This is a genomic window from Winogradskyella arenosi, assembly GCF_003337305.1.
Lineage (GTDB): Bacteria > Bacteroidota > Bacteroidia > Flavobacteriales > Flavobacteriaceae > Winogradskyella > Winogradskyella arenosi.
Genome location: NZ_QPJO01000002.1, coordinates 346,030 through 403,700, shown reverse-complemented (window position 1 = coordinate 403,700; position 57,671 = coordinate 346,030). Strand labels below are relative to the sequence as shown.

General features: G+C 35.0%; 58 protein-coding genes and 1 tRNA gene (2 of these 59 only partly in view). 30 read left to right on the top strand and 29 right to left on the bottom strand.

Annotation, left to right across the window (positions count from 1 at the left end):
• On the bottom strand, positions 1–1,416 hold the 5' portion of the coding sequence (locus DFQ08_RS06495) for a tetratricopeptide repeat-containing hybrid sensor histidine kinase/response regulator (protein WP_114309003.1). The gene continues 795 nt to the left of window position 1, outside the view; only the first 1,416 of its 2,211 coding nucleotides appear in the window; its start codon is at positions 1,414–1,416; the stop codon falls past the left edge of the window.
• Between the two features lie 376 nt (positions 1,417–1,792).
• Between DFQ08_RS06495 and DFQ08_RS06490 the strand changes: the two genes are divergently transcribed.
• Positions 1,793–2,626, top strand: a complete 834-nt coding sequence (locus DFQ08_RS06490) for a GIN domain-containing protein (protein ID WP_114309002.1) — start codon at positions 1,793–1,795, stop codon at positions 2,624–2,626.
• A gap of 9 nt (positions 2,627–2,635) precedes the next feature.
• On the opposite strand, the gene DFQ08_RS06485 is transcribed toward DFQ08_RS06490, so the two are convergent.
• The 4 genes from DFQ08_RS06485 to trxB form a co-directional block, all read right to left on the bottom strand.
• Positions 2,636–3,232 carry a YceI family protein gene (locus DFQ08_RS06485; protein WP_114309001.1) on the bottom strand — a complete coding sequence of 199 codons (597 nt, stop codon included), beginning with the start codon at positions 3,230–3,232 and terminating at the stop codon, positions 2,636–2,638.
• A gap of 64 nt (positions 3,233–3,296) precedes the next feature.
• Positions 3,297–4,577 carry a hypothetical protein gene (locus tag DFQ08_RS06480; RefSeq protein WP_114309000.1) on the bottom strand — a complete coding sequence of 427 codons (1,281 nt, stop codon included), beginning with the start codon at positions 4,575–4,577 and terminating at the stop codon, positions 3,297–3,299.
• Between the two features lie 39 nt (positions 4,578–4,616).
• Positions 4,617–5,207 carry a YceI family protein gene (locus DFQ08_RS06475; protein WP_114308999.1) on the bottom strand — a complete coding sequence of 197 codons (591 nt, stop codon included), beginning with the start codon at positions 5,205–5,207 and terminating at the stop codon, positions 4,617–4,619.
• A 171-nt stretch (positions 5,208–5,378) separates the two neighbouring features.
• Positions 5,379–6,362 (bottom strand): thioredoxin-disulfide reductase, encoded by a 984-nt coding sequence (trxB, locus tag DFQ08_RS06470; protein ID WP_114308998.1) that lies wholly within the window; start codon positions 6,360–6,362, stop codon positions 5,379–5,381.
• A gap of 214 nt (positions 6,363–6,576) precedes the next feature.
• Between trxB and DFQ08_RS06465 the strand changes: the two genes are divergently transcribed.
• Complete coding sequence (locus DFQ08_RS06465) at positions 6,577–7,056, top strand: hypothetical protein (protein WP_114308997.1); 480 nt, start codon at positions 6,577–6,579, stop codon at positions 7,054–7,056.
• 85 nt (positions 7,057–7,141) lie between these two features.
• Here the strand turns inward: DFQ08_RS06465 and DFQ08_RS06460 are convergent, their stop codons facing one another.
• The 8 genes from DFQ08_RS06460 to DFQ08_RS06425 all read right to left on the bottom strand — a co-directional run bounded on the left by DFQ08_RS06460 (position 7,142) and on the right by DFQ08_RS06425 (position 13,704).
• The gene (locus DFQ08_RS06460) at positions 7,142–7,747 is read right to left on the bottom strand and encodes a hypothetical protein (protein ID WP_114308996.1); all 606 of its coding nucleotides are present in this window, start codon (positions 7,745–7,747) and stop codon (positions 7,142–7,144) included.
• A 58-nt stretch (positions 7,748–7,805) separates the two neighbouring features.
• Positions 7,806–8,228, bottom strand: coding sequence for a hypothetical protein (locus DFQ08_RS06455; protein WP_114308995.1), 423 nt, complete (start codon positions 8,226–8,228; stop codon positions 7,806–7,808).
• A 171-nt stretch (positions 8,229–8,399) separates the two neighbouring features.
• The gene (locus tag DFQ08_RS06450) at positions 8,400–9,047 is read right to left on the bottom strand and encodes a response regulator (RefSeq protein WP_114308994.1); all 648 of its coding nucleotides are present in this window, start codon (positions 9,045–9,047) and stop codon (positions 8,400–8,402) included.
• A gap of 3 nt (positions 9,048–9,050) precedes the next feature.
• Positions 9,051–10,946, bottom strand: coding sequence for a sensor histidine kinase (locus DFQ08_RS06445; RefSeq protein WP_114308993.1), 1,896 nt, complete (start codon positions 10,944–10,946; stop codon positions 9,051–9,053).
• A gap of 192 nt (positions 10,947–11,138) precedes the next feature.
• Positions 11,139–11,300 (bottom strand): DUF1328 family protein, encoded by a 162-nt coding sequence (locus DFQ08_RS06440; protein WP_114308992.1) that lies wholly within the window; start codon positions 11,298–11,300, stop codon positions 11,139–11,141.
• Between the two features lie 195 nt (positions 11,301–11,495).
• On the bottom strand, positions 11,496–12,203 hold the full coding sequence (locus DFQ08_RS06435; RefSeq protein ID WP_114308991.1) for an SOS response-associated peptidase family protein: 708 nt from the start codon (positions 12,201–12,203) through the stop codon (positions 11,496–11,498).
• Positions 12,204–12,437: 234 nt separating this feature from the next.
• The gene (locus tag DFQ08_RS06430) at positions 12,438–12,887 is read right to left on the bottom strand and encodes a ferritin-like domain-containing protein (protein WP_114308990.1); all 450 of its coding nucleotides are present in this window, start codon (positions 12,885–12,887) and stop codon (positions 12,438–12,440) included.
• Positions 12,888–13,269: 382 nt separating this feature from the next.
• On the bottom strand, positions 13,270–13,704 hold the full coding sequence (locus DFQ08_RS06425) for a hemerythrin domain-containing protein (RefSeq protein ID WP_114309686.1): 435 nt from the start codon (positions 13,702–13,704) through the stop codon (positions 13,270–13,272).
• A 411-nt stretch (positions 13,705–14,115) separates the two neighbouring features.
• Here DFQ08_RS06425 and DFQ08_RS06420 point away from each other — a divergent pair, with 411 nt between their 5' ends.
• A complete protein-coding gene (locus DFQ08_RS06420; protein ID WP_114308989.1) occupies positions 14,116–15,144 on the top strand; it encodes a helix-turn-helix domain-containing protein in 1,029 nt (342 codons plus the stop codon).
• A 5-nt stretch (positions 15,145–15,149) separates the two neighbouring features.
• On the opposite strand, the gene DFQ08_RS06415 is transcribed toward DFQ08_RS06420, so the two are convergent.
• From DFQ08_RS06415 to DFQ08_RS06405, 3 genes are read right to left on the bottom strand one after another with little or no spacing between them, the layout of a single operon-like run.
• Complete coding sequence (locus tag DFQ08_RS06415; RefSeq protein ID WP_114308988.1) at positions 15,150–15,353, bottom strand: DUF6327 family protein; 204 nt, start codon at positions 15,351–15,353, stop codon at positions 15,150–15,152.
• A gap of 31 nt (positions 15,354–15,384) precedes the next feature.
• Complete coding sequence (locus tag DFQ08_RS06410) at positions 15,385–15,732, bottom strand: hypothetical protein (RefSeq protein WP_114308987.1); 348 nt, start codon at positions 15,730–15,732, stop codon at positions 15,385–15,387.
• Positions 15,733–15,735: 3 nt separating this feature from the next.
• On the bottom strand, positions 15,736–16,068 hold the full coding sequence (locus tag DFQ08_RS06405; protein WP_114308986.1) for a YtxH domain-containing protein: 333 nt from the start codon (positions 16,066–16,068) through the stop codon (positions 15,736–15,738).
• A 203-nt stretch (positions 16,069–16,271) separates the two neighbouring features.
• On the opposite strand from DFQ08_RS06405, the gene DFQ08_RS06400 reads away from it, so the two are divergent.
• Together DFQ08_RS06400 and DFQ08_RS16130 are read left to right on the top strand one after the other, a co-directional pair.
• Complete coding sequence (locus DFQ08_RS06400) at positions 16,272–17,636, top strand: NAD-dependent succinate-semialdehyde dehydrogenase (RefSeq protein ID WP_114308985.1); 1,365 nt, start codon at positions 16,272–16,274, stop codon at positions 17,634–17,636.
• A gap of 13 nt (positions 17,637–17,649) precedes the next feature.
• Positions 17,650–17,802 carry a hypothetical protein gene (locus DFQ08_RS16130; RefSeq protein ID WP_181858370.1) on the top strand — a complete coding sequence of 51 codons (153 nt, stop codon included), beginning with the start codon at positions 17,650–17,652 and terminating at the stop codon, positions 17,800–17,802.
• 20 nt (positions 17,803–17,822) lie between these two features.
• On the opposite strand, the gene DFQ08_RS06395 is transcribed toward DFQ08_RS16130, so the two are convergent.
• Positions 17,823–18,797, bottom strand: a complete 975-nt coding sequence (locus DFQ08_RS06395) for a bile acid:sodium symporter family protein (RefSeq protein WP_114308984.1) — start codon at positions 18,795–18,797, stop codon at positions 17,823–17,825.
• Between the two features lie 158 nt (positions 18,798–18,955).
• On the opposite strand from DFQ08_RS06395, the gene DFQ08_RS06390 reads away from it, so the two are divergent.
• The 6 genes from DFQ08_RS06390 (at position 18,956) to DFQ08_RS06365 (ending at position 24,940) form a co-directional block, all read left to right on the top strand.
• Positions 18,956–19,321, top strand: a complete 366-nt coding sequence (locus DFQ08_RS06390; protein ID WP_147269450.1) for a hypothetical protein — start codon at positions 18,956–18,958, stop codon at positions 19,319–19,321.
• Between the two features lie 306 nt (positions 19,322–19,627).
• Positions 19,628–20,551, top strand: coding sequence for a hypothetical protein (locus tag DFQ08_RS06385; RefSeq protein ID WP_114308982.1), 924 nt, complete (start codon positions 19,628–19,630; stop codon positions 20,549–20,551).
• Complete coding sequence (locus DFQ08_RS06380; RefSeq protein WP_114308981.1) at positions 20,551–22,542, top strand: TonB-dependent receptor plug domain-containing protein; 1,992 nt, start codon at positions 20,551–20,553, stop codon at positions 22,540–22,542. The genes DFQ08_RS06385 and DFQ08_RS06380 overlap by 1 nt, the downstream gene beginning before the upstream one ends.
• 4 nt (positions 22,543–22,546) lie before the next feature.
• Positions 22,547–22,909 carry a hypothetical protein gene (locus DFQ08_RS06375; protein ID WP_114308980.1) on the top strand — a complete coding sequence of 121 codons (363 nt, stop codon included), beginning with the start codon at positions 22,547–22,549 and terminating at the stop codon, positions 22,907–22,909.
• 67 nt (positions 22,910–22,976) lie between these two features.
• Positions 22,977–23,846: an MbnP family protein gene (locus DFQ08_RS06370; RefSeq protein ID WP_114308979.1), complete on the top strand. Its 870-nt coding sequence runs from the start codon at positions 22,977–22,979 to the stop codon at positions 23,844–23,846.
• Between the two features lie 65 nt (positions 23,847–23,911).
• Entirely contained in the window at positions 23,912–24,940 is a 1,029-nt protein-coding gene (locus DFQ08_RS06365; RefSeq protein ID WP_114308978.1) for a cytochrome-c peroxidase, read from the top strand.
• 68 nt (positions 24,941–25,008) lie between these two features.
• On the opposite strand, the gene DFQ08_RS06360 is transcribed toward DFQ08_RS06365, so the two are convergent.
• The 7 genes from DFQ08_RS06360 to DFQ08_RS06325 form a co-directional block, all read right to left on the bottom strand.
• Positions 25,009–25,983, bottom strand: a complete 975-nt coding sequence (locus DFQ08_RS06360; protein ID WP_114308977.1) for a bile acid:sodium symporter family protein — start codon at positions 25,981–25,983, stop codon at positions 25,009–25,011.
• Positions 25,967–29,071 carry an efflux RND transporter permease subunit gene (locus tag DFQ08_RS06355; RefSeq protein WP_114308976.1) on the bottom strand — a complete coding sequence of 1,035 codons (3,105 nt, stop codon included), beginning with the start codon at positions 29,069–29,071 and terminating at the stop codon, positions 25,967–25,969. The genes DFQ08_RS06360 and DFQ08_RS06355 overlap by 17 nt, the downstream gene beginning before the upstream one ends.
• 5 nt (positions 29,072–29,076) lie before the next feature.
• Positions 29,077–30,183 carry an efflux RND transporter periplasmic adaptor subunit gene (locus DFQ08_RS06350; protein ID WP_114308975.1) on the bottom strand — a complete coding sequence of 369 codons (1,107 nt, stop codon included), beginning with the start codon at positions 30,181–30,183 and terminating at the stop codon, positions 29,077–29,079.
• 17 nt (positions 30,184–30,200) lie between these two features.
• Positions 30,201–31,517, bottom strand: coding sequence for a TolC family protein (locus tag DFQ08_RS06345; protein WP_114308974.1), 1,317 nt, complete (start codon positions 31,515–31,517; stop codon positions 30,201–30,203).
• 71 nt (positions 31,518–31,588) lie between these two features.
• Positions 31,589–32,959, bottom strand: coding sequence for a sensor histidine kinase (locus DFQ08_RS06340; protein ID WP_114308973.1), 1,371 nt, complete (start codon positions 32,957–32,959; stop codon positions 31,589–31,591).
• An 11-nt stretch (positions 32,960–32,970) separates the two neighbouring features.
• On the bottom strand, positions 32,971–33,657 hold the full coding sequence (locus DFQ08_RS06335; protein ID WP_114308972.1) for a response regulator transcription factor: 687 nt from the start codon (positions 33,655–33,657) through the stop codon (positions 32,971–32,973).
• 397 nt (positions 33,658–34,054) lie between these two features.
• A complete protein-coding gene (locus DFQ08_RS06325; RefSeq protein ID WP_317048379.1) occupies positions 34,055–34,432 on the bottom strand; it encodes a Fur family transcriptional regulator in 378 nt (125 codons plus the stop codon).
• 119 nt (positions 34,433–34,551) lie between these two features.
• Here DFQ08_RS06325 and DFQ08_RS06320 point away from each other — a divergent pair, with 119 nt between their 5' ends.
• The 5 genes from DFQ08_RS06320 (at position 34,552) to DFQ08_RS06300 (ending at position 39,218) form a co-directional block, all read left to right on the top strand.
• On the top strand, positions 34,552–34,941 hold the full coding sequence (locus DFQ08_RS06320) for a MerC domain-containing protein (RefSeq protein WP_114308970.1): 390 nt from the start codon (positions 34,552–34,554) through the stop codon (positions 34,939–34,941).
• 51 nt (positions 34,942–34,992) lie between these two features.
• Positions 34,993–35,286 (top strand): hypothetical protein, encoded by a 294-nt coding sequence (locus tag DFQ08_RS06315; protein ID WP_147269449.1) that lies wholly within the window; start codon positions 34,993–34,995, stop codon positions 35,284–35,286.
• Between the two features lie 227 nt (positions 35,287–35,513).
• Complete coding sequence (locus tag DFQ08_RS06310; protein WP_245935390.1) at positions 35,514–37,835, top strand: TonB-dependent receptor; 2,322 nt, start codon at positions 35,514–35,516, stop codon at positions 37,833–37,835.
• A gap of 61 nt (positions 37,836–37,896) precedes the next feature.
• On the top strand, positions 37,897–38,679 hold the full coding sequence (locus DFQ08_RS06305; protein WP_114308967.1) for a DUF4625 domain-containing protein: 783 nt from the start codon (positions 37,897–37,899) through the stop codon (positions 38,677–38,679).
• A 56-nt stretch (positions 38,680–38,735) separates the two neighbouring features.
• A complete protein-coding gene (locus DFQ08_RS06300) occupies positions 38,736–39,218 on the top strand; it encodes a DUF4625 domain-containing protein (RefSeq protein WP_114308966.1) in 483 nt (160 codons plus the stop codon).
• Between the two features lie 233 nt (positions 39,219–39,451).
• On the opposite strand, the gene DFQ08_RS06295 is transcribed toward DFQ08_RS06300, so the two are convergent.
• A tRNA-Pro gene (locus tag DFQ08_RS06295) sits at positions 39,452–39,526 on the bottom strand.
• A 104-nt stretch (positions 39,527–39,630) separates the two neighbouring features.
• Here DFQ08_RS06295 and DFQ08_RS06290 point away from each other — a divergent pair.
• The 14 genes from DFQ08_RS06290 to DFQ08_RS06225 all read left to right on the top strand — a co-directional run bounded on the left by DFQ08_RS06290 (position 39,631) and on the right by DFQ08_RS06225 (position 54,704).
• Positions 39,631–40,731: a PQQ-dependent sugar dehydrogenase gene (locus DFQ08_RS06290; RefSeq protein ID WP_114308965.1), complete on the top strand. Its 1,101-nt coding sequence runs from the start codon at positions 39,631–39,633 to the stop codon at positions 40,729–40,731.
• Entirely contained in the window at positions 40,728–41,171 is a 444-nt protein-coding gene (locus DFQ08_RS06285) for a c-type cytochrome (protein ID WP_114308964.1), read from the top strand. Before DFQ08_RS06290 ends, DFQ08_RS06285 begins: the two co-directional genes overlap by 4 nt.
• 55 nt (positions 41,172–41,226) lie before the next feature.
• The gene (udk, locus tag DFQ08_RS06280) at positions 41,227–41,832 is read left to right on the top strand and encodes a uridine kinase (RefSeq protein ID WP_114308963.1); all 606 of its coding nucleotides are present in this window, start codon (positions 41,227–41,229) and stop codon (positions 41,830–41,832) included.
• The gene (locus DFQ08_RS06275) at positions 41,832–42,158 is read left to right on the top strand and encodes an FtsB family cell division protein (RefSeq protein WP_114308962.1); all 327 of its coding nucleotides are present in this window, start codon (positions 41,832–41,834) and stop codon (positions 42,156–42,158) included. The genes udk and DFQ08_RS06275 overlap by 1 nt, the downstream gene beginning before the upstream one ends.
• Positions 42,151–43,515 carry a methylmalonyl-CoA mutase subunit beta gene (locus DFQ08_RS06270; RefSeq protein ID WP_114308961.1) on the top strand — a complete coding sequence of 455 codons (1,365 nt, stop codon included), beginning with the start codon at positions 42,151–42,153 and terminating at the stop codon, positions 43,513–43,515. Before DFQ08_RS06275 ends, DFQ08_RS06270 begins: the two co-directional genes overlap by 8 nt.
• 54 nt (positions 43,516–43,569) lie before the next feature.
• Positions 43,570–45,693 (top strand): methylmalonyl-CoA mutase, encoded by a 2,124-nt coding sequence (gene scpA / locus DFQ08_RS06265; RefSeq protein WP_114308960.1) that lies wholly within the window; start codon positions 43,570–43,572, stop codon positions 45,691–45,693.
• A 317-nt stretch (positions 45,694–46,010) separates the two neighbouring features.
• On the top strand, positions 46,011–48,854 hold the full coding sequence (locus DFQ08_RS06260; RefSeq protein ID WP_114308959.1) for a M16 family metallopeptidase: 2,844 nt from the start codon (positions 46,011–46,013) through the stop codon (positions 48,852–48,854).
• Between the two features lie 231 nt (positions 48,855–49,085).
• Positions 49,086–49,853, top strand: a complete 768-nt coding sequence (locus tag DFQ08_RS06255; protein ID WP_114308958.1) for a ParA family protein — start codon at positions 49,086–49,088, stop codon at positions 49,851–49,853.
• Positions 49,854–49,856: 3 nt separating this feature from the next.
• Positions 49,857–50,759 (top strand): ParB/RepB/Spo0J family partition protein, encoded by a 903-nt coding sequence (locus DFQ08_RS06250; RefSeq protein WP_114308957.1) that lies wholly within the window; start codon positions 49,857–49,859, stop codon positions 50,757–50,759.
• The gene (locus DFQ08_RS06245) at positions 50,749–51,336 is read left to right on the top strand and encodes a DUF5683 domain-containing protein (protein ID WP_114308956.1); all 588 of its coding nucleotides are present in this window, start codon (positions 50,749–50,751) and stop codon (positions 51,334–51,336) included. Before DFQ08_RS06250 ends, DFQ08_RS06245 begins: the two co-directional genes overlap by 11 nt.
• 1 nt (position 51,337) lies before the next feature.
• On the top strand, positions 51,338–52,039 hold the full coding sequence (gene dapB, locus DFQ08_RS06240; protein WP_114308955.1) for a 4-hydroxy-tetrahydrodipicolinate reductase: 702 nt from the start codon (positions 51,338–51,340) through the stop codon (positions 52,037–52,039).
• 112 nt (positions 52,040–52,151) lie between these two features.
• Positions 52,152–53,759 carry a signal peptidase I gene (lepB, locus tag DFQ08_RS06235; protein ID WP_114308954.1) on the top strand — a complete coding sequence of 536 codons (1,608 nt, stop codon included), beginning with the start codon at positions 52,152–52,154 and terminating at the stop codon, positions 53,757–53,759.
• Positions 53,760–53,762: 3 nt separating this feature from the next.
• Positions 53,763–54,383: a WbqC family protein gene (locus DFQ08_RS06230; protein ID WP_181858369.1), complete on the top strand. Its 621-nt coding sequence runs from the start codon at positions 53,763–53,765 to the stop codon at positions 54,381–54,383.
• A 6-nt stretch (positions 54,384–54,389) separates the two neighbouring features.
• The gene (locus DFQ08_RS06225; RefSeq protein ID WP_114308952.1) at positions 54,390–54,704 is read left to right on the top strand and encodes a DUF6122 family protein; all 315 of its coding nucleotides are present in this window, start codon (positions 54,390–54,392) and stop codon (positions 54,702–54,704) included.
• Here the strand turns inward: DFQ08_RS06225 and DFQ08_RS06220 are convergent.
• The 4 genes in view from DFQ08_RS06220 to mutL are tightly spaced (at most 5 nt apart) and all read right to left on the bottom strand, a layout consistent with a single transcriptional unit that may run on beyond the window.
• Positions 54,690–55,712 carry an endonuclease/exonuclease/phosphatase family protein gene (locus DFQ08_RS06220; protein WP_114308951.1) on the bottom strand — a complete coding sequence of 341 codons (1,023 nt, stop codon included), beginning with the start codon at positions 55,710–55,712 and terminating at the stop codon, positions 54,690–54,692. The genes DFQ08_RS06225 and DFQ08_RS06220 overlap by 15 nt on opposite strands.
• A 5-nt stretch (positions 55,713–55,717) precedes the next feature.
• Entirely contained in the window at positions 55,718–56,590 is an 873-nt protein-coding gene (locus tag DFQ08_RS06215) for a rhomboid family intramembrane serine protease (protein WP_114308950.1), read from the bottom strand.
• Between the two features lie 2 nt (positions 56,591–56,592).
• Positions 56,593–57,345 carry a rhomboid family intramembrane serine protease gene (locus DFQ08_RS06210; protein WP_114308949.1) on the bottom strand — a complete coding sequence of 251 codons (753 nt, stop codon included), beginning with the start codon at positions 57,343–57,345 and terminating at the stop codon, positions 56,593–56,595.
• 3 nt (positions 57,346–57,348) lie between these two features.
• On the bottom strand, positions 57,349–57,671 hold the 3' portion of the coding sequence (gene mutL / locus DFQ08_RS06205; protein WP_114308948.1) for a DNA mismatch repair endonuclease MutL. It continues 1,567 nt past the right edge of the window; only the last 323 of its 1,890 coding nucleotides appear in the window; its start codon lies off the right edge, out of view; it ends in the stop codon at positions 57,349–57,351.

Here is a 57,671-nt window from a genome sequence, read left to right as displayed (position 1 = left end):
AATACCACTTTCTAGCACCAAATCTAAATCTTTGAGCTTAGCGTTGTTATTATGTAGTGCAATAATATTAGAACATAAAGTCTTCAAATTTACGTTTTGGACTTCTAAAACCGACTTATTAGAATCTAGTTTGGTAAAATCTAAGGTGTCATTTACGGTATTAATTAAATTTCTAGAGGCAAACTGAAGACTCTTAAACAATTCTTTATCGGCGTTAACAATATTGTCCTTTAAAATTGAAATTATGGTAGTAATGGCATTTAACGGGGTTCTAATTTCGTGACTCATAATAGAAAGAAACTCTTGCCTTAATCTTACAGCTTCTTTTTCTTCCTTATTAATGATATCTAAGGCTTTTTGTTTTTCCTTATGAATACGGGCCTCATTTTCTAGCTTATTCATCTGGTTAATCAGATCATAATGTTCAATAACTTTTACGGTCTGTGTTTGGGTTATACGCTCCTTTTCATAGACATATAGTTCTAAATATTTTAGAGCATCATGGTGATTGCGGTGGGCTTTATAGATATTAGAGAGTAACTGATACCCTTTAATTTTAACCATCGTAGAGTTAATACTTTCCGCAATTTCTATACTCGCCTTTAAAACGTATTCTGCTTTTTCAAAATCCTGTAAACAATTATACATTTTACCTAGTTTAGATAAACACATGGCCGAACCAAACTGTTCATTAACTTCCATATGGATATCTAAAGCATCAAAAAAGTCTTGCTTGGCTTCTCTATAAGCTTCCGTTTTTAAATGGATTTTACCACGCCCATAGATGGCAAAACCTAAACCACGATAATCCTTACTTTCCTTTTTTAAGGCAATGGAACGCTCAATTTTTTCTTTGGCTAATTTTATTTTATTCTTCTTTAAATAAAGCCCTGAAAGGTTATTAAGAATATTAGATTCTAATTTTTTATCGCCTAGTTTTATAGCGGTTTCTATAGCATTGGTATAAATTTTATGCGCATTGTCATTATCGCCAATGTATTCGTATATAGTACCAACAGCCTTTTCCGTTTTACAAATTCCTGGCCAATGTTCTTCTTTTTTATAAATTTTAAGAGCTTCTAATAACTGTACTAATCCACTATAAAAATCATTGGTCTTATAAAATACACTCCCCAGATTGTAGCGCGCATTGGCAATCCCTAATTCATAATTAAGATCTTTATAAATTTGAAGGGCTTTTTTAGATAGCGCATTAGACTTTTCAAATTCTGCAATAATCATATAGAACAAGCCCAATTGCGTTAAGCATTCCCCTATTAACTGATCGTCGTTTTTAGTTTCACTTAATTGAAGCGCTTTTTGAGTTAAAGTAATACTCTTAGAGACATCTTTAATTCGCGTTTCGTAAGCCTTTTCTAAAATTTGACTAATATTCTCAGTGTGGTTTGAAGTCATTTCTAAGCTACATTTCTTTTTTTAAATTATCACCATTAGCACAATAAACGGATTCTTCTTAATTACATTATTTTAATCGGCTTAAGCTTCCTTGCCTAAAGGGTAGCCCTTCACCGCTAAAATCTTTGAACAATTTACTATTTTTTATGACAACCAAAGTGTTAAACTTATGAAACTCTATGAGATACTTATAATTTTCATTCTTTATTAAGTTTGGGATGATTTTTGTATATTCTAGTTTAATCTCTGATATTAGACCAGAATTAAATAGAAATCACTATTATTGACCATCGGAACGTTATAAGCATGTCAAAACTGAAAATAAGTGACGTTACTATGGCGCTTTGTGTCTTATAAAGGACAGTAAAACAAGACTATGAAAAACGTATTACACTTTCTGTTTTTAATGGTTGTAGCAACAACCGTAACAGCGCAATCGGACGATAAAATTAAAGGCGACCGAAACGTTACCTTAAAGCAAACCTACGTGGATAACTTCCACTCTATTATTGTAAACGGTGACTTTTCAATTGAAGTAGTTTATAATAGTAAACCTTCAGTAAACATTGAGGCTGATGATAACTTACACGAAGTTATAGATTTTAACGTTGTAGATGGTGTGCTTCAATTTACAGAAACGAAGCGCATTACTTCAAAGAAGAAATTAAACATTACCGTAAACTACGGCGATGGCTTAAAAACGATTGAAACTAAAGGAAATGGCGAAATTAGATCCTTAACGTCTATGGAATTGGGAGACGTAATCTTAATTACAGCAGACAACTCTAGAGCCTATTTAAATATTAATGCGAAAAATTTTACCTACCAGAGTTCAGGAAAATCTAAAACAAGATTAAACCTTACCGCCACTACCACTAAAATAGAATTAACGGACAACAGTAAACTCGATGCTTTAGTGAATAGCAAAGTGGCTGATTTTGATTTGTATTTAAGAGCAGATGCGGTTATTGAAGGCGCTGCCAACAGTTCTGTAATCCGTATGGATACGTCTACCAATTTTAACGGTTCTAAATTTGATGTCAACACGTCTGAAGTCACCTTAGAAGATAGTAGCGACTTAACCATTTCTGTATTAGACAACATTACTATTGCAGCCTCTGGAAATAGTGAAGTTTACCTATTTGGAACGGCGGCAATTGCCATTACAAAGTTTGAAGATACCGCTAAACTTCAGAAAAAAAAGCGCTAAAATCTATAATTAGGATTCTAACATTTTAAGCGAAAATTGAATTTCAATTTGAGGAGACACTTTAACCATCCCCAACATTTTTGTAGGCGCTTCTAAGTTAAAATCATTAATGTTTAAAGGAAGCACTCCGTTAACATGTAAGTCTTGATCTTGAGCTAAATTAATAGGTGTTTTGTATTGTCTGGTGACATTACTTATCGTAATTTCAATGGTAGCCGTCAGGGTTTGACTTTGAGACTCTAGGTTAGAAATCTCTTTTAATTTTAAGGTAATTTTTGGGTGTTCTGCGGTGTTCAATAACTTATTAAAGTCTTTGTTTATGGCTTTCCCCCCACAATTGAACTCCACATTAGGAAGCACTAATTTTGTGTCTTCAAATTTAATTTTATTGTCGAGCGTTCTGTAATTAATTTTTATTACTTCTGAAATTGACGACATATCAAACTGACACTCAAAAGAGCTCACATTGGTTTTACCTTTAATTCTCAGAAAACTTTCAGAAGATAAAACAACTACTGATTCCTTAGTTTCATTGTTATTATAGTTATAATCTAGAAACTGAGGTCCTGAGCATACTAAAATGAAAAATAAAATGATCCGAATCATAGTTTAAAAATAAAAAATAAGGCCTCTATTTCAAAAAATAAAGGCCTTTAAATTAACTAACTCCCTAGAAACTAATCACAGCCTCAAGCATAACTCCATCAAATTGACCATCTTCAAGAATATCTCCTGCTGCAAAATCATTATATTGTTGGTTAACATATTCTGCTTTCATAAGTACGTTTTTAGTCATAAACCAACCTGCACCTAATTGAAATCTGTTAATGCTAACATCATCTCCACTTGCTAACTCTGAATTTACCATATTGTAACGTGTCCCTACAAATACTTTTTCTTGAGGTCCAAATCTGTAAATTACTTCACCTGCATATTGCTCTGTATTTCTTCTTTCAGTTTCTGTTGCAAGACGTCTTCCAGATGTTAATTCAACAGTACCAAAGAATTCTAAGCCACCATATTTTACAAAAGGGTTAATCATTACCGCTGTAATTTGGTTTCCGTAAGACGGATCAAAACGTCCCGCTCTAAAGTTATCACTTGTTGCTGATGCATCTTGCATTACACTGTAGTATCTCGCCCCTGCTCTATCTGCAGAATATAAATATACATTTTGTGCATACCCTGTATTATATAAAGATCCTGTTAATCTAAACCTTAAGTCTTCAGAAATTTGTTTGTCGTAACCTACTTTCGCTAATAAGGCAGCACCTCCACTAGTTCCGTTAGATTCTTCTACACTTTGATTTAATTTTCCGTTAGTAAAGCCTAACATTCCGAAGAATCCGTTACCAGTGTTATAGTACACCTCAGCACCCACTTCTGTAGTAAATGAATCCATGATTAAGTTACCGATAAATGGATTATAGATCGCTTGTGCGTTGTCACTTCTTCTAAAGTGCGCATCACCATAGTTATTTTCCATATGACCAATTTTAATGGTTACCTTTTTCATAAGATCTTCCATAAAACCTTTAGAAATGAAGTCTAATTTATCAACTTGAAAATAACCTCCTTTTACGTATGGTTCATGGTGGTGTCTAGAAGATAAATAGGTTCTTAAGTGCATGTTTACACCATCAAAAAGTGCAACATCTAAATCTAAGTTCGCTGTAGCTAAGTTAAAGTTACTTCCTATTTCTTGTAAGGCAACAGCTCCTGAATTTTCATTGTTTAGCGCTTGATATTGAAGTGCAAAAGACCCTCCAATTCTTACGTGTAAATTGTCAAAAGTGGTTAAAGTATCTTTTTGAGGTTCAAAAACATTGATACCACGTTGGTCGGGTTGCCTGTAGTTATCTAAATCTCTAGGATTAGTCGTTTGTGCTCCTATTGTAGATGCCATCATTATTGCAATGGCAAGCGTTGCTAGTTTGAATACTGATTTCATAATTAATTGTTTTTAAGTTATCGTTGTTTGAATTGATTTTTATTGTTTGTTGAATGTCGATTTAAAGGCGATGGTAATCTCATCTCCCGTTTTTATGGTTCCTAATAAGGCTTTAGGAGGATCGATACCGAAATCGGTCATTTTAAAAGTTTTCTTTCCTTCTAAGATCACATTTGAACCTTGAAGATTTGCCGTCATATCTACACTTATTGTTTTGGTCACCCCTGCAATGGTCATTTTTCCTGAAACACTAACCTTATAAGACGTTGCTGATACTGTTTTGATTTCTTTAACCGAAACCAAATTGAAAAGCATGGTTTTGTGATCATCCGTTTTTAAAGCTTTATAAGTGTTTTTATCCATGGCAGACTTCCCACTTTTTAAACTTTCTGCAACAACAGATAAGTTAAGTGTACTTATATTAAAAGCATCACCTTCAGCTAAAACAAGCTTCCCAGATTGGTCTTCAGTTTCTAAAGTCCAATCGTGTAAAGACGAGGTGCCTTGCACTTCTAAAGTAGAGCTACTATTATTTAAAATATAATTTTGAGAGGTTGCAACCTGAACAGAAAACAGACTGCTTACAGATACGAGTAGAATTAAAATTCTTGACTTCATTACATTATTCATAGTTATTTGTTTTTGTGTTGCTGCAAAGATTCAGAATTTAGTAAACTTAAATTATGACAAAAATCATGTCTGAAAATTCCACAAAACATTAACAAAATCCCTAAGAATTTGGCAATAAAAAAGCCGAAGTGATTAACTTCGGCTATTATTTATTTAAAGGATTTGGACCTTTTAGTTATAACTGGAGGTTGCGACTTCAAAGTCGGCATCTTTAGCTGCTAAATAACGTTCCGCATCTAAGGCGGCCATACAACCTGTTCCTGCAGCGGTTATAGCTTGTCTATATACATGGTCTGCAGCATCACCACTAACAAATACCCCTTCAACATTAGTTTTACTTGTACCTGGTACAGCATTAACAATATATCCCGTTTCGTCTAAATCTAAAAAGTCTTTAAAGATATCAGTATTCGGTTTGTGACCAATAGCTACAAAAAAGCCTGTCGCTTCAATATCATGCTTTTCATTAGTCTTATTATTAAAGACTCTTACTCCGGTAACGACTTGTCCATCTCCAAGAACCTCTTCCGTTTCCGTGTTAAATAAGACCTCAATATTTTCGGTATTCATAACACGTTTCGCCATAATTTTAGACGCTCTAAATTCATCACGTCTAACAAGCATGGTTACTTTTTTACAAAGTTTAGAGAGGTAATGTGCTTCCTCACAAGCAGAATCTCCTGCGCCTACGATAACCACCTCTTGGTTTCTGTAGAAAAATCCATCACACACGGCACAAGCAGAAACACCGCCTCCTAGTTTTAAGTATTTTTGTTCTGAAGGTAAGTTTAAATATTTTGCAGACGCTCCTGTTGAAATAATAATGGTATCAGCATGAATTTCTTTTTCGCCATTAATCCAAGCTTTATGGATCTCACCAGAGAAATCGACTTTAGAAACCCAACCATGTCTTACATCAGTACCAAAACGTTCGGCTTGTTTTTGTAATTGCATCATCATTTCAGGTCCAGTAATACCTTCTGGATATCCCGGAAAATTCTCAACATCATTAGTCGTGGTTAATTGCCCACCTGGTTGCTCTCCTTGATATAAAACAGGAGCCATATTGGCCCTAGATGCATAAACTGCAGCAGTATATCCTGCAGGTCCTGAACCTATAATTAAACATTTTACTCTTTCTATTGTATCTGACATATCTTGTAGTTTTAAAATTTTAAAGGGCTCTCAGAACATCTTATAATTACAAAAGACGAAATAAAAGCTCACAAAACAAAAGTAGTTTTTTTGATTAAATCCTTACACATAAGTTATTAACAGTACTTATAGTGGTATAAATATATTAAATACCCCCTATTTGTGCGTTTAATTTTGTAATTTATAGGGGTCTAATAGCAAAAACCTAGAAATTATGAGATATCTTATTTTAACTTTTAGTCTTGTTTTTGTGTTTATATCTTCTTGCAAAGATAAAACAGAATCACCTACAGCAATGATGGACACCGAAACGGTTGTGAAACCGAAGCCTTTAAAACTTAATGGTACTTGGGAATTAGTTGGATTTTACAACTACAAAGACAATAGGGTTGTCGATTCCTTTAAAACCAATTCAGAATCGCGACAATTAAAAATGTACACCGATACCAAGGTTATGTGGTGTAAGTATAAACCTGCAGATTCTTCAGAATGGTTTGGTTATGGCACTTACAAATATGAAGATAATATGCTTACGGAAGTCTTAGATTTTGGATCTGAAGTGATGGATGAAGTGATTGCTGAAAGAAAACAATTTGAATTTGAAATAAAAACAGGTCCTGACCAGTTTCAGCAAATTGAATTAGACGAAGACGGCAACCGCATCTATTCTGAAAACTACCAACGGGTAGAATAAGCACTGCTAAAATTAAACATAAAAAAGCCTGCGAATTACTTTACAATAGGTGTTCCGCAGACTTTAAAGCTGGTGTTTGCACTTTTCATTTTAGGGTATAGCTCACCGTCACTCTAATGTAATCTAAATCTGAAGATGGAGACATCCAATAAGTACTACGATCGTAATTAGTAACTACAGTATGAATATCCTTAATTTTCACATCCATAGTGCTCGCTAAAAGATCCGCATTCTTCCTAGCATCTTCTAAAGCAAGAGTCATTAAGTGTTCTAATTGTGCCTCAGAAATTTCAGATTTAACCTGAACATAAGAAGGTAAGACTTGAATCATCCTTACACCGGTTACTTTTAAAATTTCAGCTTCATCTTTAGTTTCAAACCTAAGGACAACACCCTCTTTTCTATAACCTGTAGCCGCGTAAGCCAACGGATCTTCTACAAATTTAGAGGTATCAATTCCTAAATCTGTAAGGGTTTCATAATACTTGGTTTTTAATTCGGCTAAGGTATTATAAGGGCCTTCTCCGTAATAATTATTGTCCATTGTTAAGGTTACATCGGTCTTATAAGTCAATGTGGGCGATTTACTTTCTGCAATACCATTAACGCTAATTAATCGTTGATGAGGCACCTGTTGTGCAAGGACTACTGCTGAAAAACTTAATAAGAATGCTAAAGCTAATTGTTTCATAATATGTTATTTTTTTGTTTAAATCTGAAGGTTTTATATGAGGTAATTTATGTTGGTACTAAATGGAAAATAATAAGGACGCTACAATCATCCAACTTCCCACAAGCAGTCCAAAAATTCCGAATTGCCCTAATATTGGTGCTAATTTTCCTCTTACGGCTACGGCTTTTTGTTGGGCTGCAGCATTATTACTGAGAATAAGTTTATTAATCATACTAAATCCGAGCATAAACCCGAGTGTGGCTTCTACGACACTTCCTGCTAATAAGGTAACCCACCAAATTGGTGCTCTAGATAACCATCCGATATTAAGTAATGTGGAAATAACTCCCCAAATTCCTACAATAAAAAACACAAGACCAATCCAGGCTTGATAAGGCGCCACTTTGTCTAAAAGCTCTTGCGCATTAGGTTTTTTGGATAAAATAAGAGAAGGCACCGCGATGATGCTTAAAAAGATTAAAGTAATTCCGTAAATCATGCGTTCTATGTTTTGGTTATTGTTCTGATGCAAAGGTCACCAAATCAATAGCGCTACAATAGACGGAAAGCCGTAGAAACATCCCCCTGTTTTCAGGGATACCCTTTAAATGGTTAAGAAAGAAAACAGCATATTAGCGGCAAACCAATACTATCGGAAAGCTTTTCATTGTTACGCTAACAATCCCTTTTCTACAGCATAACGTGTAAGTCCGGCAAGGTTTCGCACTCCCAACTTAGAAATTAAATTTTTACGGTAACTTTCAATGGTATGTTTACTCAAAAACAATTGGTCTGCGATTTCTTGTGTAGTGAACTCTTGGGCTATTAATTTTAAGACTTCGGTTTCTCGCTTAGTTAAAGCAATTTCAGGACTAGATTTTTCAGAAAACATGGCTTCCATCAACACTTGTTTAATACGTGGTGAAAAATAATTATCGCCTTCTAAAATGTTGGTAATTGCATTTAACAGTTCTGTTTTCTCTGCATTTTTAGAAATATACCCGTTGGCATTGGCCTCTGTAAGTTGTTTGATTTTTTTAGCTTCCTCTAGCATACTCACCACTAAGGTTTTTATTTGGGGAAACTCGAACTTAATGGCTTGGTTTAAAGCTACACCATCCATTTCTGGCATATTAATATCCGTGATTACCAAATCAATTTTTTCGTCTTTATTGATTCTGAGATACTTTAAAACCTGTGTTCCTGTTTTAGCTGTAAGTATAATTTTTATCGATTTTTCTTCGGATAAAATACTGGTTAGCCCATCTAAAAACATGGCATGATCATCAGCAATAATGATAGAATATGTTGCACTCATAAATTACGATTGTGGTAAGCTTATACTAATAACAGTACCTCTATTTGGAGTACTATCTATGGACATAGTTCCCTTAAAAGTAGTGACTCTTTTTTCCATATTTTTTAATCCGATACCTTTTTTTAGAAGGTTTACATCAAACCCTACACCATCATCTTCATACAATAGTTCAATGGTTTGATCCTCTTCAAAGGAGGTAATTTGCACATTTATAGCTTTGGCTTGCGCATGCTTTAACGCATTGGTAACCAATTCTTTTATAATATTATACAAAGATACTTGTAGGCCAATAGCCATAGCGTTAACCTCATCGCTTGGAAAAGCTTCAAAGCGCATGTTTACGGTAGAATCTTCATTAATATTGTAAATATAATTACTCACTAAATCTGTAAATGCCGATCCTTCAAACTCCTTAGGAATTAAACTATGCGATATTTCTCGGACTTCATTATAGGTGGTATCTAAGAGACTTAAGATTTGTTTAAATTCGGGTTGCTGATCAAACAAACTATTCATCTTTAATTTTATGCCGGCGAGATTACCACCAATACTATCGTGCAATTCTCGAGCTATTCTATCGCGTTCTTTAGATTGTACTGCAATGGTGTTTTTAGCCAAATCAAGTTCTTGCGATTGCAATAAGGTTTTTACCTCTTGCTGATTTATAGCTTCTTGCTGTGCATTGAGTAAACTTTGCGTCTGTAGTTTTTGATAATAAACAATAAGTAATAGTATGATAGGAATGAGAATGACTAAAAATCCAATTAAAAAGGCATACTGAATGGTTTTTTGTCGTTCAATTTCTGCTTCTTGTAATATCTGATCTTCTTGTAACTGACTGATCTCCTTTTCCTTTTTTAGCGTTTCATACTTTAACTCTAAATCTTTTACTAAACGTTCATTTTGATTATTGTCAATTTCCCGACTTACACGTTGGTATTGCGTTATTAAATTATACGCATTTTTATAATCTTCCTGAGCATTATAGAGTTTTACCAAGTCCCCGATAACCTTTTGTTGTAATTCTAATCGGTTCCATTGAATGGTATTAATATAAGCCGATGTTAAAACCACCTGAGCTACTTCAAATTCATTAAGCATGGCATTAGCATAACCAATATCTAAACAAGCTTGAATATAAAGGTCATAAAATCCAAGCTCTAAAGCTTCTTTCTTTATCGCGTTTGTACTGTCAAGAACCTTAAGAAATTCGCCTTGTCTTAACTCTAATTCCGACCAATTAAGGTTTAATTCTAACCGAAGTTTTGGAAAGTCTTCAATAAAACTTTCTGTTAAAGCTTCGTTCATCATCTCAGAGGCTAAATCATAATCCCCATAATACATTAAATAACGGCTCTTAATCAAGATATTATTCAGGTAAAAATGATGTGGAGATTTCTCTTGAGGCAACTCTTCTAAAAGCGATTTTGCTTTCTCTAATTCCCCCTTGCTCAAATACACCTCTGCGAGTCTTAATTTTAAATAATTGTGGATGGATGACCCAGATTCTGAGCTTTCTATTCCTTCAATAAAAGATTCAGTCGCCGCTTCTAATAAGCCCATTTTTTGAGCCGCAACTCCTTCATAATACAGACCTTTTAATCTATAATACATCTTACTTTCAGCTGTAGTCTCTCGGTAAAACGCATCATTTTTTATGCGTTTACCATAATGCATTAAAGAATCGGCATGCCCTGCTTTTAAGTAAATTTGTGCAATGGTATCTAAATATTGAAACCGTAGCTCTTGATTTTCAGCCGTATTCAATTTTACATAGAGCTCATTCTCCACCACTTGAGGGATTTCACCAAACGCTGTAAAGGTATCGTAGACTTTTTGAGCAGATACTGATAAACAGACCATACTTAAAAGCAGAAAAACTGTTTTTTTTAGGGGCATCTCTTTAGCAAATTCTTAAGGTTAACATTTCATAGATCTCTTTAGCCTTAAAGATCCCTATACAATACTTAGAAATTTAAGATGGCAATATACTCCTGAATTTTGGTTCTTTTATCACCGATTTCCGTGATATAAAAAAAAGCCTTGCGAACTACTGTTCTACAAGGCTTTGTAATGTTATATAATGAGGTATTATTTCTTCAATACACCTTTTAATAAAGAGAGTACAAATAATACTATAAAGATAAAAAAGATAATCTTAGCAATTCCTGCTGCGGCTCCTGCAATTCCGCCAAAACCTAATATAGCAGCTATGATTGCAATTATAACGAATGTGATTGTCCAACGTAACATATTTTTTTGGTTTTAGTTAATGAGATTAGAATATCTAACCTTCCCTACAAAGATGGCATTTAATAAGGAGATCCTTTTGCTCATACGCTTTTGATATTAACCGAATTACAACTTAATATAATATTTAACTGATTAGATAAAAAAAGCAAACACGTTACCTTAAATCTTGAGTTTCAAACGGAAATTATATTCTTCTTATCCTATTGCTAAAATAGGAAGATCATTATAGTAGGCTGGCTCTAAAATCTGCTGATTTGAAATTTGATGGTTGTAAAGCATCTTAGATATGGCATGCGCCTTTAAATCGATATCGCCAATTTTTCCCGAACCAAAAGTTGCTAAATCTACATTATAGTTTAACCAATCTTTATAGCGGTTGGCTTCAATAACAATAGGCAGGTTAGCGCTTAGATTATGAATATCTTTTATATCGTGTTTTTTAGCTGGTGAGGTCACCAAACTAAAGGATAAAAAACCATCATTTAAAACCGAATAAATAGCTGCCAACGCAAAGGGTTTGTGATCTTTTTGATACACGTAAAAAGGATAAATTTCACCACTGTAGAGATATGATGTAAAAAAGCCAGAAACTAATACCACACAGCGCTGGTTTTGAATGCTTGACGTAATCCAATTTAAATGATTAAAATCGTGAATAGAAATATTTAGGGTATTACTTAGATTCTGAAAATGACTCCAGTTCTCTTTGTAATCGGCTGGTAAGAGTCCCCAAATGGCATAGTCAATGCGATTGGGAGCTGCTTTTGTTATCACTGGTAAAGTGGCTTCAGTTAATCCATTGATCATGGGGGTTGGTTGGTACAAAAACGGATATTTAAATTTGGCCTGAAACGCAGTTTCTAGATCAGTTAAACGGGATGTATTTGATACCTTATAAAACATCTTCTTTTTCTTTCTCGCAAGTACGCTGTTTTCACTGGTATTAATTATCGGATACCCTAAAAAAACTACCTCATTAGCAAAGCCTTAGTTCAATTCATTTTTAAGCTAAACTCAAGCCTTTTAGATGGTTCTTTCAAGACTATTCATAAAGCTTTGGACTAAACAAGAAGAGCACCTATTCCGTTTTAGAATAGGTGCTCCGCTCAAATTAATTAACTAAATCTAAATTGTTCCTTATTTTAAACTTTCTAAGGACTTCACTTCAGATAAATCGGATTCAATATGATTTTTCTGAGCTAATAATACTGACTTTGTGCTTCCTGGTAAACTTGTTTCGTTTAAAACCTCGTTGTACTCATCTACAGAAGCTTTTTCGCCTCTAATCGCCTCTTCTAACATAGACTCTTCATTATCTTGAGACAACCACGATTTTACATCCATCCAGGTGCGGTGTACAGCACCAGTAGCACTACCACCCTTATTTACATCTTGTCCAAAAGATTTAATTTCAGTTTTTAACTCGTGTCCAAAAGTGCGTCTTTGCTCTGCTTTTCTTGAAAAATAATTTTTAAGCCCTGAATGATTTACATTTTCAGCAGCGGCTTTATAGCCTTTTTCAGCATCATAATTTTTTTCTAGTAGGTTGTTTAATTTACTTCCAACTTCTTCTGTGTATGTTTCCATAATTTCTTGATTTTAAAATTAGAGGTAATTTATTTTAAGATGTTTACCCGTTTGCATCTTCAACCTAAAGTTTGTGCTTTAGTTTGGTCAAATTTAAGGCCGATTTAAACAACAAATTGATGCAATTAACGAGGAGATTAACGCGATTACAAACGGGCTAAAATCTTAACATATTTTAAGAGTAATCAATTAAAATTCAAGACAATACAAAAAACCACAAGCGTTTCAAAATTAAGAGCATAAAATAGAACTCTACAACCAATACATTATAAGTTACTCTTGCTGTAAAACAAACAAGCTACCCATTCAAAATTCAATAATCAGTATACACCGATTATCAATATTTTAAACAGGTAGCTCTTCAACCTAACCTAAAACTAATCTATCTATGGGCTTCCATATATTCTACATATTTTTTTGCTAATGTTTCTTTTTCTTTATCACTAAACACTTTTCCTGAGAGTTGAAAAAAACTGTGCTCTTCATCTTCTAAATGGTGTTCAACTTTATGTTTTAAATCTTTGGCTATTTTTAACCAAGCTGAAGAATCCATTTCGGTATCTTGTAATTTCTCAATGAGCTCATCAATTTCATGGTGCTCTGCAATGCCATGTCTGGCATGTTCTTGCATCATATCTACAGGAATTAACGGTTTGTAAAAGTGACGCTCTTCAGCATTTGCATGTATGGTTAATTCTTTATTTAATTTTTTAAATAATTGTTTTCTCGTTTCGGTATCTCCAGAGGTATCTACAAGTTTCTCTAAGAGATCGCGTTGTATATCGTGGTCGTGGCGGATGGCTTCGTAAATATTCATAAGTTTTAGTTTTAACATTAGTTTCTATAACAAAAATAGAACCAATAAAGCGTTCTATTTGGCTCTATCCAAGTGAAGCTTAGCTGATATGAAAACAAGACCTTAATTACTGTATTTCAGTATTGTTTTTATAAAATTTATGTAAAAATTCCGCTTTTTAACCTATTTTTACTTTATACCCTATATAAACCTAGATGTTTATAATGTTACTTGAGAATTGAGGAATATGGTTCGCATCTTTTTCAATTGACAATACAGCCCGTAAAAAAGAGCGGCAGCCTTACTATTGTGGGACTCACCCCTGTAATGTTTAGCTGAATGCTATTAAGTCCCCAAAGCACAAATTTTAAGACACCTTGTACTAAAGATGGCTGAAAATCATCGCATAGAAATTGCTTTAAATAAGAACATATGATTGAAATTGTAATACATCCTGAAAACACTAAAGACATCTTAACGCAGATTAGCACTCATTTAGAGGGTGAGATCGTTGAGGAATGGGGTGAATTTACCATGACCTTAGATAATATTAATGGCAAGGGCAAGATTACTTATATTCCTTTTGATTGGGGTGTTAATTTACTGGATTTTGATATTACGTTTTACAAAGAATTCATTTTAAAAATTGAAGCCGATGTTTATAATCCAATCCGGTTTATGTACAATTTAGAAGGCTATTTTTATCATCGTTTTGGCGAACAACTTACAGAGCGCCGTACCGAGCAATTTCAGTCGGTAATTTTTACCAATAAAATTAAAGGAATTAACTATTTACATTTTCCGAAGCACGAAAAATTAAAAGTCAATAGTATACAGATTGTCCGTAAAGATTTTATGAATAAAAGTACCACAAACGTAGCCTCCTTAAATAAAAAGTTACACGAGTTATTCGTGGATCAGGACTATGAAAATAGATACATGCATTTTGGAGAGTTGAATCTTAAAATGGCTGACGATGTTAGAAAAATCCATAAAGTAAAAGCCAAAGGCATGCTTCGCGTTTTGAAGATTGAAGCTAAGGTTTATGAAATTCTATCTTTACATATTCAGCAACATGAACGTCAAACCTCAGGAAAAGAACTCCCAGTCTCCTTATCAAAACAAGAATTAAGGACAATAAAAACAATATGTGATTGCATTCAGAAAGAACCTGCCCAACCATACGCTTTAGGGGACTTATCTGAAGCTTATGGCTTGTCTCAAGCTAAACTTCAGGATGGTTTTAAATTTCTCTATAAACGCACGGTTACGGAATTTATAAGGCATATTCGCCTAGAGAAAGCCCGTCATTTTATAAAAACAACCGATCTTAATATTTCACAGATTGTGTATTCAATAGGGTTTACCAGCCGAAGTTATTTCTCTAAAATATTTAAAGAAAAGTATGGGGTTTCACCTAATGAATTTAAAAAGCAGATTACTGCTAAAGTAAATGTATAATGGGTTTATTTAAAAATCCATCTTTTAATAAGCGTCATAAACCCGTATTTTCCTGAGAATTTTAAAATGGAATTTAACCAATTCATAGGGTTCAGTTCTTCTTTTAATTCTCCTTTTACGAGTTTTAATTCTTCCCACGCAATATCGCGCTCTAATTTGTGAAGCTTTAAATCGTTTTCAATCTCTTCAAATGATGTATAGGTTTTCATGTAAAATGCTCTAATGAATTAATAGCGAAGTTTAATTAAAGAATTTAACTCCGATTTTTTTAATGATGTAATAGTTAAATTTAGACCGCAATAGGTAGGTTAACAGTCCTAAAACAAAGTAAATCATTCCCACAAGGAAAAACCCTAAGCCAAAACTTCCTACGGATCTACTTAATTCTATGGCCGCAGCAATAGAAACAAATACCAATCCACCAAATACCATCGCACCAATCACCATTACTTTTGCCGCCATACTTAGCGACAGGGTTAATTGCTGAAATACTTTTAGTTTAAAATATTGGTGAGACGCCTTTGCATAGCGCTCACCAATCATGGATGCTTTGTCCGTTGTGCGGTTAATATTCTCAAATACGCTCATGGATTAGGCTTTTTTCTGTAAGTTTTTATTTTTTTCTTTCAATTCTTTTAATCGGGTTTCAAGGGTTTTAATAACATCTTCTGCTTTGTAACTGGCATTAGAGACAATAGCTTCTACTTGGTGATCTAAATTTTCTTTGTGCGTAGAAATTGAATTTCCTAAAGAATCTCTTAACTCTGTAGCTTTCTCTGCCATTAAATCTCTTCGCGTTGCCGCTTCATCTGCAATTCTTTTTCTTGTTTCACTTCCTTTATCTGGGGCGAATAGAATTCCTAAAACAGCGCCTACTGCAGTTCCTGCTAAAATTCCTAATACTGTATTTCCGTTATTACTCATGGTGTTATATATTTTGTTTTAATTAATAATATATTCAGCGCTTTGCTGTGATTCAAAGATACTTATCAAAGCCGGTAATAGTTAACTCTTTAGATATCAATATTAGCTGAAATGCAATTTTATTATTCGCGTTAAACATTTTAGTAATTCGGGCAAGTCTAAATTGGCATAACCTTTATCTTTGATGGACTTAAAAATACATCATGAGCACAACTATAGACACTAAAAATCCTTATAACGGAGACGCCTTAAAATCTTATCCCTTAGATTCTGAAAATGCCATCCAAAAAAAGTTAGATACAGCCGAAGCGACCTTTAAATCATGGAAGACTTATGATATTGAAGATCGAATTGATTTGCTTAAAAATTTAGCCGATACGCTACATCAAAGTAAAAATCGTTTAAGCACACTGATGACTCAAGAAATGGGGAAACCGATTCTTGAAAGTAAAGCTGAAATTGAAAAGTGTATTTTCCTAATTGATTTCTACGTTAAAAATAGTGATCAATTTTTACAAGATGATCTTATTGAAACGGATGCTAAGGAAAGTTTTATTAGTTATGATCCTTTAGGGTGTATTCTTGCAGTAATGCCTTGGAATTTTCCATTTTGGCAGGTGATGCGATTTGCAATTCCAACGCTAACAGCGGGTAATGTGGCCTTATTAAAGCACGCTTCTAACGTTACAGGATGTGCGGTAGCCATCGAAAAACTTTTTTTAGAAGCCGGATTTCCTGAAGGTTGTTTTCAAACCTTAATCACGGATCATCAAAGTGTAGAATCCTTAATAGCCAACCCCATAGTTAAAGCAGTTTCCTTAACCGGAAGCGAAAAAGCGGGACGTAAAATTGCAGAACTTGCCGGAAAAAACTTAAAACCATCACTTTTAGAACTTGGCGGAAACAACGCTTGTATTGTTTTGGAGGATGCAGACTTAGAAAAGCATATTGAAACTATGGTTAAGGCCAGAATGCAAAATGCAGGTCAGAGTTGTATTGCTGCCAAACGCTTTATCGTTGTAGACCGTATCTATGATGAATTCTTAGAAAAATTTACTGCGCAGGTTAAAACATTAACGTCCGGTGATCCCATGGATGAAGACACGACCCTATCTTGTTTAGCGCGCGAAGATTTAGCTGAAACCCTAAAAGAACAAATTGAAAAATCGGTGGCTTTAGGAGCACAGGTGGCTTACGGAGACCAAAAAGATGGGGCATTCTATCAGCCAACAATCCTTACAGAAGTCACTCCAGAAATGCCTGTTTTTAAGGAAGAAACATTTGGCCCAGTGGCTGCAATTATAAAAGTAGAGACTGAAGATGAAGCTTATGAAATGGCTTCAAACTCACAATTTGGTTTAGGAACCATGGTGTTTACAGCAGATCATGAAGCAGCTATAGATCGTATTAGTGACATTGAAGATGGTGGCTTTTTCATTAATGAAATGGTTAAATCAGATCCTAGATTACCATTCGGTGGCACTAAAATTTCAGGTTATGGTAGAGAGCTTTCTAAAGAAGGAATGCTCGCCTTTGTAAATACCAAAACCGTTTATATTAATCATTAAAATTTAAAACATTATGAAATTTGTAAAAGACGAAGACGAAGACAGAAAAGATTACATATTACAGAAAGATACCAAAACAAAATTTGGCGCTAAGTTTATCATTTTAGTGCTTATCATTTTAGTTGGCGCCGTAGTGGCATCAGCCATTCACTTTGAACTGTTTTAAATCCTCAGCTTGCTTCGTATTTAAGGTTTAGAATCCATCTTTAAAGCTTTTTGAGAAGCCAAAACACTTATAATCAAAATTTGAGTGGCATGGAATAACATTAATGGCAACAACAGCATTCCTATAGTACTCATCTGACCAAACAAAATCTTAGAAAAAACGGTCCCATGCACCAAGGACTTTTTAGTCCCACAATATTGGGCCGTTATTTGGTCTTCCGCGCTAAATTTTAAAGCCTTAGACAACCATCCGGTAAGATAAAATATGAGTATAAAGAGGGCAACAACTCCTATAAATAAGAAGAGCAAATCGAGTAGCGCAATGCCGCTGAATATGTTGTTATAAAAGGATTCTGAAAAGCTCTTGTAGATGATGAGTAAAATAATAGACTTATCAAATAAGGTGAGTTTTTTGCTATGACGTCTGGAAAATTCCCCTAAAAACCGTTGTAAAAAGAGCCCGAGAATTACAGGAAGTATAATTTGGACAATTAATTTTATATAGATTTCAGTAAAATCGAAATCAGACTGGTTTTGGGTGATGAAAAGACCCATCCATAACGGCGTAATCACAATTCCTATAATTCCTGAAATACTTGCATTAAATATGGCTGCAGGAATATTGCCTTTAGCCATTGAAACCATAACTACAGAAGACGATACGGTTGAAGGTAAAGCGGCTAAGAAAAAAAAGGCCAACCAAATGACTTCTTGTTCTTGATTCTGAATAAAAGGTCTAAACAGTAAAACCAACAACGGAAACAATAAAAACGTAGCACTTTGTACTAAGAGGTGTAACTTCCAATTTTTAAGTCCGGATCGCAGCTGCGCAGGACTTAATTTTAAACCATAAAAAAAGAATATAAACGAAATTCCAATGGTACTGATCGTATTAATTGGGATTTTGCTACTTGCGATTCCCCATTGCGGAAAAAAATAGGCAATACTAATGACCGCTATAATACTCAATACAAATTTATCAATCTTTATTCTCATCTCGGATGCTCGTTTAAGTACTGCGAATTAAAGTATCTTTTAGTAAAGGTTCTAAACATATCAGAAAATTATTTCAAAATAAATAAAAATTAGGGCGTCATAAATTCATCTGAAGCAAAACATTAGGATGTTTTAAAAAAAAATAAGAACTTCGCATTGTGAAAACAGCAACTCTTTTCTTAGCGTGCTTTATGCTTCTAAAACCTACAATTCCTTTTGTAGAATACGCTGCGTTTTACGATTATATTAAGAATGAGCTTTGTGTTAATAAAGACCGTCCTCAACTGCAATGTAACGGAAAGTGTCACTTAAAGAAAGAATTAGCAAAAGCCTCCGATTCCGATAATAGTAAAGATAAAAATCACGCCTCATCTTCAGAGCATCAAGTGGTATTTTTCCAAGAGGTCTTTAATGCCCCTATTCATGATGCTGTATCCGATTACAGTCCGCAACTGATCACACCTTATAATAGAATTTACAAATTTCAATTCACAAATTCTATTTTCCATCCGCCTCTAGGGTAATGTTTACATAAAAACTCTTGCTGTAAAGCCATGCCTGTAGCGAAATGAATTCTCATTTGGCCTCACCATGCTATATACGTTCTTCTAATCAGCGTATTTTAATCCTTTATTTAGGAACTAAAATTCGTCTCTAAGAAAGACGTATAAGCTTGCACTTTATACCAAAGGTTTTCCTGTCAATTTTCCTTAATATGTTTGGTCTCGTCGTTTTTAAACAGGCCTTAAACCCTATACCACTTCATTTTATGAGGGTTAACGCGGTGCGTATTAATTTTTCAAGCGTTTTAAATAAACACGTCCTTAGTTATGAAAGAGATAAGTTTTTTTATGACTGCAATACTCGTTGCAGTCACTTCATGTACCTTAGATAAAACGGATTACGAAGATGAAATAAGTACCGAAGTCACCGAACATTTCGACTACGAAACCGTTGTTTCTATTTCCGAAGCGCAGTATCAAATTGATATTGCAGCATTAAACGGCACCTTTTATAAAGGGTATAATGAAATTCGTATACAAATTACAAATACGGACAACAATACCAGTGTCAACAACGCCGAAATTACCTTTTTGCCCCTATTAACCGATACGTTTGGAAACACGAGTTCCGGACCACACCAATACCAATTAGATTACCTCAGCGCTGAAGATTATTATTTAGGCTATACCGTCTTTCCTGAAGAAACAGATGCATCTCAATATTGGGAAGTCCACCTCTCTTTTACAAATGAAGATGTTACGCACAATGTGACTCAAATTATTACGGTTGAAGAACAAACGAATATGAATTTAAACATGACCTCCTTTACTGGAAATGACGGGGAACTGTATTATATCGCCTTGGTGGCGCCACAAAAGCCCTCTATCTCCGAAAACGAATTGGTGGCAGGACTCTATAAATACATGACACCAACTCAAGAAGCAGGCAACTTCCCCGACCAGAGCCAATTTTCATTCGCTAAGGTAGAGGATTACACCATACGTCTAGACCCTAGAATGCCCGAGCCTTCAATGGGAAATCATTCTTCACCAAACAACGAGGACCTCACCCCACATAGTGATGGCTTGTATTACGGGGTGGTGAATTACACCATGACGGGCAACTGGACGTTAAACCTTATACTCGAGAATGAATTTGGCGAAACCTTAAAAGGAACCGAAGTGTCTACAGAATTTACACCAGGCATTGAAGGGACCAAAAGTGAACTCTTTATTGACATCTTATTTTAATGGGAAAACAAATATTTATAACACCGATCTTCTTGCTGTATGGGCTCCTCATTACCGGACAAAATAAGACTAAAGCAAAGGACAGCATTGTAGCCTTAGACGAAGTGGAGCTTATTTCTGTAATAAAGAAAAAGATTGAGACCGACATGAAAATGGCCGTTTCAGTGGATGAGTTTTTAGCCTCTTCAGATAAAATAAGTTTTATTAAACGTGGCGCCTATGCTTGGGAACCCTTATTAAATAACATGAGTTCTGAACGTGCAACTATTACCATTGATGGTATGCATGTTTTTGGAGCCTGTACAGACAAAATGGACCCCATATCGTCTTATGTAGAAAGTAATAATTTAACCGCTATAGACATTGCTTCTGGACAGGAAGGCAATATGCATGGTGCCACCGTTGCTGGAAGTATTGATCTAAAACGGAAAAGTACTCCTTTTAGCGTTACCAAACAATGGAAAGGAGCTTACCAAACCGGTTTTGAAGTTAACAATAAGCAATTTTTCAATTTAGGGAATCTCTCCTATGCTTCAGAAAAATTTGTTGCTGATGCTAGCCTCGCCTACCGAAAGGCCGAGAATTATAGTGATGGAAATTCTGATGAAGTTGAGCATTCACAGTTTAAAAAGCTAAATGCATCTTTAGGTTTAGCCTATAAAACAAGTGATCTATCGTCTGTAAAAGTTGAAGCTATTTATGATGAAGCTAAAGATGTGGGATACCCCGCATTGCCTATGGATTTATGGTTATCTCGCGCTTTAATTACCTCAGCAACCTACAAGCAATTGTTTGAAGAAGGGCTGTTTCAAGCCCTAGATACTAAAGTTTACTTTAATGCCATTGAACACTATATGGATGATACCACCCGTCCTGAAAACTTAGTGCATATGGATATGCCGGGCTGGAGCACCACCTATGGTTTATTATCTAACGCCCACCTGAAAAAGAAAAGTTTCAGTTCAGAAATTCAGCTTAACGCCTATAATAATTATTCTATTGCAGAAATGCGTATGTATCCACAAGACCGTAGTGAACGGAGTATGTTTGCCTATAGCTGGCCTGGAGTAACCACAACATTTGCAGGCTTATCTATGAATAATACTTGGAAAATTTCAGACCGAAGTCTGTTGAGTTTTGGTGGTGCCTTAGGCGTGAATTATAACCATTCTAAATATGTCGAATTCAATTGGATTTTTCACCCTGGAACACCACAAGAAAAAACAAGAATCCTCCCGAGTTTACACGCCGGATATCAGCTCAACCTTAAACGCTTTAATTTCAATATAGGCGGTGGTTATGGTCATAGAGCGCCTTCTGTTTCTGAAGGTTATGGGTATTACATTTATAATAGTTTTGACCGGTATGATTATATCGGAAATCCAGACCTTGACAATGAAATTTCTTACGAAGTAAATGCTAGCGCAGGCTATACTATTGATCGTTTTAGTCTCAACGCTAATGTCAACTATTTCTATATTGATAATTATATTATTGGTCGTATTTTAAGTTTAGGCAGCCCCATGAATTATCAATCTATAGGTGTTAAAGGTTACACCTCTTTAGATTACGCTACCCTATTCAATTTTTCTTTAAATGGAAGCTATTCCATTTTAGACAACCTTCATTGGAATGGTACTTTAACCTATGCTAGAGGTAAGGATAATAACGACAATAACTTACCTTTTATTAGACCTTTAAGCTACCAAACAGGCTTACATTTTCAATACAATAAACTCAGCTTACAAAGCTCTTTAAATGGCGATTTAGAACAAATTAATTACAGTCCAGAATATGGTGAAGACCAAACACCATCCTATACCATCTGGAATGTATCTGCCGATTACAGTTTCAGAATTAAAAATTACAAAACAGTAATTCAGGTGGGTGCCGAAAATGTTTTGAATGAATATTATAGCACTTATGCTGACTGGGGAAACATTCCCCGAATGGGACGAAATATTTTCACGGCTTTAAAATTCAACTTCTAAACCAATGAAAAAAGTTTTTAGTCTTCTTATAACGTTTTTAATACTGCTTGTCATTTCGCAACGCGCAGTCGTTATAGTGCACTTTAAACTGAACCAAAAAGTCATCGCGAAACAATTTTGTGTTAACCAAGACAAACCTGAACTGCAATGTAATGGCCAGTGTTTTCTGCATAAGGAATTAAAAGAAACAGAACATTCAGATTCTAAAAAAACGATTACTACTAAATATTTTGATTGGGTGTTTACACCAAATGATGAGTACGCTATTGCGCTCAAAACAATCAGTAAAAAAAGAATCGTTGTTACCTATGAAAATCTAAAACACAAAGCCCCATATTTAGAAATCGTAGTACCACCTCCCATATAGGTTTGATTTTTAAAAATACACACAAATAAAATTAAATATACCTATCAAACATTACAATATTAAAAAAATGAAACATCTTAAAAATTATATTTTATTAACAGCAATCGTCCTTGGTTTTATGTCATGCAGTAGTGACGACAGTAATCCTGTGGCCAATAACGTAACTCTAGAATTTACCAATACCTTCGGAGATACACCGATTACACTTGGTGCTGCTAATGCTACGGAAGCAACGGTTAATACTTCAGACGCTGGACAAGTTCATCATTTTGAAGAATTAAAATATGTTATTAGCAACATTCGCTTAATTAAAGCTGATGGAACCGAAATTCCTTACAATGTTAATGACTTAGACAACGGCGCTACAGTGATAAATCAAGCCAATACAGAAACCTTAAGTTATGTTTTAAGTGATATTCCAACAGGGGACTATACCGAAATAAAATTTGGATTGGGCGTTAGATCTGATTTAAACACCTTAGATCAAGTTAGCTTTCCTGCATTTTATGAAAACGCCGGAAGTAACGAAACCGCTATGCATTGGGAATGGGGAACGGGTTACCGATTTACTAAAATTGAAGGTTTTTACGATACCGATAATAAAGAATTATCATTCCATTCAGGAAGCACATTAGCAGAAGATGAAGATGGTAATTATATTCAAGGGGTTGATGCTTATAGAGACGTTAGTCTTAGCTTATCCACAACAGCTGTAGTGGGCAGCAATGCACCTCGTATTGCTATTAAAGCCGATTTCGATTATTTATTAAGCGGAAACAGTCATACCATTACACTAGTAACTACAGATGATATTTCTAATAATGCCACCCCAAGTGCGCATACAGCAACGGAAATGATGAAATTTGTAGACAATATTGGTGGTAACGGCAGCGACGATACCTCAGGAATGTTTTCTATCCTAGCTGTAGAAAATTAAATCTTAATTGAAGTATTGGCTTTAGAACCTTACTAAGGCCAATACTTTTTATTCCTAATATCACAATGAAATTATTTATAAAAACGCTAGTTCTGGTCCTTGTATTAACGGCATGTACGCAAGATGACAATACGACGTTAATGGCTTATAACAATCCTGAAATCACCTTAGAAATTCCAACTGATTTTCCCGAGCTCAATGACGCAGTATACAATAATACCCCAACGGAATATGGGGTTGCACTCGGAGAGAAACTATTTTTTGACACACGGCTAAGTGCCGATAACAGCATTTCATGTTCAAGTTGTCACATTCAGGAAAGTGCTTTTGCAGATCATAATCCAAAGGCCATTGGAATTGAAGGGCGCATAGGATTACGGAATGCGCCACCAGTTCAAAATATGGCTTTTATGCAAGTGTATAATTGGGATGGCAATAAATTGCAACTTGAAGACCAACCTTTAGTGCCAATTATTACGCATGAAGAAATGGATTCTTCAATTTTAGAGGTAATGGAAAAACTTGAAGAAGATGAAGCCTATATAGAGTTATTTAACCTTGCTTTTGAAGGCGAAGGAATTACAGCTGATGGAATTTATAACAGTATCGCTCAATTTGAATACACCCTAATTTCTGCCAATAGCAAGTACGATAAGGTAAAACGAAATGAAGGGGCTACCTTTACAGCTAGTGAAGCCCAAGGATACGCTATTTTTCAAGATAAATGCAGCAGTTGCCACAGTACAGAATTATTTACCGATCAATCTTATAGAAACATCGGTTTTCCTATAAACCCAAACACAGAAGAAACCGGACGAGCAAGAATCACAGGGCTTGCTGAAGATTATATGCGTTTTAGAGTTCCAAGCTTAAGAAACATTGAACATACCACACCTTACGGAAGCTTTGGACAATTTACAACATTAGAAGCCTTATTAGATTATTTAGATAGCGGCGTATTAGAGGCAGATAACCTTGACCCTATTTTAAAAGATAATAACAATAGAATCCCACTCACAGCTCAAGAAAAAACAGATTTAATTGCTTTTATGAAGACTTTGAGTGATGTTGAGTTTTTAGGACTAAATGATTAAATTCTACAGCAAATATAACGATACTTAAATCACAAAAGAAAGAGTCTAATATCAGCTATTTAAAGTTTTTATAGTGAAACCTCTCCTCGCTTTTCTAATTTAGAAGCTACGATACTAATTAGTAAAATTTGTATGGCATGAAACAGCATTAAAGGCAAAAGAATAACACCCACCGACGCCATGTTACCAAATAATATCTTAGAAAAAACGGTACCGTGAACTAAGGATTTTTTAGTACCACAAAATTGCACAGTTATCTGATCTTCGGTGTTTAATTTTAACTTTCTAGAAAGAAAACCTGTTATATAAAAAGCTATGCCAAACAATACAATTACGCCTATAAAAACAACACCTATACCTAAAAGAGAAACGGCATTAAAAATACCACCATTAAAAGATTCCGAAAAGCTTTTATAAATGATTAATAAGATAATTGACTTATCAAATAGGGTTAACCTACGATTATGTTTGTGGGCAAACTTCCCTAAAAAATGCTGTAATAAAAGTCCTAAAACTACAGGTAAAATAATTTGAATAATCAGTTTTAGATAGATATCTGTAAAATCAAAATCGGTCTGGGCATCGTTTACAAACAAACCCATCCAAAGTGGTGTTATTGCAATTCCTATAATTCCAGAAATACTTGCATTAAAAATAGCGGCAGGTATATTCCCTTTTGCCATAGATACCATAACAACAGAAGAGGATACTGTAGATGGTAATGCTGCTAAGAAAAAGAAAGCCAACCAAATGGTTTCTTGTTCTTCATTCTGAATTAGTGGACGACATAAAAGCACCAATAATGGAAACATTACAAAAGTAGCACTTTGTACTAAAAAGTGTAATTTCCAATTTTTAAGTCCTGCTATTAATTGTGTTGAATTTAATTTCAATCCATAGAAGAAAAAGATAAGCGAAATTCCTATCGCAGTAATCGTGTCGATAGGAATTTTACTTTTTTGAGCTCCCCATTGTGGAAAAAAATAAGCGATTAAAATAGTCCCAATAATGGATAGGACAAATTTATCAATCTTTAATTTCATGAGCACCTTCTTTATTTTTATAGGCTAAGTAGAATATTTGAGGAAGCACAGTAAAAGATAGTAGCATACAAAACATTAATCCTCCTACAATCATAATAGCTAGTGGTTTCTGAATTTCAGATCCCATTCCCGAAGACATAGCTGCAGGTAATAGTCCCATAGACCCCATTAAAGCAATCATAACAATAGGTCTAATTCTACTTTTAACACCTTGCGATATAGCTTCTCTGATATTCATTTTTTTCATATTTTCTTTCATCACTGCAATTAATATGATACTATTAATGGTGTTAACACCAAACAGAATAATAAAGCCAATTCCTGCTGAAATTCCAAAAACTGTTTGCGTAATCACTAGAGATAAAAAACCACCTACAAAAGCAAAAGGAATAGTAGCAGCGGCTATTAACGTATCTTTTTTATTCCCAAAATTGAAATATAATAAGAATAGAATTAGTAAAAGCACAGCAGGCACAATGGTTGCTAATTGCTTTCCGGCTCTTTCTTTACTTTCAAATTCTCCGGCCCACGTCATTTTATTGGCTTTAGGCAACTGTACATCTCTAGCTACATTTGCTTTCGCTTCTGCAATGGTGCTCCCTAAATCTCGACCTTCAATACTAAACCCAACTGCGATATAACGACTACTATTTTCTCTATAAATAAATGTTGGTCCTGTTAAAAAGCCTATATCTGATATTTCTCGTAAGGGAATTTTTTTCCCAGTCATAGTGGGTATTAAAATTTCACCAATTTTATTTTGGTCATCTCTATAGTCTTTTTGAAACCGAATACGAACGTCAAACATGCGTTCTTCTTCATAAAAACTTGTTGCTGCTCTACCACCTATAGCCATTTCTATAACCGCTTGTGCGTCTGCCATAGCAACACCATATTTACCCATTTTTTTCTCATCGAGCTTAATACGCAATTCAGGTAAACCAATGTTTCTATACACATTTAAATCTTCAATCCCTTCTACATCTCTAATACTATTAGCTACTTGATCGGCATATTTTTCTAGCTCAAACAAATCATCACCAAAAATCTTAACCACTAACGAACTTTTTACACCTGCAACATATTCTTCAACATTATCTTGAATCGGTTGACTAAAACCAAATACCACGCCCGGATACGAATTTAATTCAGCTCGCATCTCTTCTATCAATTCTTCTTTATCAATATCTCTATCCCACTCACTATCTGGAAACAATTGAATGTGAAATTCTATATTAAAAAAACCTGTTGGATCTGTACCGTCATTTGGTCTTCCTACTTGATTAAGCACAAACTTCACTTCTTTAAATTTTCGAAGTTTCGCTTTCATCTCTTTAGCTAATTTTGTCGATTCATCTAAATTTACACTGTTGGGCAACGTAGCTCTAACATATAATGCTCCTTCATTTAATTTAGGAATAAACTCTGAACCATAAAACATAAATGAAATGCTACAGCCAATAACTAAGACTATAAAAGTGACAATAGTGGCTTTTCGTCTGCGGTAACTCCATTGAAATAACTTAAATAAGTTTTGAGTAAAAAAGCGTGATATTTTATTCTCGCGTTCAACAATATTTTTTTTCAATAACACTTTACACATAGCCGGAACAAAAGTGATACTTAAAATTAAAGATCCTACTAGAGCATAACCCAAAGTAAATGCCAACGGTGTAAACATTTTACCTTCTACTTTTTGGAACGAAAAAATAGGTAATAGCGCTACAACTAAAATAATTTGTGCAAAAACGATATACGTTGCAACACTGCCTGCACTCTTTTTTATAATACCAAGTTTACTCATCTTATTAAACTTTTCCATCCCAACTTCCTTGGCTTTATGGTGCATGGCGACAAAGACGGTTTCTACGATAACAAGGGTTCCTTCGAGTAATAAACCAAAATCAATAGCTCCCATAGAGATTAAGTTCGCCGGTAATCCTTGTATTCTAAGCATCACAATAGCAAATAAAAAGGATAACGGAATAACAGCAGCTACAATAACAGTAGTTCTCCAATTAAATAAGAAAATAAACACGATAATAGATACTAAAATAATCCCTTCGAGAATGTTTTTACTAACCGTGTTTACCGTGGCATCTACCAATTCTGTTCGGTCAATAAAAGATTCTATTTTAACGTCTTTTGGTAAAATACGTTCATTTAAATCGGCAATTTTTTCTTTCAATTTAACAATCACATCACCTGGGTTTTCACCACGCAACATAATTACAATACCCTCTACTAAATCTTCTTCATCTTGAAAACCAACAACACCTAATCTTGGTTTTGCCGATACAATAACTTCGGCAACATGTTTTATTAAAATAGGTGTGGTTCCGCGTACTTCAATTAGTATATTCTCAATGTCTTCTTTACTCTCTAAAAGTCCAACACCACGCACTACATAGGCCTGACTTCCTTTTTGTATGACATCGCCACCAACATTAATATTGCTTTTAGAAACAGCCTCATAGACTTCTAAAGGGGATAAATCATAATGTGCTAATTCGGTTGGATTGATTTTAATTTCATAAATTTTTTCTTCACCACCAAAACTTACCACATCGGCAACACCAGGAACAGAAACAAGCTCGCGCTCTATAACCCAATCTTGAATAGAAGCAATTTCTTTTATGGGGCGTTTACTTTTTATTACATACCTAAATATTTCACCAGTGGCGCCATATGGCGGATCAATACTCGCTTCGGCACCATCAGGAAAATCAACTCCCTGAAGTCTATTTGATGCATATTGCTGTGCATAAAAATCGTCTACATCATCTTCAAAAATAACCGTTACTGCCGATAAGCCGAATAAAGAAATAGAACGTACTTCCGCTTTTTTAGGGATAGTATTCATCTGCTTCATTAACGGAAGCGTTACAAATTTCTCTACCTCTTCGGCACTTCTACCTGGCCATTGTGTAATAATACGCGCCCTTGTATTTGTAACATCTGGAAATGCTTCAATGGGTGTGTGAATGTAACTTATAATTCCTGCGATAAGCAATAACGCCGTCAGGAAGAATACAATAATGCTATTCTTAAGCGAAAAGCCTACAATACCTTGAACAAATTTTTTCATCTCAATTAATTTTGAAAGTTTTTAAGTTGCTCATAAATCAGAAGTTGGTTTTTTGAAATAATCTTTTCGTTTTCTTGTAAACCGCTAATCAAAAAAGTCTCTTTTTTATTAGAATTAAGAAGCTCTACTTTTCTAATTTCCACATCACAATCTGTCTTGTAAACCACTACAAAGTTTTGGTTTTGATCAAAAACCATAGCGTCTGTTGAAATACTTATACCGTCGCTATCAAATTTCTTTTCTGCTACAACATCTACCAGCATACCTGGCTTTAGTTTTAAGTCTTCATTGTTTAACACCACACGTGCTTTTAAGACTTTAGCTTCATTATCTAAAACTTGAGAAATGGTTTTAATGGTTCCTTTAAATATTTCATCTGGGTAGGATAATGACGAAATATTTACTTCTATTCCCGCTTGTATACTTTCTATATTTGTGGCGTAAACATTGACTAATACCCAAATTTCACTTAAATCAGAAATTGTAAATAATGGTGCACCTTCTGCAGAAATTTGTGTACCTGTAGCTATAGATGTATCGGTTATAATCCCTGTCTTGGGTGCTTTTATTAGAAAAACATCTTTTCCTGAACTTGCACTAAAAATATTTAAATTGGATGCTACTTTTTGGCGTTCAGATTTTAAAATAGCTAACTCGGTTTGGGCTTCTATCAATTCCTTTTGAGATGATATTTCATCTTTAAACATCCTTTCTACCGAAAGTAACTTTACCTCAGCAACCTTAATTTGTGAATTTAAAGATTGAAATTCAGCATCTAAAGCACTTAACTCTGTGCTTCTTATTTCTGCTAATACTTGCCCCTTTTTCACCGTATCTCCTAAGGAAAAATAGGTCTTAGAAATAATACCACCAACTAAACTTACAAAATGAATTACTTTATCGGGGTTGGTTTCTACAGAACCTGTTAATGAGATGTCTTCTGTAATTTTTTTCTTTATAGGTTGCTCTATTACTAAGCTTTTTTTGAAAGTTTCATCGATACAGTATACAGCGCTTTCTGATGCGTTTTCTGCAATGTCGTTATTGGTATTTCCGCAACTATAGAAAGCACTAAAAACCAGTAATAAAACTATTTTGTGTGATGTATTCATGTTATATTTTTGATTATTTATTTGTTAATTAAATCTTTACCAATGGAATAATTAAGCTTTTCTGCTTTTTCGTTAACGTCTTTACTCGCTTCTAGAATAATAATCTTGTTAGTGAGGTAAGCTTCCATAAAATCTAAATACTCTACTATACTGATATTCTTTTCTTTGAAATTTTGAGTGTAATTTTTAAGCATTATTTCTAAAGAAACATCATAGTCTGCATCTATACTTTCAAAAAAAGCTATGGCATTTATTAAGTCTTTATACGCTGCTGCTACTTCATTTTCAAGCGTTAATTCTAACTCTTGAGAACGTAACTGAGATTGTTCTATTTCTGATGTTGCATGCAGTATATTTCCTTTGTTTCTATCGAATACAGGTAGATCGAAGGATAAACCAAAGCCAACAAAATTGTACATAAAATTTCCACCTCGATCATAGTCTACTTTAAAGGTAACGTCAGGAATACGCTGTGCTTTCTCGTATTCTAATTCTATTAATGACGAAGTCTCCTGAAGTGACGCTATTTTATAATCTGGACGATTTTCTTTTGCTTCTACAATTAAATCTGGGATTGAACGTAATTTAAATCCGTCAGTATCTTTAATAAAACCAGCATCCGTAATCACTAAATCTGTGTTGGCAGATAACCGCATTAATACGTTTAATTCTTTTTGAACCTGATTAATTTCGGTTTTAACGGCATTGGTCTTTTGAGTAATCTCTAACTCTAAAGCTTTTAATCGCACATATTCACCTTTAGAAATATGACCTAATTCAACCTGACGTAAATAGGCATTAGTAAGTTGTTTTACAGACAACAACTCTTCTTCATACATTCTCTTACTCAATTGAAGATATTGTAATTGGGTAAGTTGATTTCTGAATTCAATTTTCAATCCACGTAAAACATCTCGAAAATATTCTTTTGATTTCTCGAGTGAGATATTTTGTATCGCCATTAACTTTTTACGTTTTCCGGCAGTATGAATAAGTTGTTCTAAAGAAACTCCGATTTGCTGTTTTGTTCCAAAAGAACTACCACTATTAAATGCAGGAAGTCCTTCGGTATCAAAAGCATCTAATTGTCCTTGTGTAGCCCATAGGTTAACTTGGTCTATAGTTAAGTTTGGGTTAGGCCAATACTTGGACTGTAATACCATTGCCTCTGCCTGAGAAATTTCTAACTCCTCTGCTAAAAGCTGTAAATTTTCTTTTAAAAATTTAGTTTCACAGTCTTCTCTGCTTAAAATTAATTGATCTTGCCCTTGTGAAGAAAAGGATAAGCTTAACACTAGCAACACCAAAGGTATCTTGCTTTTTTTGTATCTCATAATTTGCTCTTTTAATTATGAGAGCTAAATTGATGTGATTGACCTTAAAATAACCTTAATAGAAATAAATTTTAACTTAATGGGAAACGAACCTCGAAGGTATTTAGGTTCTTATTGGAACTGGTATAACTAATTACTGCGTTATTTAAAGCAAATATTCTTTTGGTTAAAACAAGCCCTAAACCAAAGCCCATTTTCCCCTTACTATTAGTGCCTCTGAAAAAATAATTGAATAAATATTTTTCTTCCAGCTCAGAAATTACAGTTCCAGTATTCTTTATTTGTACAGATAATTGATTCTTCTCCGTGACATCAAAAATTAATGCAGCTTGGTCTGTGTCACCATAATTTATAGCGTTAATAAGCAAATTTGAGAAGGCTTGTTTTATGAGCATTTCGTTAGCAAAAATAGACAGATTACTTTCATCTACGAGATGAGAACCGTAATTAATTTCAAACTTAAAATCAGGATAAATTATATTAAGCTCTGCAATTATATCAAAAATTAAATCATCGACCCTAAAATGTTCCCTCTCAACGTTCTGACCTGCTTCAAACTTTGAAATTTCTAATAGGACATTAATGATATCTCCCAACGATTTGGCTGACTGTATTTGAGTGCTTAAAACAGGCTTTAATTCTTCAATATCCTTATACGTTAAGAGTCGTTCTAATTCTGATACTAGTATAGTTATTGGTGTTTTTAATTCGTGAGAAATGTGATTTATAGTATGTTTCTGAAATAAAAAAGCCTCATTTGTCTTTTTAAACAACTGATTAAAACGGTCGGTAAGGTGTTTTAATTCTAAAGAAGATTCATCTATAGGTAATTCCTTAATATTAACATTACTTAAATCGAGTTCATTAAGTTTTTCAGATAATTCCGTTAATGGTTTTGCTATTTTTTTTGAAAGGTATATGGAAATCAAGATAACGATACCCGAAATAAACACAAAAATACCAATCAACACATTTCCTAAAAAGTAAATTTTAGAATACCCAGAGGCATCATAGGCTTTACTAATAGCATAATAACCAACATTATCATATTCTATATATATTCCAACGATATCATAATTTTTAACTTTGGTTTCTAACCATTGGTTTGCAGGCGAAAGATGATTTAAAATGGTGGTATAATTTGATATAGAAAGGTCATCTATACTACTAAAAATTAAATCTTTTTGCGTATCGAAAATCAGCATTTTTTCATCATAGAAATCATGAATTGTTAATTCATCCATAATTCCCGCAAGTTCCTTACCGTAAGCTTCGTATTGCCCGAGCTTAGACAAGGTTTGTATAATTTTAGTATTTTGTTTTTGTTGAAATTCTTCTTCTCGATATTCTGAAAATAAAATAAATATAGCACCTAAGGATACAGCTAGAAGCACAATTATAGTTGTAGAGAAATAAATCAGTATTTTATTTCTAATTTTCAAAACTGCATATTTTAATTAAAATCTATATAATAACCGTAACCCACTTTTGTTTTTATGGTGTTTTTCCCATAAGGTTTATCTAGTTTATTTCTTAAAAAGCTAATATAAACTTCAATGGTATTCGTATTAAAATCGAAAGAACCTCCCCAGATATCTGTTACCAACTCTTGTTTTGAAACAAACTCTCCTTTTTGCTTCATTAATTTTAGTAAAATTTGATATTCCCTCTGCGTTAAATTAATTTCTTCCGTTTCTCTAAACACTTTTTTCTTAGTTGTATCTATGGTAATACCAGCTATAGAAAGTATTGATGCTTCTTCTTTTTTGTTAATTTCGATAGTACTTCTTTTAATGAGCGAATTAACTCTGAGGATTAATTCTCGCATAAAAAAGGGCTTGGTAAGATAATCATCTGCTCCACAATCATACCCCTTAACCTTATCTTCTAGTTCACTGAACGCCGTAAGCATAATAATAGGCGTTTGGGTATTATAGACTCTAAAATCTTTACAAAGTTCATAACCTGTTTTCCCAGGTAAATTGATATCCATAATTACGCAGCTTAAATCTTCTTTTGATAAAACTCGCTCTGCTAAAATACCGTCATAAATACTTTCCACTAGATAACCTTCAGAAGAGATAGCTTCTGAAATGTTTTTATTCAAAATGGGATCGTCTTCTACTATTAGAATTTTCATTGACAATTATACTTTATTTAGGAGTTTGAGTCTGGTAAATTTACTGCAATATTTTAAACTGAAGCTGTTGATAAACCGTGCTTAAAAAAATCTGATTTTCTATTTCTGAAAATAATCCAAATACGAGAGAATTATAGAGCTCATTTAAAGCTATATACTCCTTAGAGTCCATAGTTTAAAAAGTATAACAAATACCACATTTTAAGCACTACTATAGACAATTTGCTAATTTTAAATGAGTTATTTAATTCTTTAAACACTGCGTTTTAGAAGCGGATAATTTAGACCCTATTTTAAAAGATAATCACAATAGAATACCACTTTCAACACAGAAAAAAACAGACTTAATTGCTTTTATGGAGACTTTGAGTGATGTTAAATTTTTAAATCTTAAGGATTAAGAACACTTTTTACACACTCCTGTTAAAACACAATTTACGTCCTCTACATGGTAACCGTTTGGAATTGAAAATTTAACTTCATTTGGAAGGCATTCTAATGTTTCACAAACCGTACATTTAAAATGAAAATGTTGATGCTTTTGATGTGTTTCATCACAGCCATCGCATAAGGCAAAATATTGTTTACCATCTTCTGCAATAACTTTGTGCAATACACCATCCTCACAAAAACGATTTAGCACACGATAGATCGTTGCTCTATTAATATCAATAGAAATTTCGCCTTCAATCGCATCCTGACTCATAGCCTGTCCGGCTTTAGTGATTACACTTAAAACAGCTTCTTTAGTCGGTGTGTTTCTTCTTTTCATCATTAATGCGATTTATTTGCAATAACTTATTGCAACATCATTGCAATATTATAAATAAATAATATATTTGCCAACCCAGTAATGCGACATAGTCGCTTTTAAAATCATTAAAGTTAAAGGAAGTGAATAAATCAAAAACCAACACCTTAGATATTATAGCATTATCAAGCTCTATAATTTGCGCCATTCATTGTGCTATATTCCCTATTTTACTTTCGTTTTCTTCATTGAGTAGCTTATATTTTTTAAATAATTCATTTATTGAATGGGTATTCATAAGTTTAGGAATTGTGTTTTTATTAACCTCGCTTTGGCCAAGTTATAAAACAATTCACCACAAAACCAAACCTTTAAAAATTGCATTATTAGGGTTTGCTTTTATAGCTATAGGCAGACTTCACCTCACAAATTTATGGGAAGTTAGTAATACGGTTATAGGTGCAACTTTACTCGCTTTCGCACATTATGCTAATTGGAAATTATTACGCATTGCGGTTAAGCAAAACCACTAACTAAAACTTGCAAAAACGAATTTAAAAAACAAAAAATATTTGAATTCTTTAATGAAAAACAGCATCACATATTTCTTTATTGTTCTTTTTCTTTCCTTGAAAATGCTTGGGCTTCATGCCTTAACGCACAACGAAGATACAGACCAAGATTTACATTGTGCTGTTTGTGATTACGCCACAACAATAAATACCACCCCGATCCTCACCCCAGAGGTTCAAGATTTTCCTATTGAAAATCTTGAGTTTAGTACCCCTAGACATCTTATCACAACTTATGGTTTTGTAAGCTCTAATACGCTTGCAATACCCCTATTATTCAGTAGACCCCCACCTTATTTCATCTAAAATAATAAGGTCTTTTTTTCAGGGATCTTAAGATTCTCTGTGGTCTATTTACAAGCAACTTTTACCTCAACTAAAAACGCATGTCCTACATGTAAGGTATAAGAAGCGTTGGTTTTAATACCAATAGATCTCACATTCCCTACACCCGAATCATTTTAAAACTTCTTTAGTATCTCAATATGTTATACAAAACACTGAGCTTTTGGTTATGTTTAAATTTAAGCGCCATGGGTTTCACCCAAAATGCCTTACAGATAAAAGGTATTGTTGCAAACGCCAATACGCTAGAGCCTATTGAAGGCGCTGCCATCATGGCAAACGGCCTATTTTCAACCTCTTCAGTAACAGGAAATTTCACCCTAAATAATGTAAAAGAGGGCACCTATACTTTGACTATTTCACATGTGAGTTATGCAACAAAAACGCTTAGCATTAAATCCGGTACAACTGAAGAAACTTATAAGATTTTTTTAGAAGAAGCCGCCACAGCGCTTGATAAAATAGAGCTTAATGGAAAAACTAAAAAGCGTGAACTAAAAGAATCTCCGGTCGTGGCTCAATTAGTCTCTGAAGCTTTTCTATCTAATAACCGCGAGAACAGTTTGATGCAAACCCTAAGTAAAATTCCTGGAGTAAGTACTATTAATATCGGATCTGGACAATCTAAACCTGTAATACGCGGCTTAGGTTTTAATAGAGTTTCGGTGATTCAGAATGGTGTAAAACACGAAGCCCAACAATGGGGTAATGATCACGGTTTAGAAATAGATCAATATGGTATTGAGACCATTAAAATTGTAAAAGGCCCAGCGTCTTTGGTTTATGGCTCAGACGCTATTGCAGGTGTGGTAGATATACAACCCAATAAAATACCTCTTAAAGATTCTTTTCAAGGGAATGTTAATTTACTCGGAGAAAGTAATAACGATTTATTAGGAGTTTCTGTAGGTCTCGAAGCGAGAAACGATAAATGGTTTTATCGTGGACGCCTGACTTATAGAGATTACGCGGATTACAAGGTTCCTACGGATAAAATTTCATATGAAAATTACATTTTTGAGTTACACGATAACAACCTAAGAAATACCGCAGGAAGAGAAGCCAATGTCAGTCTAAGTTTTGGTTATACCACCGATCGCATCACTTCTGAAACCACATTAAGCAACGTTAATGCTAAAAATGGATTTTTTGCCAATGCGCACGGCTTAGAGGTGAGAACTTCAACTATAGACTACGACAGTTCTAATAGAGACATAGACCTTCCCTACCACAAAGTCAATCATTTGAAGATCTTAAACAACACGGTTATCAATTTAGAAAAGCATAACCTTAATATCGATTTAGGCTTTCAAAATAATCAGCGCGAAGAACATTCCGAACCGATTCCACACGGCTATATGCCTACACCTCCCGATAGTAAGGAGCGTCGTTTTAATAAAGACACAGGGACTTTAAATATAAAAGATGCGTTTCAGCCTATGGCCAATCACAATATAGTTGCTGGATTAAATTTAGAGTTTCAAGATAATAAAATTGGAGGTTGGGGATTTTTAATTCCAGAATACACCCGATTTACAATTGGCGCTTTTGCCTTTGATCAGTATGAACTCAATTCAGACTTACACCTTCTAGCCGGTATCCGTTATGATTATGGACGCGTAGATAGTAAAGCCTATTTTGATTGGTATCCGACAACTGTGAATAATACCGATGGCACTTCATCAGAAATTTATTTACAAAGAGCCCAAGACAAAACTCTTAATTTTGGTACCCTCAGTGCGTCTATTGGCCTTAGCTACCTCTTAAACAATACCACGGTTAAAATAAATGTTGGAAAAAGTTTTAGAATGCCCTTAGCCAATGAGCTCGCCTCAGATGGTGTTAATTACCATATGTATCGTTACGAAAAAGGTAATCTTAACTTAGACCCTGAAGAATCGTATCAAATTGATGTAGATATAGATCACACTACTGAAATGTTCAGTATAGGCATTAGTCCTTTCGTCAATTTTTTCGAAAATTTTATTTATTTAAATCCTACATCTAATTATTACGAGACGTTACAGATTTATGAGTACACTCAGAATAAAGTTTTTAGAGCAGGTGGAGAATTAAGAGCACAGACAACAATTGGGAATAACCTACAACTAAATGCCGCTTCAGAATACGTTTACAGTAGGCAAAATAGCGGCCCAAAAGAAGGCTTCACCATTCCATTTTCGCCGCCTTTATCCACATTATTTTCAGCACAATACCAATTCAAAGACCTCTTATTTTTAAAACAACCGCAACTCTCGGCAGATTATAGAATGACGGCCGCACAAAACAATATTGTTCCACCAGAGGAAAAAACGGACGGTTATGAGGTGCTTAACTTAACCTTATTAACGCAAATCCAAGTTTTTAATTTAAAATCACCTTTAGACCTCAAATTCAAACTCAACAATGTTCTGAATACCGAATACTACAACCATACGAGTTTTTACCGCTTAATTGATGTTCCTGAAGCCGGAAGAAACATTTCCATTGCGCTAACACAACAATTTTAAACAAAACTTTACCCATAGAAAATTAATTAAAACAAATACAATAACCATTAAATCAAATCTTATGAAATCAAATTTTAAAATTTTAAGCTTTATTGCCATTTTCGGAATCCTTCTCAACTCATGTAGTAGTGATGATGATGCCAGTTCTCCTGGTGTAAATGCACCAGAAATTACCGATTTTGAATATGGAGAAGGCAGTTCACACTCCACAGATCAAGCCGCTTTCACAGGCTCTGACATCCATATTGAAGCCGATATTTATGCTGAAGGCGTAGTAAACAGTATTATCCTTTCTATTCATGCTCATGATTTAGAAGCCGGTGAAAATGAAGATGAATGGGAATTTGAACAAGTTTATGACGCGGCCAGTTACCAAGTCATTAACCCATCATTCCACGTTCATGTTGACGTCCCTCAATATGCCGCTGAAGGAGAATACCATATTGAATTAGTTGTCATCGATGAGGCTGGAAACAGCACTGAAATTGAAGGTCATATAGACGTTATCAACTTAATTACTTTCAGTAATGCAGATATTGACGCCACAGTTGTAAGAGGTGAAGAATTTCATATGGATGTAGAAATTGGAGCCTTAAACGGAATTCATGAATTAAACGTAGATATCCATGCTCATGACCTTATTGTTGGAGACGGTGAAGTAGAATGGGATGGTGAGTTTGACTATTCTACTGATTTTCATGATTTAACTGAAGCTGATTTCCACAAACATATTCAAGTTCCAGCGACAGCTCCTGCAGGAGAATACCACATTACTATTACTGTTGAAGATGAAGATGGACACACAGAATCATACGAAACACATATCGATGTTATCGCATCTTAAAAATTAATAATACCGCATAGTATACTCAAATACTATGCGGTTTTAAACGTTAAAACATGACATTTAAAACCTCTTATTTACACCTTTTAGTCGCATTTCTATTCCTTGCCACCTCTTGCTCTAGTGACGATGGGATAACTATAGATGAAGAAAAACCAACCATTACCATAAATTACACCGATGGTTTTCCACAAGCTTGCCAAGAGCTTACCAAAGGAGAAACCTATACGTTTAAAGCTCAAGTTACAGACAATAGAGCTTTAGCTGCTTATAGTTTAGAAATTCACCATAATTTTGATCACCACACTCATGATGATCAGGGAGAAGTCTGCACCTTAGACCCTATAAAAGATGCTTTTAACCCTATGATGTTTTTAGAAAATTACACTTTAGAAGATGCTCCAACCTTTTATGAATTAAATATTAGTATCACTATCCCTAACGATGTAGATACCGGAGATTACCATTGTGCTTACTCCGTTACAGATGAAACCGGTTGGCAACGTAGAACCTCTATAGACATTAAAATTGTAGATTAATTAATTTGAAGTCTTAACAGGGCACAAAAAACACCCTTTTAATATTAAAAGTGATGGTATTAGCAAATACGATCACTTTTTTTTGCCTTTACCTTTAATACAGCGCTTAAAAGGTTTCAAGCCGTGGTTACCTGTGGTTTGGTGGTATTTATAAAACCTGTCTAAGATTAAATTTACTGCTTAAAAACAAAAAAACTCTATACATCATGAGATCTATAGAGTCTTAAAAGTAGTCGGGGTGGCAGGATTCGAACCTGCGGCCTCCACGTCCCAAACGTGGCGCGATAACCGGGCTACGCTACACCCCGAATTTTGTATTATCAATTTCGGACTGCAAATATATAAATTTTCTTTAGAATCCAACAACATTTACCTAACTTTAAAAACTAATTTTTTTTAAGACCAGGATCTCATGAAAATAAAGAGCGTTATTATCGGTTTAATACTTACATCAACCTTGGCTTGTGCACAAGACAACACCCCTAAAAATGAAGAACATACACACCAAGTTATTGTTTCTGACCTCTCAATTCCATGGGGATTTACATTTTTACCCGATGGTGAAATTTTAATTACAGAAAAATCTGGAGACCTCATTATTTTTAAAAATGGCAAAAAAAATAAGGTTTCAGGGGTTCCTGAAATTTATTTAAGAGGTCAAGGAGGTCTATTAGACGTCATATTAGATCCTAATTTTAAAACCAACCATTGGATATATCTGTCATATGCCTCTTCTAATGGTGAGGGTGATGGCGGAAACACCACCATTGCTAGAGCACAACTCCAACAAAACAGCTTAACCAATTTAGAAGTCCTTTATAAAGCTAGCCCAAACAGTACCAAAGGACAACATTTTGGATCACGACTCGCTTTTGATGCTCAAGGCCTACTCTATTTTAGCATTGGAGATCGTGGAAATAGAGATGAAAACCCACAAGACCTCAGTAGAGATGGTGGTAAAATCTATCGTATTCATCCCGATGGTACCATCCCAAAAGACAATCCGTTTAGTAATACTTCAGGAGCAAAAACAGCCATTTACTCTTATGGACATCGCAATCCACAAGGCATGACCATTCATCCTGAAACCGGTAAAATTTGGACCCATGAACACGGCCCAAAAGGCGGCGATGAAATTAATATTATTGAAGCCGGTAAAAATTATGGTTGGCCTGTTATTAGTTATGGCGTTAACTATATTGGCACTAAATTTACGGATATCACTGAAAAAGAAGGTATGGAACAACCGCTGCATTACTGGGATCCCTCTATTGCACCAAGCGGGATGGCATTTATTAGTAGTGATCAGTATGGCGACTGGAAAGGGAACTTATTAATAGGCTCTTTAAAATTTCAGTATTTAGATATGTGTACGTTAAAAGATAATAAAGTTATTAAAGAAGAACGCCTTTTAGATGGTCTTGGCCGCGTAAGAACTGTAAAACAAGGACCAGATGGTTATATTTACGTGGGCATTGAAAATTTAGGTATTGTAAAATTAATTAAAAAATGAAATATATAGTCAGCTTAGCTTTGGTACTAACAACCCTAGCTTCATGTAACTCAAACACAAAAACATCAAAAGTTTTAGCGCAAAATAATAGCGTTACGGAACAAGATCTCCCACAACTTAAAGAAAGTATGGCCCGTGGTAAAATAGTCTATAATGATCTCTGCATCACCTGTCATTTAGCAGAAGGACAAGGTGCGCCAAAGGTGTTTCCGCCACTCGCCAATTCCGATTTTTTAAAAAATAAACAAACGGAAAGTATTAAGGCTGTTAAGTATGGTTTATCTGGAGAAATTAAAGTCAATGGCGTTACCTACAATAGCGTCATGTCTCCTTTAGGACTCTCAGATAAAGAAGTTGCAGATGTCATTAATTATATCAATAATAGTTGGGGAAACCAGATTGATAACTTCGTTACTCCAGAGAAAGTTTCAGAATTATAAAGAGCATACGACTTAAAAAATTAAATTTGCAGCATAAAACAAATTTGAATTAAATATGCTTATAATAGGAATTGCTGGTGGTACAGGATGTGGAAAAACAACGGTAGTTAACACCATTTTAAATGAACTCCCTGAAGGAGAAGTCGGCGTTATTTCGCAAGATTCTTACTACAAAGACACCTCGCATTTAAGTTTTGAAGAACGTGTGAAGATCAATTTTGATCACCCAAGATCTATAGATTTCGATTTATTAAAAGAACACCTCGAAGACTTAAAAAAAGGAAAAAGCATTGACCAACCCGTGTATTCCTTTGTAAAACATAACCGTACCGGAGACGTGATTGTTACCCGCCCTAGAAAGGTGATGATTGTTGAAGGGATCTTAATCTTATCTCATTCTGAAATCCGCGATCTTTTTGATATAAAAATCTATGTGCATGCCGATTCTGATGAACGCCTAATTAGACGATTAAGACGAGATATAACAGAACGCGGAAGAGATATTAATGAAGTATTGCAACGCTACCAATCAACATTAAAACCAATGCATCAGCAGTTTATAGAACCGATGAAAGAATATGCTGATATCATTATACCAAACAATAAATACAACACCGTTGCCGTAGACATAGTGAAAACGATTATTAACGAACGATTATAATGCGAAAATTCAATAATAAATATCTTAAACCTTTTAAGAACATCTATGTCATTGTTCTTATTGTATTCACGGTTTGGATGTTATTTTTTGATGCCCACTCATGGTTGTTTCACCATGAGCTTAATAGTGATATTGATGAGCTCGAATACCAAAAAGAGCATTACCGAAATGAAATGGCTAAAGACAACAAAGCCATTAAAGAATTAAGTACTGATGAAGGTATAGAACGTACCGCTCGTGAAACCTATTATATGAAAAAACCGAACGAGGATATTTTCATCATAGAGTACGAAGACAGTATAGCGAAACAAAAACAAGATGAGTAAATCCTTATTTCATACATTTGAGGCCGTCTCTTCAAAAGCCTGGAAACAAAAGATTCAAATGGATCTTAAAGGAGCTGACTATAATGATACCCTCATTTGGAAAACCAAAGAAGATATCAACGTCAAACCCTTTTACCATGCCGATGAGTTTTCAACCTTACCCCCTATTTCTAAGAGTAAAGCCACACGTTGGAAAATTGGACAGGTCATCACGGTTAAAGCTGCCGAAGCCGCTAATACAAAAGCTTTAGAGGCTCTTAAAAGAGGAGCTAACCATATCTTATTTCATATTACTTCTTCAGAGATTTCCATTGCAGATCTTCTACGTGATATAGATTTAAATACGTTATCTGTTACTATTTCTTGTGAATCTTTAGACGCTGAAACACTTATAAAACAATGCCCTAAATCTCCCAATGTAAATGTACGAACGGACATTATTGGGCATTTAGCAAAGACAGGAAATTGGTATCAAAATTTAAAAAAAGATCACCAACAATTTGAAAGCCTGGTTAAAACCTTTGGGCAACTTAATATTGATCTTGAAACCTACCAAAATGCCGGTGCTACTATGGTACAACAGTTGGCTTACGGGCTTGCCCATGCCAATGAATACCTAAACCATTTGGATACTGTACTTAACGTAGAAGAAAAACAAAAGCTCGATGTAAGATTCCATGTGGCTGTGGGCTCTAATTATTTCTTTGAAATGGCAAAAATTAGAGCACTGCGTCAACTTTGGGAAAGTTTAGCCAAAGCCTATGACGTTAATACCAATTGCGCCATCACGGCTACCCCTAGCCTTCGTAACAAAACGATTTATGATTATAACGTGAACATGTTACGTACCACTACAGAGTGTATGAGTGCAGTTTTGGGTGGTGCTGATGTGGTTTATAACACGGCTTATGATGCGCTTTTTCACCATTCCAATGAATTTGGCGAACGTATAGCGAGAAACCAACTGCTAATTTTAAAAAATGAAAGCTATTTAGATAAGGTGAATAACCCTGCTGATGGTGCTTATTATATAGAACGATTAACGACACAACTTGCTGAAAATGCCCTCGGAATATTTAAAACTTTAGAAGCCAATGGCGGATTTTTAAAGCAATTAAAAGAAGGCACCATCCAAAGAAAGATTAAAGAAAGTGCTGCAAAGGAACAGGCCGATTTTAATGCCGAAACCCTTGTATTATTGGGGACGAACAAGCATCCTAATTGGGACGACAAGATGAAAAACAATCTTGAAAAACAGCCCTTTCTTAAGGTTGAAAAACGCAAGACTTTAATAGAACCTGTGATCCAGAAACGACTTGCTGAAGCCTTAGAAATAAACCGTCTCCATAAAGAATAAGACTAAAGACCAGAACAGCTTTAGTTACCATTGTATTAAAAAATAACTCCTCTTATGTCAAGAAAAAACCTTCAACATATTACGCTTAACACCGAAGCTCCATCTTTGACGCAAGATTCATCTCAAGATTTTAAAACGGCTGAAGATATTTACATTAAGTCAACGTATACCAAGGCGGATCTTAAGGATTTAGACCATCTTAATTTTGTAGCGGGTATCGCGCCAAATTTAAGAGGACCATATTCCACTATGTATGTAAGACGACCTTGGACCATAAGACAATATGCTGGATTTTCAACCGCAGAAGAGAGTAATGCGTTTTACAGACGTAATCTTGCGGCCGGACAAAAAGGATTGTCTGTGGCTTTTGATTTGGCAACACATCGGGGTTACGACTCCGATCATGAGCGTGTGGTTGGTGATGTTGGTAAAGCCGGAGTCGCTATAGATTCTGTAGAGGATATGAAAATTCTTTTCGATCAAATTCCTCTCGATAAAATGTCGGTTTCCATGACCATGAACGGAGCCGTTCTTCCTATCATGGCCTTTTATATCGTGGCTGCAGAAGAACAAGGAGTTGACATGAAAGCCCTCTCCGGAACCATTCAAAATGATATCCTCAAGGAATTTATGGTGCGAAACACCTATATCTATCCGCCAACACCATCTATGAAAATTATCTCTGACATTTTTGAATACACCAGTCAGAACATGCCTAAATTTAATAGCATTAGTATTTCGGGCTATCATATGCAAGAAGCCGGTGCCACCTGCGATATAGAATTGGCTTATACTTTGGCCGATGGTATAGAATATATTAGAAAAGGGTTAGACGCCGGTATGGATATAGACACCTTTGCACCTCGCCTCTCTTTCTTTTGGGCTATTGGCATGAATCATTTTATGGAAATAGCAAAAATGAGAGCCGCTAGAATGCTTTGGGCCAAGTTGGTAAAACCCTTTCAACCCAAAAATCAAAAATCGCTAGCCTTAAGAACCCATTGCCAGACCTCTGGCTGGAGTTTAACTGAGCAAGACCCTTTTAATAATGTGGCTCGTACCTGTATTGAAGCCTCCGCAGCAGCCTTTGGAGGGACGCAAAGTTTACATACCAATGCCTTAGATGAGGCCATCGCCTTGCCTACAGATTTCTCTGCTCGAATTGCAAGAAATACGCAAATTTACCTTCAAGAAGAAACCCATATTACAAAAACGGTAGACCCTTGGGCAGGAAGTTATTATGTTGAAAAACTAACGGCTGATATTGCAGAAAAAGCCTGGGCATTAATTGAAGAAGTGGAAGCTTTAGGTGGTATGACCAAGGCTATTGAAGCGGGAATTCCAAAACTACGTATTGAAGAAGCTGCGGCAAGAAAACAAGCCCGAATTGACTCTGCCCAAGATATTATTGTTGGCGTTAATAAGTACCGTCTTTCTGAAGAAGATCCTATTTCTACTTTAGAGGTCGATAACCAATCTGTTAGATTGCAACAAATAGAACGTTTAAATACAATTAAAGCGGAACGCGAAACGGAAGCCGTTAATAAGGCCTTAGAAAAATTAACTCATGCCGCTAAAACAGGTCAGGAAAATTTATTAGCTTTAGCCATAGATGCCGCAAGAAAAAGAGCCACTTTAGGAGAAATCAGTGATGCTTTAGAAGCGGAATTCGGTAGGTATAAAGCACAAATTAAATCCTTTTCAGGCGTGTATAGTAAAGAAATTAAAGACGATAAAAGTTTCCAAAAAGCAAAAGACTTAGCCGATGAGTTTGCAGCTCGAGATGGCCGTAGACCTCGTATAATGATTGCCAAAATGGGACAAGATGGCCACGATAGAGGAGCAAAAGTAATTGCAACAAGTTATGCCGATGTTGGTTTTGATGTGGATATTGGACCACTATTTCAAACCCCTAAAGAAGCCGCGAAACAAGCCATTGAAAACGATGTTCATATTTTAGGAATTTCTTCTTTAGCTGCCGGACATAAAACCCTTGTACCACAGGTCATCGCCGAACTTAAAACCTACGGTCGTGAGGATATCATGGTTATTGTGGGTGGAGTTATCCCTAAACAAGATTACCAATATCTTTATGATGCGGGTGCGGTAGCTGTTTATGGTCCTGGGACTAAAATTAGTGATGCCGCTATTGAGATTCTAGAAATTCTTATGGCCTAATCCCAATTCACGTTTAATAAAATTAAGCTTTAAATTTTACTAGTATTTTCCGAAGAGAATTTCCTAATGTGGTCATTCTCTTCGGAAATGCCCTACCCTTTAAAACCGCACAATACCGTAGAGTTTCGCCGTAAAAAAGAACGACAAACCAAAAGAAATTACAGGGTTAGTTCACACTCATTTTATCCCACCCAAAGTCAATTCCGAAGCCCTAAATTTTAAAAAAACTTTCCGTTAAATTTACGTTAATCTTTTAATTAACAGTAAATTATACATAATTTAGAACTTCATAAAGTATTCATTTAAACCATCAATCAATGAAAAAATTAGTTCTTAATTCCATTTTATCGTTCTGCTTTTTAATGACTCTTACTTTAAAAGCGCAAACCTCAAAAACGACCGTAGAACCTCCACTAGAATACAATCCCACTCAACCTATTCCTACAGATCCGAATGTTAAAACAGGGGTTTTAGACAACGGCCTTACCTATTACATTCAAAACAACCCGAAACCTGAAAACAAAGTAGAATTACGATTGGTTATTAATGCCGGTTCTATTTTGGAAACAGAAGACCAACTCGGGCTCGCCCATTTTATGGAGCATATGAATTTTAACGGCACAAAGAATTTTAAAAAAAATGAATTAGTAGATTACCTACAAAGTATTGGCGTTAAGTTTGGAGCCCACCTTAATGCTTATACGGGTTTTGATGAAACCGTATACATTTTACCCATACCTAGCGATGATCCTGAAAAATTAGAAAAAGGATTTCAAATTATTGAAGACTGGGCACATAATGCCTTACTTACCGATGAAGAAATTGATAATGAACGCGGCGTTGTTTTAGAGGAATACCGTTTAGGAAAAGGTGCCGATGAGCGTATGATGCAAAAGTATTTACCTAAAATGATGCACGGCTCAATGTACGCAGAACGCCTTCCTATTGGCACTAAAGAAAACTTAGAAACCTTTAATTATGAAAGCTTAAAACGCTTTTACAAAGACTGGTACAGACCCGATTTAATGGCTGTTATTGCCGTTGGTGATATTGATATTGCTACTTTAGAAGCAAAAATTAAATCCCACTTTAGTGCTATAAAAAATCCTAAAAATTCTAAGCCTAGACCTTCATTTGATCTCCCTAACCATAAAGAAACTTTTATTGCTATTGAATCGGATAAAGAAGCGCCATTTTCTAACGTTAGGTTAATGTTTAAAGATAAAGTTAATGCGATACCAGATCAAACTTATGAGGATTACAGAACTTCAATGGTCGAGAATTTATTTTCTCAAATGATTAATAACCGCTTAGATGAATTAAGAAACGGTGACAACCCACCATTCGTTTACGGTTTCACCTATTATGGCGGCACCTATGCCCGCACAAAAAATGCTTTTCAGTCTACCGCAATGACCAGTCCAACAGGACAATTAGAAGCCTTAAAAACCTTATTAATTGAAAATGAACGTGTACGTCAGCATGGATTTTTTCAAGAAGAATTTAAGCGTGCAAAAAAAGATTTAATTGCCAATATGGAACGTGCCTATAAGGACAGAGATAAAATGGAATCTAATCGTATTGTTGGGCGCTATGTCGATCATTATTTAGAACAAAATCCTATTCCTAGTATGGATTGGCGTTATGCTTTTATGAACTCGCAACTTCCAACCATTACCTTAGAAGAAGTAAATGCACTGATTAATAGTTACATTAAAGAAGATAACCGGGTTGTTATTATGACAGGGCCAGAGAAAGAAGATCTTAAAAAGGTAACCGAAGCCGAAGTTCTAGAATTATTAGACACGGTAAAAACGATGGAACTGAAACCTTATGAAGACAAAACGGTCGCCACATCTTTACTCTCAGAAATGCCTAAAAAAGGCCAAATTACAGACTCTAAAACTGATGCTATTTTAGGAACTACCACCTTAAAACTTAGCAATGGCGCCACCGTGACCTACAAAAAAACAGATTTTAAAAATGATGAAATTTTATTTGAAGCCTTCAGCTATGGCGGTACCTCACTTTATAGTACTGAAGACTATAAAGCCACTGTTAATGCCAACGGTGGTCTTACAGAAGCTGGTGTAAACGGCTTTAACAAAGTAGAATTAGGTAAAATGATGTCAGGTAAAATTGCAAATGTGAGACCCTCTATTGGGACGTACAGCGAAGGCTTTACAGGGAACACTACGCCTAAAGATATAGAAACTCTATTTCAGCTCACACACCTTTACTTTACGGCGCTTAATAAAGATGAAAAGGCTTTTAAAAGTTATGTAGAAAAGCAAAAAGCATTTTTAGGAAACCTTTTATCGAGTCCACAGTTTTACTTTCAAGATCGACTTTCAGAATTTATCTATGGTAAAAATCCAAGATATACAGGATTCCCTACTGCCGAAGCTATGGATAAGGCCAATTATAGTCTAGCTTACGAAAAATATAACGAACGCTTTGCCGATGCTAGTGACTTCCACTTCTATTTTGTGGGCAATATTGATGAGGAGAAATTAGCAAATTTAGCCGAAACCTATTTAGCTAGCTTACCCGCTATAAACCGAAATGAAACCTATAAAATAAGTGATTATAGACCACTTACAGGAAGCCATAAAAAGGTTATCGAAAAAGGGGAAGACCCTAAAAGTTCCGTACGTATTACCTATCACGGCCCTACAGCTTACAATGAAAAGGAAGCCCATGCTTTAAAGAGTTTAGCTGAAGTGTTAACCATTAAATTAATTGAAAAATTACGTGAAGAAGAAGGTGGGGTTTATGGTGCAGGCGCTAGTGCAAGCATCAGCCATATGCCTTACGACTGGTATAGGTTTAATATTAGTTTTCCGTGTGGGCCAGAAAATGTAGATAAACTTATTGCAGCAACCTTAAATGAGGTAGACCAATTAATAAAAGATGGCCCAACACCAAAGGACTTAGAAAAAGTAAAAAAAGCCCAAATTCTAGATTACAAAGAAGATTTAAAAACCAACCGTTATTGGGTAAGACAATTAAAAGATGCCGATTACCTCAAAAAAGATGCTCAGAAAATTTTAAATTTTGAAGAGGCTGTCAACAATTTAACAGTGGCCGATTTACACCAAGTGGCCAAAAAATATTTAACTCAAGGTCATATTACAGGAATCCATAACCCTGAAAAATAAGAAACTAATCCTTTAAAAGTACAGCCTTCCCCTAACTTTGGGAAGGCTGTTTTGTTTTCAATAAGTGTTAACAACTTCAATTTCTTAAAGTCGTAAATAATCGTATTTTTACCGTAAACTTATTATGGTATAACAGAAGACTAAGACGTAACGTTTTTGCTGCTTAGCGGAGACTTTCTTATAAGTTTCGTAAGTTCACATAACGAGATATAAATTGAATCCGAAGATAAAATGGGTAAAATCATTGCAATAGCAAATCAAAAGGGAGGCGTAGGTAAAACAACGACCTCAGTGAATTTAGCAGCTTCTTTAGGAGCGCTAGAGAAAAAGGTACTTCTTATAGATGCGGATCCTCAGGCCAATGCCAGTTCTGGTTTAGGTTTAGACGTGGAAGCTATAGAGATTGGTTCGTATCAAGTCTTAGAACATACGGCAACGGCAAAGGAGGCTATTGTTCCTTCTAATGCGCCCAATGTTGATGTTTTACCGGCTCACATTGACCTTGTTGCTATTGAAATAGAACTTGTAGATAAAGAAGCACGTGAATATATGCTGAAAAAAGCCATTCACGATCTGAAATCGGATTACGATTATATTTTAATTGATTGTGCCCCTTCTTTAGGCTTATTAACTTTAAATGCGCTAACCGCTGCAGATTCTGTTATTATTCCTATTCAATGCGAATATTTCGCACTCGAAGGCTTAGGAAAACTGTTAAATACTATTAAAAGTGTACAAAAGATACACAATGTTACGTTAGACATAGAAGGCTTATTGCTTACCATGTACGATTCGCGTTTACGCCTATCTAATCAAGTGGTAGAAGAAGTACAAAAACACTTTAGTGACATGGTTTTTGAAACCATTATACAACGAAATGTTCGTTTAGGCGAAGCACCAAGTTATGGTGAAAGCATTATTAATTATGATGTTGCCAGTAAAGGAGCAGTGAATTACTTAAGCTTAGCAAAAGAGCTTATCAATAAAAATGAATTATAATACATGGCGAAGGCAACTAAAAAACAAGCATTAGGTCGCGGGCTTTCAGCATTACTGAAAGATCCTGAAAATGATATCAATTCTGCAGAAGACAACAACGCAGACAAAGTTGTGGGAAATATTGTAGAACTTGATATTGAAAGTATTGAAGTTAATCCTTTTCAACCAAGAACTAATTTTAATGAAGATTCTTTAAAGGAGCTTGCTTCATCTATTCGCGAGTTGGGTGTGATACAACCTATAACGGTTAGAAAACTTGCCTTTAATAAATTTCAACTAGTCTCTGGAGAACGTCGTTTTAGAGCGTCTAAACTTATTGGTTTAGAAACCGTACCGGCTTATATCCGTATTGCTAACGACCAAGAGTCTTTAGAAATGGCCTTGGTAGAGAACATTCAACGTCAAGACTTAGATCCTATTGAAATTGCATTGTCTTACCAACGTTTAATAGACGAAATTCAACTAACACAAGAGCAAATGAGCGAACGTGTAGGTAAAAAACGTTCTACGATTGCCAATTACCTACGCTTGTTAAAGTTAGATCCTATTATTCAAACCGGAATGCGTGATGGTTTTATAAGTATGGGCCACGGAAGAGCTATGGTTAATATTGAAAGTGCTGTAGATCAACTTGAAGTGTATGAAAAAATCATCACCCATAAGTTATCCGTGAGAGCCACAGAGCAACTCATTAAAAACCTTAATACGGATACTACTGATAAACCCGAAACCAAAGCCTTTGAAATTCCGAAGCACATTAAAAAAGGAGTCAAAGATTTTTCTGAATATTTTGGTCATAAAATCGATGTTAAAGTCACTAAGAGTGGAAGTGGAAAAATTACCATCCCATTTCATTCTGAAGAAGATTTCAACCGCATTAAAAAATTAGTTCAGCGTGACAAATAAATGTTTTTATACGCTTGTTTTTTGCTTATTCTCAGTATGCTTATCCTTTTCTCAACAAGAAAAAGACAGCACTAGTATTGCTAAAGACAAAAGTCCTTTTATTATTAGTGATACGTTAATTAAAAAAGAAATCGATCCGCTACGCCCTTCAAAAGCAGCATTTTATTCTGCTATTCTCCCAGGTCTAGGACAGGCTTACAACAAGAGGTATTGGAAAATTCCGATTGTTTGGGGTGCTATAGGTACAGGGATTTATTTTTATACTAGAAACGATAAACAGTTTGACCGCTATAGAGATGCCTACAAAAGGCGTTTAGCAGGGTATACGGATGATGAATTCTATGGGTTAATCTCGGAAGATGGTCTTATTAGAGCGCAAGAACAATTTAGACGTAACAAAGAAATGTCTGCCTTAATTACCTTAGGCTTATATGCTTTAAATATCCTCGACGCTAATATTGATGCGCACTTGCTTCAATTTAATGTTGATGAAAACTTAAGCCTTAGTCCACATTATCAGTACAATGAATTGGAAAACTCGTCGGACTTAGGCCTTACACTTAATTTTAAATTTTAACATGAAAATAGCTTTACTCGGTTATGGTAGAATGGGAAAAAGTATTGAAACCATTGCTATTGCACGCCAACACGATATTATTTTAAAAGTAAAAGATACCGCTTCTATCACTAATCTTGAAGAAGCAGATGTGGCCATTGATTTTAGTATCCCATCTGCAGCTGTTGCCAATATTAAGTTAGCCATTGATGCGGGAGTTCCTGTTATTTCTGGAACTACAGGTTGGTTAGACCAATACGATACCATTACAGCATACTGTAAAGAACATCAAGGGACATTTCTTTATGCTTCAAACTTCAGTTTAGGTGTTAATCTCTTTTTTGAGCTTAACAAACGATTAAGTACCCTGATGTCTGGTTTTTCGGAATATACAGCAGAAATGGTAGAAACCCACCACACCCAAAAATTAGATGCACCTAGTGGTACAGCCATTACTTTAGCAGAAGATATTATTGAAAAAACAACGTATACCAATTGGACTTTAGATGCTCCTAAAGCAGATGAAATTCATATTGAAGCTAAACGTATTGAAGGCATTCCTGGAACGCATGAAATTACATACAAATCAGAGATTGACACCATTAGTATTTGCCATACCGCTCACAGTCGTCAAGGCTTTGCTATGGGTGCCGTTATTGCTGCCGAATGGATAAAGGATAAACACGGTATATTTACCATGAAAGATGTGTTAAACATTGGTTAATTTACAGCCCTTTAGAAACACAATACGCTAATTTTCAATCCCTAAAATGCATTTTTAATATCTTATAACGATATATTCATTTAGTTTTTTACATTAGACAAAACAAAATATTATGAGCTGGACACAGTGGTTTATTTTTATACTCATACTACAAGTTATTCACGGTTTAGGAACCTGGAAATTATATATTAAAGCCGGTAGGCAAGCATGGGAAGCTTTTATCCCGGTCTATAACGCTGTAGTGTTAATGAAAATAATTTCGCGCCCTTGGTGGTGGGTTATTTTAATGTTCTTACCTATTGTTAACCTTGTAATGATTCCTGCGGCTTGGGTAGAAACAGCTCGAACTTACGGAAAAGACAGTAAGTTAGATGCGCTATTATGTATTGTTACTTTAGGCTTCTACCTTTATTATCTTAATTATGTTGCCGATGTTCACTATATAGAAGATCGTGAACTTAAACCGAAGACCTCTACAGGAGAATGGATTACCTCTATTTTGTTTGCTATTGTAGCGGCTACTATTGTGCATACCTATTTTTTTCAACCTTTTGTAATTCCATCGTCGTCCTTAGAAAAATCACTTCTTGTTGGTGATTTCCTTATCGTTAGTAAATTACATTACGGTCCGAGAGTCCCTATGACGACAGTTGGTGCCCCTATGGTTCATGATACGATTCCTGTAATCGGAAAAAAATCGTACTTATTTGATGATAATTTTGAAGAAAGAAACAGCTCTTGGATCAATAAACTTCAGTTGCCTTTTTTAAGATTACCAGGTTTTGAAAACGTAGAACGTAATGATATTGTGGTTTTTAATCAACCTGCCGATACATTATTGGATATGAATAATTTTAATCCAGACCGTAATTACTACAAGCCCATAGATAAAAAGACCAACTTAGTAAAACGTTGTGTTGGCGTCGCTGGTGATACTTTAGAAATTAGAGATGGTTATGTTTACATCAATGGGAAACAAAATGAATTACCACCTCGTGCCCACCTTCAATTTTCTTATGAAGTTACGTTTAAACGTCAACTACAACCTGCACGCATCTACGAAATCTTTAAAAAATATGATATTACAGATTTCCCAAGATATGGTTCTGCCGAATTGGCTTATATCGTTCCTGCGGCGACCGACGAAGCGATTGCTCAATTAAAATTACATCCTGAAGTGGCGGCTGTAGCGCCTATAAAACAAGTTGAAGGCGAAAGAGACCTCATCTTCCCAAGAGATCCTAATTACAACTGGAATTCTGATTTCTTTGGCCCAATGTGGATTCCTAAAGCTGGTGGTACCGTACAATTAACTACCGAAAACATTTCAATTTATAAACGTGCTATTGCAGAATATGAAGGCCATAAGGTGGTTACCCGCGGTAATCAAATTCTCATTGACGATCAACCCACAACTTCTTACACCTTTAAGCAAGATTACTATTGGATGATGGGAGATAACAGACACAACTCTATTGACAGTCGTTATTGGGGCTTTGTTCCTAACGATCACATTTTTGGTAAGCCTGTATTTATTTGGATGAGTATTGATGGAATTAATGATGGTTTAAAAAACTGGAAATTCCGTTGGGATCGTATATTCACTACCGTAAGTGGCGGACCAGAACGTACCTCTTACCTTATACCATTTCTTATCTTAGTCTTAGGATTAACAGGTTATAACAAATGGAGAAAAAAGAAAAAGTCTAAACAAAGCTAGATTTTGAACACCTTATTATACCCCACTTGTTTTCCTAACATCGTACATTTTTGTGCGATGCTAAAGGCTGATGTTTTAAATTTTGAAGTGAGTGATAACTACCAAAAGCAATCCTACCGAAATCGAGTAGAAATTTATGGCGCCAATGGAAAGTTAGCATTAACAGTTCCGGTGAGTTACAGTCAAAAAAACAGACAATACTATAAAGATGTAAAAATTGCCAATGAAGAACAATGGCAACAATTGCATTTAAAATCGTTATTATCGGCCTATAGCATGTCGCCTTTTTTTGAATTCTATATAGACGATTTAATGCCGCTCTTTGAAACTCAGTTTGACTATATTTTAGATTTTAATCTGAAATGTTTCGAGTTGTTAGTAGACGCCATGGAGTTAGATTTGAAACCTAATCTTACAGAAACGTTTAGCAAATCGCCCGAAAACACCACAGATTATAGAGCTTTAGTAAAACGTAATACCAAGGTGAAGGTTTTAGAACCGTATACCCAAGTTTTTACCGAAAAACATGGGTTTATTTCTAATCTCAGTATTTTAGATCTTTTATTTAACGAAGGTCCTAATACCGCCTTATATTTAAAACGACAAGATATCGTTCTTATTTAAATCTGCATGCTTCAACCGCTTATTCATTACGGCATACACTTCGGACTTCCTTTAGTGGTAGCTTTGTGTTTTTATAAAACACATTGGCTAAAAGCTTATGGTATTATGTTGTTGGGAATGCTTATTGATCTCGATCATTTACTAGCAAGCCCAATTTTTCATCCTGGACGTTGCAGCATTAATTTTCATCCGCTTCACTCTTACTACGCTGTAGCCTTATATATTCTATTATTGTTTCCGAAGGCCACACGACTTATCGGACTTGGATTAACCATTCATATCCTCGCAGATACTGTAGATTGTTGGTTAATGCAGTTTTAAAGTTGTTTTAATTGGGTAATGATCCGATAGTTTTAGGTCGTAAGTTTTAAAGCCATTCACGGTAAAATCTTTATCGGCCAAAATAAAATCGATCCGCATAGGAAAATACTTGAAGTTATAAGTCTTTCCAAAACCGTTTCCGGCTTCTTCAAAAGTATCAATAAAATGATCTCCCTTAACAACTCTATAAATATATGAATACGGTGTATTATTAAAATCACCAGTCACAATGGTTTTATAATGAGACTTGGCTTTGTGGGCCAAGAATAATTCCACTTGCTCTTGCTGCGTCTTAAATGTTGACCTTACCTGTTTAAACAAATGTCCTGAAGTTTCTTCCTTTAATTTTTCAACGTCAGTCTGAATCCCAGAAGATTGTAAATGAAAGGTATAGACTCTAATAGTGTCTTTCTGTTTTACAACATCTACAAAAATAGCGTTATTATAAGTGTTCGGAAATTCTAAAGAACCAGAGTTAACAATAGGAAATTTAGAAAAAATAGCTTGTCCGGACTTTACCCCTTTAGTTTGCCTGGCATTAAAATTATAATACCCTTTTAAATCTATAGGATCCCCACTTCTATACTCTTGAAGACATAAAACATCGGGATTCTCCTCTTTAATAAATTGTAGAATATCTTGCTTTACCGTTTTTCTAGGCAACCAACCAAACCGATTAAAAAGACGTACGTTAAATGACATCACAGAGAAGTTAGCGTCGTCTGCAATGGCTTCAGAAGCTGAAAATTTATACATGGAATTAATATAATTCCACCCTAAAAGAAGCACAATTAAAGACAATAACATCTGCTTGCGCACTCGGAGTAACCAGTAAATAAAGAAGATAATATTAAACATAATGAGTAAAGGAACGCCTAAACTTAATACGGATAATGAGGCAAAACTTTTTGGTGGAATATAGGGTAAAACGTAAGATATAAGCAGTAGAAATGCCACCAATGAATTGATGAAAAATACAATTTTACTCCATAGACTTAAACCCTTCACCTAACTTAATCTTTTCCTACTTTAAACAAAAATGCTTTCTCGTCTGCAGTTAAACTTTCATAACCACTCTTACTAATTTTATCGAGGATAGCATCAATTTTCTTTTGCTTATCTAACGGATTTGCGGCCTTTTTAGTCTTAGGTTTAGCTTTATTTTTAGCTTTACTTTTATAAACCGTTTTTAAATTGGATTTCGGTTTAAAAAGCGTCATAAACCAATCCATGCTACGTTCAAATCCTACGCCAATATCCGTACCCTTTACCAGTTTTGTAGCATAGACATAGCCTAAGGCATATCCTCCTAAATGTGCTACATATCCGCCTTGGTTGAGTCCTAAAATAATTCTAAACAAATCGAGACCCACAATAACCATCGCAATATGTTTCCACTTTACGTTAAACATATTAAACAATCGGATCTCACTATTAGGCATATAGGCCGCTACAAATAGCAACAAAGCACTAACACCTGCAGAAGCGCCAACTAATACGCCTTGACCGCCTAGCAAAGAGGCAGGCATTAAATTGGTGTAAGCCAAATAAGCCAATCCTCCGAAAATAATTCCTAAAAAATAAATATTAAGAACCATTTTAACACGAAATAAATTGCTCGTCACCTGCGATAAATAATAGAGGAATAACATATTAAAGGCAAGGTGAAATAGGCCGTTGTGTAAAAACCCATACGTTATTAAAGACCAAGGTTGAAATAGAAAATCCATGATCCCTGACGGCAATTCAAAATAAGCAAAAAGATGAAATCTTAATAAGGATTTAAATAATAATGCAATGATAAATACCACCACATTAATGGCGATGATTTTACCAAAAACATCGAGATTATTATACTTATATTTTAAATCTTGAATAACGCTCATAATTAATTCCAGCGGTATTTATCGTTTTCATTTTTCTTCCAGAAATACATCAGTAAGAAACCCGTTAAGGCACCACCAACGTGAGCCATATATGCGGTATTGCTAGGGCTAAATATAGAATTTCCAGAAATTGCAGAAAATAAATCTAAGGCTATAATTCCAGGAATAAAATACTTTGCTTTTATAGGAACAGGTAAGAAAATGAGCATTAATTTAGACTCCGGAAACAACATCCCAAAGGCCACTAAAACGCCCATTATAGCTCCAGAAGCTCCAACCATAGTACCATTAAAAGCACCTATAAAGCCATCAAACTGATCGCCTAAAAGCGGTAACCAAGCTGTACTATATTTTCCTTCACTTAAAATACTTAAAACTTCGGTCTGTGAAGCACCAGACTCTATTAAGGTTGTTAGACCTGAATTATACTGAAAATATAAAAAAGCAAGTTGAATTAACGCTGCCCCAAAACCAGAAAGCAAATAGAAAATAACAAATTTCTTAGCGCCAAATATTTGTTCTACAGCCGTACCAAACATCCACAAAGCAAACATATTAAACGCAATATGCATAAAACCACCATGCATAAACATGTGGGTTAAAAGCTGCCAAGGTTGGAAATTTGGGTTTTGTGGAAAATAAAGCGCAAACCATTGATAGAAGGCTTCTCCATTTCCTATGGCCAATGTTCCTATGAACATGACAACGTTTATAATTAATAAATGCTTCACAGCATCTGTGATTCCTTGTCTCATAAATTACATGAATTTTTTTTCAATCTCGTCTACTGCCATAGTAATAAAGGTAGGCCTATTAGCAGGAGACACATTAGGTTCTTTACAGGCAAATAGACTATTTACCATATGTTCTTGTTCTGCACTATTTAAAGACTGTCCGTTTTTTATCGCTAAACTCTTCGCCATAGACTTGGCCAAAAGATCCGTAGTACTAAAATTGGTGTCTGGCACATCATTCTCTACATCACTAATAAGTTGCTCTAAAATCATAGAGACTTCACTCTCCGGAACACCAACCGGCACCCCTGTGATGGTTATGGTTTTGTCTTGCATTTCAGAAAACA

Coding starts and splice junctions, on each gene's coding strand:
- DFQ08_RS16130 (WP_181858370.1), top strand. CDS start 17,650: ATGAAATTTGTAAAAGACGAAGACGAAGACAGAAAAGATTACATATTA.
- lepB (WP_114308954.1), top strand. CDS start 52,152: ATGAGCTGGACACAGTGGTTTATTTTTATACTCATACTACAAGTTATT.
- trxB (WP_114308998.1), bottom strand. CDS start 6,362: ATGTCAGATACAATAGAAAGAGTAAAATGTTTAATTATAGGTTCAGGA.
- udk (WP_114308963.1), top strand. CDS start 41,227: ATGCTTATAATAGGAATTGCTGGTGGTACAGGATGTGGAAAAACAACG.
- DFQ08_RS06350 (WP_114308975.1), bottom strand. CDS start 30,183: ATGAATACATCACACAAAATAGTTTTATTACTGGTTTTTAGTGCTTTC.
- DFQ08_RS06430 (WP_114308990.1), bottom strand. CDS start 12,887: ATGGAAACATACACAGAAGAAGTTGGAAGTAAATTAAACAACCTACTA.
- DFQ08_RS06335 (WP_114308972.1), bottom strand. CDS start 33,657: ATGAAAATTCTAATAGTAGAAGACGATCCCATTTTGAATAAAAACATT.
- DFQ08_RS06385 (WP_114308982.1), top strand. CDS start 19,628: ATGAAAGAGATAAGTTTTTTTATGACTGCAATACTCGTTGCAGTCACT.
- DFQ08_RS06415 (WP_114308988.1), bottom strand. CDS start 15,353: ATGAAAACCTATACATCATTTGAAGAGATTGAAAACGATTTAAAGCTT.
- DFQ08_RS06300 (WP_114308966.1), top strand. CDS start 38,736: ATGACATTTAAAACCTCTTATTTACACCTTTTAGTCGCATTTCTATTC.
- DFQ08_RS06355 (WP_114308976.1), bottom strand. CDS start 29,071: ATGAAAAAATTTGTTCAAGGTATTGTAGGCTTTTCGCTTAAGAATAGC.
- DFQ08_RS06480 (WP_114309000.1), bottom strand. CDS start 4,577: ATGAAATCAGTATTCAAACTAGCAACGCTTGCCATTGCAATAATGATG.
- DFQ08_RS06260 (WP_114308959.1), top strand. CDS start 46,011: ATGAAAAAATTAGTTCTTAATTCCATTTTATCGTTCTGCTTTTTAATG.
- DFQ08_RS06375 (WP_114308980.1), top strand. CDS start 22,547: ATGAAAAAAGTTTTTAGTCTTCTTATAACGTTTTTAATACTGCTTGTC.
- DFQ08_RS06440 (WP_114308992.1), bottom strand. CDS start 11,300: ATGTTACGTTGGACAATCACATTCGTTATAATTGCAATCATAGCTGCT.
- DFQ08_RS06445 (WP_114308993.1), bottom strand. CDS start 10,946: ATGCCCCTAAAAAAAACAGTTTTTCTGCTTTTAAGTATGGTCTGTTTA.
- DFQ08_RS06250 (WP_114308957.1), top strand. CDS start 49,857: ATGGCGAAGGCAACTAAAAAACAAGCATTAGGTCGCGGGCTTTCAGCA.
- DFQ08_RS06460 (WP_114308996.1), bottom strand. CDS start 7,747: ATGAAACAATTAGCTTTAGCATTCTTATTAAGTTTTTCAGCAGTAGTC.
- DFQ08_RS06365 (WP_114308978.1), top strand. CDS start 23,912: ATGAAATTATTTATAAAAACGCTAGTTCTGGTCCTTGTATTAACGGCA.
- DFQ08_RS06400 (WP_114308985.1), top strand. CDS start 16,272: ATGAGCACAACTATAGACACTAAAAATCCTTATAACGGAGACGCCTTA.
- DFQ08_RS06485 (WP_114309001.1), bottom strand. CDS start 3,232: ATGATTCGGATCATTTTATTTTTCATTTTAGTATGCTCAGGACCTCAG.
- DFQ08_RS06360 (WP_114308977.1), bottom strand. CDS start 25,983: ATGAAATTAAAGATTGATAAATTTGTCCTATCCATTATTGGGACTATT.
- DFQ08_RS06310 (WP_245935390.1), top strand. CDS start 35,514: ATGGGTTTCACCCAAAATGCCTTACAGATAAAAGGTATTGTTGCAAAC.
- DFQ08_RS06410 (WP_114308987.1), bottom strand. CDS start 15,732: ATGAGCGTATTTGAGAATATTAACCGCACAACGGACAAAGCATCCATG.
- DFQ08_RS06420 (WP_114308989.1), top strand. CDS start 14,116: ATGATTGAAATTGTAATACATCCTGAAAACACTAAAGACATCTTAACG.
- DFQ08_RS06290 (WP_114308965.1), top strand. CDS start 39,631: ATGAAAATAAAGAGCGTTATTATCGGTTTAATACTTACATCAACCTTG.
- DFQ08_RS06325 (WP_317048379.1), bottom strand. CDS start 34,432: ATGATGAAAAGAAGAAACACACCGACTAAAGAAGCTGTTTTAAGTGTA.
- DFQ08_RS06490 (WP_114309002.1), top strand. CDS start 1,793: ATGAAAAACGTATTACACTTTCTGTTTTTAATGGTTGTAGCAACAACC.
- DFQ08_RS06345 (WP_114308974.1), bottom strand. CDS start 31,517: ATGAGATACAAAAAAAGCAAGATACCTTTGGTGTTGCTAGTGTTAAGC.
- DFQ08_RS06425 (WP_114309686.1), bottom strand. CDS start 13,704: ATGAATATTTACGAAGCCATCCGCCACGACCACGATATACAACGCGAT.
- DFQ08_RS06215 (WP_114308950.1), bottom strand. CDS start 56,590: ATGAGCGTTATTCAAGATTTAAAATATAAGTATAATAATCTCGATGTT.
- DFQ08_RS06255 (WP_114308958.1), top strand. CDS start 49,086: ATGGGTAAAATCATTGCAATAGCAAATCAAAAGGGAGGCGTAGGTAAA.
- DFQ08_RS06435 (WP_114308991.1), bottom strand. CDS start 12,203: ATGTTTTATAAGGTATCAAATACATCCCGTTTAACTGATCTAGAAACT.
- DFQ08_RS06275 (WP_114308962.1), top strand. CDS start 41,832: ATGCGAAAATTCAATAATAAATATCTTAAACCTTTTAAGAACATCTAT.
- DFQ08_RS06270 (WP_114308961.1), top strand. CDS start 42,151: ATGAGTAAATCCTTATTTCATACATTTGAGGCCGTCTCTTCAAAAGCC.
- DFQ08_RS06380 (WP_114308981.1), top strand. CDS start 20,551: ATGGGAAAACAAATATTTATAACACCGATCTTCTTGCTGTATGGGCTC.
- DFQ08_RS06305 (WP_114308967.1), top strand. CDS start 37,897: ATGAAATCAAATTTTAAAATTTTAAGCTTTATTGCCATTTTCGGAATC.
- scpA (WP_114308960.1), top strand. CDS start 43,570: ATGTCAAGAAAAAACCTTCAACATATTACGCTTAACACCGAAGCTCCA.
- dapB (WP_114308955.1), top strand. CDS start 51,338: ATGAAAATAGCTTTACTCGGTTATGGTAGAATGGGAAAAAGTATTGAA.
- DFQ08_RS06405 (WP_114308986.1), bottom strand. CDS start 16,068: ATGAGTAATAACGGAAATACAGTATTAGGAATTTTAGCAGGAACTGCA.
- DFQ08_RS06465 (WP_114308997.1), top strand. CDS start 6,577: ATGAGATATCTTATTTTAACTTTTAGTCTTGTTTTTGTGTTTATATCT.
- DFQ08_RS06455 (WP_114308995.1), bottom strand. CDS start 8,228: ATGATTTACGGAATTACTTTAATCTTTTTAAGCATCATCGCGGTGCCT.
- DFQ08_RS06475 (WP_114308999.1), bottom strand. CDS start 5,207: ATGAATAATGTAATGAAGTCAAGAATTTTAATTCTACTCGTATCTGTA.
- DFQ08_RS06315 (WP_147269449.1), top strand. CDS start 34,993: ATGAAAAACAGCATCACATATTTCTTTATTGTTCTTTTTCTTTCCTTG.
- DFQ08_RS06210 (WP_114308949.1), bottom strand. CDS start 57,345: ATGAGACAAGGAATCACAGATGCTGTGAAGCATTTATTAATTATAAAC.
- DFQ08_RS06225 (WP_114308952.1), top strand. CDS start 54,390: ATGCTTCAACCGCTTATTCATTACGGCATACACTTCGGACTTCCTTTA.
- DFQ08_RS06450 (WP_114308994.1), bottom strand. CDS start 9,047: ATGAGTGCAACATATTCTATCATTATTGCTGATGATCATGCCATGTTT.
- DFQ08_RS06370 (WP_114308979.1), top strand. CDS start 22,977: ATGAAACATCTTAAAAATTATATTTTATTAACAGCAATCGTCCTTGGT.
- DFQ08_RS06395 (WP_114308984.1), bottom strand. CDS start 18,797: ATGAGAATAAAGATTGATAAATTTGTATTGAGTATTATAGCGGTCATT.
- DFQ08_RS06285 (WP_114308964.1), top strand. CDS start 40,728: ATGAAATATATAGTCAGCTTAGCTTTGGTACTAACAACCCTAGCTTCA.